51 protein-coding genes (1 of these 51 cut by a window edge) are annotated in these 56,348 nt (G+C 71.5%); 30 read left to right on the forward strand and 21 right to left on the reverse strand.

From position 1 onward, the window contains the following. Positions 1-113: 113 nt before the first annotated feature. The 3 genes from ACFWXC_RS23935 to ACFWXC_RS23945 all read right to left on the reverse strand — a co-directional run bounded on the left by ACFWXC_RS23935 (position 114) and on the right by ACFWXC_RS23945 (position 4,761). Entirely contained in the window at positions 114-1,814 is a 1,701-nt protein-coding gene (locus ACFWXC_RS23935) for a PHP domain-containing protein (protein WP_384481731.1), read from the reverse strand. Positions 1,815-2,094: 280 nt separating this feature from the next. Then, entirely contained in the window at positions 2,095-4,287 is a 2,193-nt protein-coding gene (katG, locus tag ACFWXC_RS23940) for a catalase/peroxidase HPI (protein WP_384481732.1), read from the reverse strand. Between the two features lie 36 nt (positions 4,288-4,323). Next, the gene (locus ACFWXC_RS23945; protein ID WP_384481734.1) at positions 4,324-4,761 is read right to left on the reverse strand and encodes a Fur family transcriptional regulator; all 438 of its coding nucleotides are present in this window, start codon (positions 4,759-4,761) and stop codon (positions 4,324-4,326) included. 211 nt (positions 4,762-4,972) lie between these two features. On the opposite strand from ACFWXC_RS23945, the gene ACFWXC_RS23950 reads away from it, so the two are divergent. The 5 genes from ACFWXC_RS23950 to ACFWXC_RS23970 all read left to right on the forward strand — a co-directional run bounded on the left by ACFWXC_RS23950 (position 4,973) and on the right by ACFWXC_RS23970 (position 8,406). Next, positions 4,973-5,347, forward strand: a complete 375-nt coding sequence (locus ACFWXC_RS23950) for a sortase-dependent protein (RefSeq protein WP_384481735.1) — start codon at positions 4,973-4,975, stop codon at positions 5,345-5,347. Then, complete coding sequence (locus ACFWXC_RS23955; protein ID WP_384481737.1) at positions 5,344-5,952, forward strand: class F sortase; 609 nt, start codon at positions 5,344-5,346, stop codon at positions 5,950-5,952. The genes ACFWXC_RS23950 and ACFWXC_RS23955 overlap by 4 nt, the downstream gene beginning before the upstream one ends. A gap of 94 nt (positions 5,953-6,046) precedes the next feature. Further along, positions 6,047-6,538: an RNA polymerase sigma factor gene (locus tag ACFWXC_RS23960; RefSeq protein WP_384481738.1), complete on the forward strand. Its 492-nt coding sequence runs from the start codon at positions 6,047-6,049 to the stop codon at positions 6,536-6,538. Beyond that, on the forward strand, positions 6,522-6,980 hold the full coding sequence (locus ACFWXC_RS23965; RefSeq protein ID WP_384481739.1) for a hypothetical protein: 459 nt from the start codon (positions 6,522-6,524) through the stop codon (positions 6,978-6,980). Before ACFWXC_RS23960 ends, ACFWXC_RS23965 begins: the two co-directional genes overlap by 17 nt. 301 nt (positions 6,981-7,281) lie before the next feature. After that, complete coding sequence (locus ACFWXC_RS23970; RefSeq protein WP_384481741.1) at positions 7,282-8,406, forward strand: acyltransferase family protein; 1,125 nt, start codon at positions 7,282-7,284, stop codon at positions 8,404-8,406. Between the two features lie 4 nt (positions 8,407-8,410). Here the strand turns inward: ACFWXC_RS23970 and ACFWXC_RS23975 are convergent, their stop codons facing one another. Beyond that, the gene (locus ACFWXC_RS23975) at positions 8,411-10,543 is read right to left on the reverse strand and encodes a discoidin domain-containing protein (RefSeq protein WP_384481743.1); all 2,133 of its coding nucleotides are present in this window, start codon (positions 10,541-10,543) and stop codon (positions 8,411-8,413) included. 177 nt (positions 10,544-10,720) lie between these two features. Continuing rightward, positions 10,721-11,425: an SDR family oxidoreductase gene (locus ACFWXC_RS23980; RefSeq protein WP_384481745.1), complete on the reverse strand. Its 705-nt coding sequence runs from the start codon at positions 11,423-11,425 to the stop codon at positions 10,721-10,723. A gap of 287 nt (positions 11,426-11,712) precedes the next feature. Here ACFWXC_RS23980 and ACFWXC_RS23985 point away from each other — a divergent pair, with 287 nt between their 5' ends. Both ACFWXC_RS23985 and ACFWXC_RS23990 read left to right on the forward strand, forming a co-directional pair. Then, positions 11,713-12,633 (forward strand): SGNH/GDSL hydrolase family protein, encoded by a 921-nt coding sequence (locus ACFWXC_RS23985; RefSeq protein WP_384481747.1) that lies wholly within the window; start codon positions 11,713-11,715, stop codon positions 12,631-12,633. 124 nt (positions 12,634-12,757) lie between these two features. Then, positions 12,758-13,249 (forward strand): peptidylprolyl isomerase, encoded by a 492-nt coding sequence (locus ACFWXC_RS23990; RefSeq protein WP_384481749.1) that lies wholly within the window; start codon positions 12,758-12,760, stop codon positions 13,247-13,249. A gap of 43 nt (positions 13,250-13,292) precedes the next feature. On the opposite strand, the gene ACFWXC_RS23995 is transcribed toward ACFWXC_RS23990, so the two are convergent. The 4 genes from ACFWXC_RS23995 to ACFWXC_RS24010 all read right to left on the reverse strand — a co-directional run bounded on the left by ACFWXC_RS23995 (position 13,293) and on the right by ACFWXC_RS24010 (position 18,641). Then, on the reverse strand, positions 13,293-14,306 hold the full coding sequence (locus ACFWXC_RS23995) for an MASE1 domain-containing protein (RefSeq protein WP_384481751.1): 1,014 nt from the start codon (positions 14,304-14,306) through the stop codon (positions 13,293-13,295). Between the two features lie 95 nt (positions 14,307-14,401). Continuing rightward, on the reverse strand, positions 14,402-15,229 hold the full coding sequence (locus ACFWXC_RS24000; protein WP_384481753.1) for a PP2C family protein-serine/threonine phosphatase: 828 nt from the start codon (positions 15,227-15,229) through the stop codon (positions 14,402-14,404). A 186-nt stretch (positions 15,230-15,415) separates the two neighbouring features. Then, positions 15,416-16,519 (reverse strand): GNAT family N-acetyltransferase, encoded by a 1,104-nt coding sequence (locus tag ACFWXC_RS24005; RefSeq protein WP_384481755.1) that lies wholly within the window; start codon positions 16,517-16,519, stop codon positions 15,416-15,418. Positions 16,520-16,829: 310 nt separating this feature from the next. Then, positions 16,830-18,641 carry an FAD-binding dehydrogenase gene (locus ACFWXC_RS24010; protein ID WP_384481757.1) on the reverse strand — a complete coding sequence of 604 codons (1,812 nt, stop codon included), beginning with the start codon at positions 18,639-18,641 and terminating at the stop codon, positions 16,830-16,832. A gap of 342 nt (positions 18,642-18,983) precedes the next feature. Here ACFWXC_RS24010 and ACFWXC_RS24015 point away from each other — a divergent pair, with 342 nt between their 5' ends. From ACFWXC_RS24015 to ACFWXC_RS24035, 5 genes are read left to right on the forward strand one after another with little or no spacing between them, the layout of a single operon-like run. Beyond that, positions 18,984-20,075 (forward strand): sugar ABC transporter substrate-binding protein, encoded by a 1,092-nt coding sequence (locus ACFWXC_RS24015; protein ID WP_384481759.1) that lies wholly within the window; start codon positions 18,984-18,986, stop codon positions 20,073-20,075. A 26-nt stretch (positions 20,076-20,101) separates the two neighbouring features. Continuing rightward, positions 20,102-21,190, forward strand: coding sequence for a mandelate racemase/muconate lactonizing enzyme family protein (locus ACFWXC_RS24020; protein WP_384481761.1), 1,089 nt, complete (start codon positions 20,102-20,104; stop codon positions 21,188-21,190). After that, positions 21,187-22,251 carry an ABC transporter permease gene (locus ACFWXC_RS24025; protein ID WP_384481763.1) on the forward strand — a complete coding sequence of 355 codons (1,065 nt, stop codon included), beginning with the start codon at positions 21,187-21,189 and terminating at the stop codon, positions 22,249-22,251. The genes ACFWXC_RS24020 and ACFWXC_RS24025 overlap by 4 nt, the downstream gene beginning before the upstream one ends. Further along, the gene (locus ACFWXC_RS24030) at positions 22,248-23,267 is read left to right on the forward strand and encodes an ABC transporter permease (protein ID WP_384481764.1); all 1,020 of its coding nucleotides are present in this window, start codon (positions 22,248-22,250) and stop codon (positions 23,265-23,267) included. Before ACFWXC_RS24025 ends, ACFWXC_RS24030 begins: the two co-directional genes overlap by 4 nt. Then, positions 23,264-24,787: a sugar ABC transporter ATP-binding protein gene (locus ACFWXC_RS24035; protein ID WP_384481766.1), complete on the forward strand. Its 1,524-nt coding sequence runs from the start codon at positions 23,264-23,266 to the stop codon at positions 24,785-24,787. The genes ACFWXC_RS24030 and ACFWXC_RS24035 overlap by 4 nt, the downstream gene beginning before the upstream one ends. A gap of 50 nt (positions 24,788-24,837) precedes the next feature. On the opposite strand, the gene ACFWXC_RS24040 is transcribed toward ACFWXC_RS24035, so the two are convergent. After that, the gene (locus ACFWXC_RS24040; RefSeq protein ID WP_384481767.1) at positions 24,838-25,650 is read right to left on the reverse strand and encodes a GntR family transcriptional regulator; all 813 of its coding nucleotides are present in this window, start codon (positions 25,648-25,650) and stop codon (positions 24,838-24,840) included. 157 nt (positions 25,651-25,807) lie between these two features. Between ACFWXC_RS24040 and ACFWXC_RS24045 the strand changes: the two genes are divergently transcribed. From ACFWXC_RS24045 to ACFWXC_RS24070, 6 genes are all read left to right on the forward strand, one after another. Beyond that, complete coding sequence (locus ACFWXC_RS24045; RefSeq protein WP_384481769.1) at positions 25,808-26,542, forward strand: YqjF family protein; 735 nt, start codon at positions 25,808-25,810, stop codon at positions 26,540-26,542. 117 nt (positions 26,543-26,659) lie between these two features. Next, positions 26,660-27,874, forward strand: a complete 1,215-nt coding sequence (locus ACFWXC_RS24050; protein WP_384481771.1) for a carbohydrate-binding protein — start codon at positions 26,660-26,662, stop codon at positions 27,872-27,874. A 129-nt stretch (positions 27,875-28,003) separates the two neighbouring features. Next, positions 28,004-28,780 (forward strand): polysaccharide lyase family 7 protein, encoded by a 777-nt coding sequence (locus tag ACFWXC_RS24055; protein WP_384481773.1) that lies wholly within the window; start codon positions 28,004-28,006, stop codon positions 28,778-28,780. Between the two features lie 86 nt (positions 28,781-28,866). Continuing rightward, positions 28,867-29,667, forward strand: a complete 801-nt coding sequence (locus tag ACFWXC_RS24060; RefSeq protein ID WP_384481775.1) for a DUF4389 domain-containing protein — start codon at positions 28,867-28,869, stop codon at positions 29,665-29,667. A gap of 42 nt (positions 29,668-29,709) precedes the next feature. Further along, entirely contained in the window at positions 29,710-30,162 is a 453-nt protein-coding gene (locus ACFWXC_RS24065; protein ID WP_384481777.1) for a hypothetical protein, read from the forward strand. A gap of 154 nt (positions 30,163-30,316) precedes the next feature. Beyond that, positions 30,317-31,294, forward strand: a complete 978-nt coding sequence (locus ACFWXC_RS24070; RefSeq protein ID WP_384481779.1) for an SMP-30/gluconolactonase/LRE family protein — start codon at positions 30,317-30,319, stop codon at positions 31,292-31,294. 57 nt (positions 31,295-31,351) lie between these two features. On the opposite strand, the gene ACFWXC_RS24075 is transcribed toward ACFWXC_RS24070, so the two are convergent. Together ACFWXC_RS24075 and ACFWXC_RS24080 are read right to left on the reverse strand one after the other, a co-directional pair. Next, the gene (locus ACFWXC_RS24075; RefSeq protein ID WP_384481781.1) at positions 31,352-34,726 is read right to left on the reverse strand and encodes a pyruvate carboxylase; all 3,375 of its coding nucleotides are present in this window, start codon (positions 34,724-34,726) and stop codon (positions 31,352-31,354) included. A gap of 190 nt (positions 34,727-34,916) precedes the next feature. Beyond that, positions 34,917-35,738, reverse strand: coding sequence for a hypothetical protein (locus ACFWXC_RS24080; protein WP_384481783.1), 822 nt, complete (start codon positions 35,736-35,738; stop codon positions 34,917-34,919). A gap of 231 nt (positions 35,739-35,969) precedes the next feature. Here ACFWXC_RS24080 and bla point away from each other — a divergent pair, with 231 nt between their 5' ends. From bla to ACFWXC_RS24115, 7 genes are all read left to right on the forward strand, one after another. Beyond that, positions 35,970-36,845 (forward strand): class A beta-lactamase, encoded by an 876-nt coding sequence (gene bla / locus ACFWXC_RS24085; RefSeq protein ID WP_384481785.1) that lies wholly within the window; start codon positions 35,970-35,972, stop codon positions 36,843-36,845. 183 nt (positions 36,846-37,028) lie between these two features. After that, positions 37,029-38,576: an ATP-binding protein gene (locus ACFWXC_RS24090; protein ID WP_384481787.1), complete on the forward strand. Its 1,548-nt coding sequence runs from the start codon at positions 37,029-37,031 to the stop codon at positions 38,574-38,576. Beyond that, positions 38,573-38,980: a roadblock/LC7 domain-containing protein gene (locus ACFWXC_RS24095; RefSeq protein WP_089103557.1), complete on the forward strand. Its 408-nt coding sequence runs from the start codon at positions 38,573-38,575 to the stop codon at positions 38,978-38,980. Before ACFWXC_RS24090 ends, ACFWXC_RS24095 begins: the two co-directional genes overlap by 4 nt. Continuing rightward, on the forward strand, positions 38,977-39,324 hold the full coding sequence (locus ACFWXC_RS24100) for a DUF742 domain-containing protein (protein WP_365793967.1): 348 nt from the start codon (positions 38,977-38,979) through the stop codon (positions 39,322-39,324). Before ACFWXC_RS24095 ends, ACFWXC_RS24100 begins: the two co-directional genes overlap by 4 nt. Beyond that, the gene (locus ACFWXC_RS24105) at positions 39,305-39,931 is read left to right on the forward strand and encodes an ATP/GTP-binding protein (RefSeq protein WP_384481789.1); all 627 of its coding nucleotides are present in this window, start codon (positions 39,305-39,307) and stop codon (positions 39,929-39,931) included. The genes ACFWXC_RS24100 and ACFWXC_RS24105 overlap by 20 nt, the downstream gene beginning before the upstream one ends. Then, entirely contained in the window at positions 39,928-41,136 is a 1,209-nt protein-coding gene (locus ACFWXC_RS24110; protein ID WP_384481791.1) for a cytochrome P450, read from the forward strand. The genes ACFWXC_RS24105 and ACFWXC_RS24110 overlap by 4 nt, the downstream gene beginning before the upstream one ends. Before the next feature lie 71 nt (positions 41,137-41,207). Next, positions 41,208-42,434 (forward strand): cytochrome P450, encoded by a 1,227-nt coding sequence (locus ACFWXC_RS24115; protein WP_384481793.1) that lies wholly within the window; start codon positions 41,208-41,210, stop codon positions 42,432-42,434. Here the strand turns inward: ACFWXC_RS24115 and ACFWXC_RS24120 are convergent. Together ACFWXC_RS24120 and ACFWXC_RS24125 are read right to left on the reverse strand one after the other, a co-directional pair. After that, positions 42,431-43,594: an NAD-dependent formate dehydrogenase gene (locus ACFWXC_RS24120; RefSeq protein WP_384481795.1), complete on the reverse strand. Its 1,164-nt coding sequence runs from the start codon at positions 43,592-43,594 to the stop codon at positions 42,431-42,433. The genes ACFWXC_RS24115 and ACFWXC_RS24120 overlap by 4 nt on opposite strands. Positions 43,595-43,700: 106 nt before the next feature. Continuing rightward, entirely contained in the window at positions 43,701-44,633 is a 933-nt protein-coding gene (locus ACFWXC_RS24125; protein WP_384481796.1) for a LysR family transcriptional regulator, read from the reverse strand. A gap of 272 nt (positions 44,634-44,905) precedes the next feature. Here ACFWXC_RS24125 and ACFWXC_RS24130 point away from each other — a divergent pair, with 272 nt between their 5' ends. Further along, complete coding sequence (locus ACFWXC_RS24130) at positions 44,906-45,895, forward strand: aldo/keto reductase (RefSeq protein WP_384481798.1); 990 nt, start codon at positions 44,906-44,908, stop codon at positions 45,893-45,895. Between the two features lie 57 nt (positions 45,896-45,952). Then, the gene (locus ACFWXC_RS24135; protein WP_384481800.1) at positions 45,953-47,125 is read left to right on the forward strand and encodes a PP2C family protein-serine/threonine phosphatase; all 1,173 of its coding nucleotides are present in this window, start codon (positions 45,953-45,955) and stop codon (positions 47,123-47,125) included. Here ACFWXC_RS24135 and ACFWXC_RS24140 read toward each other — a convergent pair. Then, on the reverse strand, positions 47,105-48,760 hold the full coding sequence (locus tag ACFWXC_RS24140) for a carboxylesterase/lipase family protein (protein ID WP_384481802.1): 1,656 nt from the start codon (positions 48,758-48,760) through the stop codon (positions 47,105-47,107). The genes ACFWXC_RS24135 and ACFWXC_RS24140 overlap by 21 nt on opposite strands. Positions 48,761-48,988: 228 nt before the next feature. Between ACFWXC_RS24140 and ACFWXC_RS24145 the strand changes: the two genes are divergently transcribed. Next, entirely contained in the window at positions 48,989-49,774 is a 786-nt protein-coding gene (locus ACFWXC_RS24145; protein ID WP_384481804.1) for an NPP1 family protein, read from the forward strand. 1 nt (position 49,775) lies between these two features. On the opposite strand, the gene ACFWXC_RS24150 is transcribed toward ACFWXC_RS24145, so the two are convergent. The 4 genes from ACFWXC_RS24150 to ACFWXC_RS24165 form a co-directional block, all read right to left on the reverse strand. Beyond that, a complete protein-coding gene (locus tag ACFWXC_RS24150) occupies positions 49,776-50,237 on the reverse strand; it encodes an SRPBCC domain-containing protein (RefSeq protein ID WP_384481806.1) in 462 nt (153 codons plus the stop codon). A gap of 73 nt (positions 50,238-50,310) precedes the next feature. After that, on the reverse strand, positions 50,311-51,126 hold the full coding sequence (locus ACFWXC_RS24155; protein WP_384481808.1) for an SAM-dependent methyltransferase: 816 nt from the start codon (positions 51,124-51,126) through the stop codon (positions 50,311-50,313). 112 nt (positions 51,127-51,238) lie between these two features. After that, the gene (locus tag ACFWXC_RS24160) at positions 51,239-51,475 is read right to left on the reverse strand and encodes a DUF397 domain-containing protein (protein ID WP_365793949.1); all 237 of its coding nucleotides are present in this window, start codon (positions 51,473-51,475) and stop codon (positions 51,239-51,241) included. Between the two features lies 1 nt (position 51,476). Further along, entirely contained in the window at positions 51,477-52,352 is an 876-nt protein-coding gene (locus ACFWXC_RS24165; protein ID WP_384481810.1) for a helix-turn-helix domain-containing protein, read from the reverse strand. A gap of 329 nt (positions 52,353-52,681) precedes the next feature. Between ACFWXC_RS24165 and ACFWXC_RS24170 the strand changes: the two genes are divergently transcribed. Then, a complete protein-coding gene (locus tag ACFWXC_RS24170; RefSeq protein ID WP_384481812.1) occupies positions 52,682-53,290 on the forward strand; it encodes an ATP-binding protein in 609 nt (202 codons plus the stop codon). A 295-nt stretch (positions 53,291-53,585) separates the two neighbouring features. Beyond that, positions 53,586-54,317 carry a DUF6454 family protein gene (locus ACFWXC_RS24175; RefSeq protein WP_384481814.1) on the forward strand — a complete coding sequence of 244 codons (732 nt, stop codon included), beginning with the start codon at positions 53,586-53,588 and terminating at the stop codon, positions 54,315-54,317. A gap of 43 nt (positions 54,318-54,360) precedes the next feature. On the opposite strand, the gene ACFWXC_RS24180 is transcribed toward ACFWXC_RS24175, so the two are convergent. Continuing rightward, positions 54,361-54,612 carry a hypothetical protein gene (locus ACFWXC_RS24180; protein WP_384481816.1) on the reverse strand — a complete coding sequence of 84 codons (252 nt, stop codon included), beginning with the start codon at positions 54,610-54,612 and terminating at the stop codon, positions 54,361-54,363. Between the two features lie 21 nt (positions 54,613-54,633). Continuing rightward, a protein-coding gene (locus ACFWXC_RS24185) for a hypothetical protein (protein ID WP_384481818.1) crosses the window boundary here: on the reverse strand, positions 54,634-56,348 show its 3' portion. The gene runs 433 nt beyond the window's last position; only the last 1,715 of its 2,148 coding nucleotides appear in the window; the start codon falls outside the window, past its right edge; its stop codon occupies positions 54,634-54,636.

A 56,348-nucleotide genomic window follows, 5' to 3' on the forward strand; every position in this document is an offset into this window, starting at 1 on the left:
TCGCGCCCGCCGCCCCCCTTTGTCTGCGTTCTTGGGGCTGTCCGCGGGCGGCGGGGCGTTCGGGGCTCCCCCCCCGTGGCCGGGGGGCACGCCGGCGGCGTGGTGCGGGAGCGTCATGCGGGCAGGACCCACATCGGGTTGGAGTAGAACCACAGGTCCTTCCACGGGTCGGCGTCGCCCAGGACGTCGATGGCCGGGCCCGCCGGGTCCACGGCGGCACCGTGGATGCCGACCGCCGAGCGGTTGCCGTCGCTGCCGCGCAGCCGGACGTAGACCGGCTTGTCGAGGCGGCCGAGGGAGTACGTCAGCTTGACCGAGCCGGTCGACTTGTTGACCTCGAAGGACTTCACGACCTTGGTGGCGGGCGTGGCGAACGTGTCCTTGTCGGAGACCGCGCCGGTGACATCGCCCTGGATGACGTCGACACGGGCCAGGGCGGGCACGAACTGGGACCAGTTGGGGCCGTTGGCGAGGCTGATCTCGATGACCAGGTCGACCTTGCTGCCCTTGCGGACCTGGAGCACCCCGCCCAGGGTCACCTCGCGGGAGCCGGAGCGCAGCTGGGCGTTGAGGCCGCTGATCAGGCCGCCGTGGTCGACCCAGACACGGCCGGCCCGGATGCCGTCCATGACCGCCTTGTAGGAGAAGGAGGAGGCGCCGACGTGGGTGCGCGAGTACTGGCCGGGCCAGAAGTCGGTGTCGGTGAGGCTGATGGCACCGCCGTAGACCGGGTCGTTGTACCGGCCGTTGGCGTTGAAGTCGCTGTTCGGACCGCGGACGGCGGCGTCGGCGTACACGTTGTGGGAGTCGGAGTTGGCGGTGATCCACCACGGCTTGCCCTCGGCGAGCAGGCTGTCCCACAGTCCGCCGACGGTGGCGGTCATCCAGTCGAAGCCGCCCCAGGTGCGGTAGCTCTCCAGCGGGTACCCGGCGAAGGAGTCGGCGCTCGGGCTGCCGTCGTAGATGCCACGCGCGCCGCCGGGGCCGTTCGGCTTGGGCAGGCCGCCGGCCTGGTGGCCGGGGGCGCCCTCGAAGCCGACGGCGATCGACGGCTGGGCGTCACGCCAGGCGCGGATCTCGTGCGGGGAGTCGATGCCCTTGCGCGCCGGGTGGTTGGCGAGGAACAGCGCGTCCTTGACCTTGCGGCGCTGCACCTGCTCGGCGAGGAAGTTGAGGCCGGAGATGGCCAGCGCCTCGTTGGCGGGGGTGCCCGCGGAGGCGCCCTTCACCGAGCCGTCGAAGGAGTTCTCGAACTCCTTGAGGACGGCGACCTCGTTCTTGCCGGGGTGGACGAAGACCGTGCCGTGCTCGGCGGCCGGGATGTTCCACTCCAGGCCCTGGAAGACCAGGGTGTCGTCGATCTCCTCACGGGTGGCGACGATGTCCGGGTTGACCTTCTCTACACCGATCTTGGCGTGCGCCTCGCTGCCGTGGTCGGTGATGACCATCCAGTCCAGGCCGTTCGCGTTCCCCTGCCGGACGTGGTCGACGACCCGGTACTTGGCGTCCGAGCTGTACTGGGTGTGGATGTGGTGGTCACCGGCCAGCCACAGGAAGCCGCCGGAGCGGCCGCTCTGGGAGTGGGAGGAGGAGACCGAGGCGGCGGCCTGACCCGCGCCGGCGAGGACACTGCCGGCCGCGAGGCCCGCACCGAGCAGACCGGTGCGGCGCAGCATCGAACGGCGGGAGAGCTGACCGGGCGTCAGCTCCTCGTCGGGGACCGACAGATCGAGAGCGGGCGGCAGCGACGAGGCGTCGGCGTCCGTGTGGTGATGGTGGTGATGACCGTGCTCGTGGCTGTGACCGTGGCTCATGCGCGAACTCCCGCGGGCGGTCGGGACGGGGGGTGACTCCGGGACGTGCAGAGTCTGCGAAGGTCACGTGAACAACGGGAGTCGAGGTCATGGTGGGGTAAAGAACCGCTGATGTGCAGCAAACTACGGGGAGTTGGCAGGTAAACCCGCGTAGGCGGACGGTAAAGCCGACCGCGTCGGCCGTGCGGCCGCACCCGCGTGGACCAGGCAGCCGCACGCGAAGACGCCCGGACCGGCCAGTGTGGCCGGCCCGGGCGTCGGGCACCGGGTTTAGCCGGGATCAGATCAGGTCGAACCGGTCCGCGTCGGCGACCTTCGCCCAGGCGGCGACGAAGTCCTTCACGAACTTCTCCTTGGCGTCGTCGCTCGCGTAGACCTCGGCGACCGCGCGCAGCTCGGAGTTGGAGCCGAAGACCAGGTCGGCACGGGTGCCGGTCCACTTGACCGCGCCGGTGGCCAGGTCGCGGCCCTCGAAGGTGGTCTGGTCCTCGGAGGTCGACTTCCACTCCGTGCCGTAGTCGAGCAGGTTGGCGAAGAAGTCGTTGGTCAGCACGCCCGGGGTCTCGGTGAGGACACCGTGCTTCGACCCGCCCTGGTTGGCGCCGAGCACGCGCAGACCGCCGACCAGGACGGTCAGCTCGGGGGCGCTGAGACCGAGCAGGTTGGCGCGGTCGAGGAGCAGGTACTCGGCCGGCAGGCGGTTGCCCTTGCCGAGGTAGTTGCGGAAGCCGTCGGCCGTCGGCTCCAGGGCCGCGAAGGACTCGGCGTCCGTGTGCTCGTCGGTCGCGTCGACCCGGCCCGCGGTGAAGGGCACCTCGATGTCCACGCCGGCGGCCTTGGCGGCCTTCTCCACGGCGGCGGCACCGCCGAGGACGATCAGGTCGGCGAGGGAGACCTTCTTGGCACCGGAGTTGAACTCCTGCTGGACGCCCTCCAGGACGCGCAGCACCTGGGCCAGCTCGTCGGGGTCGTTGGCCTCCCAGCCGCGCTGCGGCTCCAGGCGGATCCGGGCGCCGTTGGCACCGCCGCGCTTGTCGCTGCCGCGGTACGTCGAGGCCGACGCCCAGGCGGTGGAGACCAGCTGCGAGACCGTCAGGCCCGAGTCGAGGAGCTTGGCCTTGAGGGCCGTGACGTCGGCGGCGTCGATGACCTCGCCCTCGGCCGCCGGCAGCGGGTCCTGCCACAGCAGGGTCTCCGCCGGGACCTCCGGGCCGAGGTAGAGGGACTTCGGGCCCATGTCACGGTGGGTCAGCTTGTACCAGGCGCGGGCGAAGGCGTCCGCGAACTCCGCGGGGTTCTCGTGGAACCGGCGGGAGATGGGCTCGTAGATCGGGTCGAAGCGCAGCGAGAGGTCGGTGGTGAGCATCGTCGGGAGCTTCTTCTTCGACGCGTCGTGCGCGTCCGGGATGATCGCCTCGGCGTCCTTGGCCACCCACTGGTTGGCGCCGGCGGGGCTCTGGGTCAGCTCCCACTCGTAGCCGAAGAGGATGTCGAAGAAGTCGTTGCTCCACTGGGTGGGCTTGGTGGTCCAGGTGACCTCGAGGCCGCTGGTGATCGCGTCCCCGCCCTTGCCGGTGCCGTAGGTGCTCTTCCAGCCGAGGCCCTGCTGCTCGATCGGCGCGCCCTCGGGGTCGGCGCCCACGTTCTCCGCGGGGCCGGCGCCGTGGGTCTTGCCGAAGGTGTGGCCGCCGGCGATGAGGGCGACGGTCTCCTCGTCGTTCATCGCCATGCGACGGAAGGTCTCACGGATGTCGCGGGCCGCGGCGATCGGGTCCGGGTTGCCGTTGGGGCCCTCGGGGTTGACGTAGATGAGGCCCATCTGGACGGCGCCGAGCGGGCTCTCCAGGTCACGGTCGCCGGTGTAGCGCTGGTCGTCCAGCCAGACCTTCTCGGGACCCCAGTAGACGTCCTCCTCCGGCTCCCAGACGTCCTCGCGGCCGCCGCCGAAGCCGAAGGTCTCGAAGCCCATCGACTCCAGGGCCACGTTGCCGGTGAGGATCATCAGGTCGGCCCAGGAGATGGCCTGGCCGTACTTCTTCTTGACCGGCCACAGCAGGCGGCGGGCCTTGTCCAGGTTGCCGTTGTCCGGCCAGCTGTTGAGCGGGGCGAAGCGCTGCTGGCCGGCGCCGGCGCCGCCGCGGCCGTCGGAGATGCGGTAGGTGCCCGCGCTGTGCCAGGCCATCCGGATCATCAGCGGGCCGTAGTTGCCGAAGTCTGCCGGCCACCAGTCCTGCGAAGCGGTGAGCACCTCCGCGATGTCCCGTTTCACGGCCGCGAGATCAAGACCCTGGAACGCCTCGGCGTAGTCGAAGCCCTCGTCGAGCGGGTTCGCGACGGCGGGGTTCTTGGCGAGGATCTTCAGGTTGAGGCCCTCGGGCCACCACTGGCGGTTGCCGCCGCCCTGGGTGGGGTGCGGGGCACGGTCGTGCGCGACCGGGCACTTGCCCGCGGCGTTCTCCTGGGTCTCCGACATGGGGGAAATCCTTCCGGAAGGGGCAGATCAACGTACTCAGGAATTACTGACGGTGGAGCAGGCGGGGCACAGGCCCCAGTAGATGACCTCGGCCTCGTCGATGGCGAAGCCGTGGTCGTCCGAGGCGGTCAGGCACGGGGCGTCGCCGACCGCGCAGTCGACGTCGGCGACGGCACCGCACGACCGGCACAGGACGTGGTGGTGGTTGTCGCCGACACGCCCCTCGAACCGGGCCGGGCTGCCGGCCGGTTCGATACGGCGTACGAGTCCTGCCGTGGTGAGCGCGTGCAGCGCGTCGTACACGGCTTGAAGCGATATGTGGCCCACGCGCTCGCGGACGCCCGAGGCGACCCCTTCGACGTCGAGATGATCGCCGTTGCGAACGGTCTCCAGCAGCGCGACACGGGCGGCCGTCACCCGCAGGCCGGCACCACGCAGCTCGTCGGCGGTGGTCGGGGGCTGGGATGCGGTCATGGCGCCAACCTATCCTCATAAACACGAGTGATTCAAGAAAACAAACCGTTCAAGTTTGGTGCCGAAGCGGACAACTCCCGCCCCTCGACCACCACCCTTCCGGGGACTTTGCCATCTCTTTACAACCTGTCCCGGTGCCCGGTCGTCTCTCCGCTCGATCCGTTACTCAGCCCGCCCTGACCACCGCGGGCCGACGAAAGAGAGCGTCTCCATGCGCCGAACTGTCCTGACCGCCACGGCACTCGCCTGCACGGCCGTCCTGGCCGGCACCGTGCCCGCGTTCGCCGACGGCACCAGCCCGAGCCCGGTCCCGACCGTGGCACCGTCCGCCGCCCCCTCCGCGGAACCCTCCGCCGTCCCGTCCCAGGCGCGGTCCGCCGAGCCCACCCGGGCCTCGACCCCCGCACCGACCCGGGACAGCGGCCAGGTCGCGGCCGTGCCCGCGGGCGCGCCCGACACCGGGGTGGCGGAGCCGTCCTCGGACTCCGGTACCGAGAGCGCCCTGATCGGCGGCGGCGCCGCGGCGGCGCTCACCGCGGGCGCCGTGGTGTTCGCCGTGCGTCGCCGCCGGGCGACCGGGGCATGACCTCGCTCTCCAGGCGCGCCTTCGTCACCGCCGCGACGGCCTCGCTGCTGGCGGGCTGTGCGGGCCAGGCGGCCCACTCGACGGCCACCACCGTCCGCCGCGAGCAGCCATCGGCGCCCTCGCCGTCCGCCACGCCGACCGCGCTCGGGCGTTCCGTGCCGGTCCGGCTGCGCATCCCGGCGATCGGCGTCGACACCCCGCTGCTGCGGCTGGGTCTGGCGGCCGACGGCACCGTGCAGGTGCCGCCGATCACCGCGCACGACCGGGCCGGCTGGTACCGCCACTCCCCCACCCCGGGGCAGGTCGGCCCGTCGGTGATCCTCGGCCATGTCACGGTCGGCACTTACGGTGACGGCGTCTTCCGCCGGCTCGCCGAGCTGCGCCGGGGCGAGCAGGCCGTGGCGCGTCTGGAGAACGGCCGGTCGGCGGTGTTCACCGTCGACGAGGTGCGTACGGTCGCCAAGGCCGAGTTCCCGACCGAGGACGTGTACGGGGACGTGGACCGCCCGGAGCTGCGGCTGATCACCTGCGGCGGCCCGCGGGGCGGCGACGGCTACCTCGACAACGTGATCGTCTTCGCCACGCTGACCGGCACGACAGCCTGACCCGGCGGACACGGATGCGGGACCGGTGGAACGTACCGAACCGGTTCCGCATCCTCCCCCACGTCCCCGACGAGCCCTTCGACCCTGGAGAACGTTGAAACGGTCCCGTGACAAGGCGGCGTCCGAGCTGTTCGCGGCCCTGTATCCGCGCCTGGCCGGCTGGTGCCGCCGTCTGGTCGACGACGACGAGACGGCGCACGAGATCGCCTCGGAGGCGTTCACCCGGCTGTGGGCCCGGTGGACGTCGGTGGAGGAGCCGCGCGGCTTCCTCTACGTCACCGCGGCCAATCTCGTCCGGGACCACTGGCGCAAGCTGGAACGCGAGCGCCGGACCGTGCGCCGCGTCGGCTCGGAGGCCGCGACCCGCCCGCACCCCGAGCAGGCGGACCCCTCGGTACGGCTGCTGGTGCAGTCGCTGCCGGAGCGACTGCGCGTCCCGATCCTGCTGCACTACTACGCTGACATGCCGATCCGGGAGGTGTCCGCGCTGACCGGGCGCAAGGAAGGAACCGTCAAGGCCGATCTGCACGCGGCCCGGGAACTGCTCCGCGTCCATCTGAGGAGAAGCCTTGACCACACGCTTTGACGAGGAGCCGGAGTTCGACGGCCCCGACGATCCCCTCACCGTCGTCATGCGGCCTCCGGCCGCCTATCTGGGCCCGCCCCCGGGCCGGTACGAGGAGATCCGGCGGGCCGCCGGCCGCCGCCGGCTGGTGCGTGCGGCCGCCGGCGCGGGAGTGACCTGCGCCGTCGCCCTCCTGGTCGCCCTGCCGCTGCGTCTGACGTCGCCCTCGACGCCGGTGTCCCCACGGGTCCCCCTCGCGCCGCCGGCCGTCAGTCCCACCGCCCCGCACCGCCCTCCGGCGACCCACGCACCCGCCAGCCCCACACCGAGCCCCAGCACCGCGCCCGGGCAGAGCCGCTCCACGCAGGTCCCCACCCGTGGAGCGTCGACGGCTCCCTCGGCGGCGCGGGTCGCGCCCTCCGAGGACCGGCGGAGCACCGACGCCACACCCTCCCCGTCGTAGCGACGTCAACACGACGCAGGGCCGCATCACCCGTTCGTGCCCCCGTGTTTCGGCGCGCCGCCTGTACTGCGAACGCGCGGTCCAGAGCGTCAGGGCGGGGGGTGCGGCGCCCCGCGAGGGCCGCGGTCCCTGTCGGCCATCCGGGTAGGGTCGCACCCGCCCGTCCGGCCGTCGCGGCCCATTCGGCCGAGGCCGCTGCTCGGCGTTGGTGTGATGTTTCGCGCGAGGCCGGAATGAAAGGTGCGGAACGGGCAACGTTCCGTTTCATGCTCCACGCGCGAACCCTCCGGCAGGTGACTTGATGACGACGGCGACCACGGCCCCTTCGACCGCTCCGGCCGCCGCGCCACCCTCCCGTACCCAGCCGTCCGCCCCCGCCCCCTCGCTGCCGTCCCTCACCGGGCTGAGATGGATGGCGGCACTGCTGGTCTTCGGACTGCACGTGCACAACTTCCGTTACTTCGGCGGCACCGGCGCCCGCTTCATGTCCTGGGGATTCGAGGCCGGCGCCTCAGGGGTGTCGTTCTTCTTCGTGCTGTCCGGGTTCGTGCTGATGTGGTCCGCGCGGCCGGGCGACCGGGCAGGGCGTTTCTGGTGGCGGCGCGTCGCCCGGGTCTATCCGGTGCACCTGGTGACCCTCGCCATCGCACTGCTGATGGCCCTCACGCTGCCCCGCCAGCCGAAGCCGACCCTGCCGCAGGGCCTGGCCGATGTCTTCCTGGTGCACGCCTGGTGGCGGCCGTGGTGGCAGACGCTGGACCCGGTCAGCTGGTCGCTGGCCTGCGAGGCCTTCTTCTACGCCGCGTTCCCGCTGCTTGCGCTGGTGCTGCGCAGGCTGGACACGCGGGGCGCCAGGCTGCTGGCCGGGCTGGCCGTGCTCGCGGTGCTGGTGCTGGCCTGGACGGACTCCCACCACTGGTGGGACCAGCCGATCAGCTCCTTCCCGGCGGCCCGGCTGCCCGAGTTCGTGCTCGGCGCGGCCACCGCACGGCTGGTGCTGCTCGGCCGCTGGCGCGGCCCCGGCCTGGAGGCCTCGCTCGCGCTGGCGATCATCGGCTACTTCCTGGTCCCGCAGGTCACCGACGAGTACGCGGCCACCGCCTGCACCATCATGGGTTTCGCACTGCTCATCCCGGCGGCCGCCCTCGCGGACCTGCGCGGGCTGCCCTCGCTGTGGCGCCGCCGGTGGCTGGTGCGCCTCGGCGAGCTGTCGTTCGCGTTCTACATGGTCCATCTGCTGGTGCTGCGGACGGGCACCCACCTGCTCGGCACCCGCCCGCGCTTCGGCCTGCTCACCGGGGCGGCCGCGGCCACCGTCGCGTTCGCCGTGTCGCTTGGCCTGTCCTGGCTCCTCTACGAGGGCGTGGAGCGGCCCGCACGACGGCTACTGCTGCGGCGGCGCCCGGCCCGGCGGACGACGGCCTAGCCGGCTACGGGAACTGCGTCACCTTGGAGGGGGTCGTGCTGGTCCCCGAGGTCGGCGATCCGGTGGTGTTGACGACGTGGGCGTACTGGCCCATGCCGCCCAGGGAGATCACCAGGAGGTCGTGCATCTTGATCCCCGAACCGGTCGGCACCTGGAAGCCGTTGGACTGCACGATCGACGGATCGGCCGTGTAGTTGCAGTAGCTGCCAAGACCCCATGCCTCATGGTTGGTCACGGTGTCGGCGACCTTGTAGGCCGCGTAGCCGACGACGCCGTCGTGGGTGATGGAAGCGGCGTTGGGGGCGTCGTAGGCCTTCTCGTTCTGGAAGAAGATCGTGCGCCCTCTCTCACCGTTCCAGTAGACGTCGTACTTGTTGAAGTGCTCGACGAACAGGCCGGTGGCAAGGACGTCGTTGCCGTTGACCCTGAGGCCGTAGTCGGCGCGGTTGGTGTCCCAGCCGACCCCGCTGCCGTGGTCGGCGCGCCAGATCCAGGTGTGGTCGATGACCACGTTGTTGCTGTTGACCACGACGGAGTTGGTGGCGAGGCCGGGTCCGGCACCGCCGATGCGCACGAACACGTCCTGCATGGTGGTGGGGTTGGCGGAGTGGTCGGCGGTGGAGCCGGCGTCGCCGATGCGCAGCAGGGTGTCGGAGTTGGCGGCGCCCGCGTCGATGAGGAACCCGGCGAGCTTCACGCCGTCGACGTCGGCGACGTGCATGGCGTCGACGCCGTTGTCCGGGACCAGGGTGGCCAGCCCCAGGCCGAGTACCACGGTGTTGGCGCGGGTGACGTTGATGGTCTGGTCGAGGTGGTAGACGCCCGGGGTGAAGAGCAGGTTGAGGCCCTGGGCGAGGGCCTGGTTGATGGTGGCGGCGGTGGCGCCGGCCTTGACGACGTAGAACTGGTCCAGCGGGAGCGAGGTGCCCGCGTTGGCCGGCCAGGAGACGCCCCGGGCGTTGGTGCGCTTGGCCGGGACGAAGACCTTGTAGGTGCTGCCGTCCAGGTACAGGAACGGCTTCTCCCGCGAGACCGGGGTGGTGTCGAGCGTGGTGTACGGGCCAGAGTCGAAGTTGGTCGCGGGCGCGCCCTGGACGCCGGAGAAGGTCATGTTCCAGACGCCGTTGGTCCAGCCGCCGACCGAGCTGTCCCGGGTGTACCACTGCTGCTGGGAGTACGGGCCCACCGTGCCGTCGATCTTCGAGTCGGCGATGTACCCGCCGGAGGCCCAACCGTAGCCGTTCGGGGCCAGGTTGAGGCCGCCCTTGACGTGGATACGACGGAAGGGGGCCGCCTGAGCCACGGCCCAGCGGTCCGTCCCGTTCGACGGCGTGATGGCGAGGTTCTCCGCCGAACGCCAGAAGTTCTGCGTGGCGTTGCCGTTGAACCAGCCGGCGTCGACGGTGACATCACCGTTGATCTGGGTGTCGTCGGGGTTGAGGCCGAGACCGGAGATCGAGGTGTAGAAGCCGATCTGGGCGTTGATGCCGTTGTAGGTGCCCGGCTTGAGCAGGAACTGGTACCGGCCGGTGCCGAACTGGGCCGACTCCTGCTGGGCGAAGACGGAGTCGAACTTCTGCTGGAGGTTCGGCGTGGACGGGTCCACGACGATCACGTTCGGGCCGAGGTCGCCGCCGCCCTGGACCGGGGGCGTGCCGGTGGTGGTGCCGAAGACCTGGAACTCCCAGAGCGAGTAGCCGTACTGGGTGGCACGGTGCACGCCCTGCATCCGGACGTAACGGCCCTGGCCGGAGACGGCGAGGGTGTCGGTGCCGCCGTCCCCGCCGGTGACCGACGTGAGGTCGGTCCAGCTGCTGCCGTTCGTGGAGATCTGGAGCTTGTAGTCCTTGCCGTAGGCGGTCTCCCAGTTGAGGACCACCTGGCTGACCGTGGCGGTGGCGCCGAGGTCGACCTGGAGCCACTGGTCGTCGGTGAAGGCGGACGACCAGCGGGTGCCGGTGTTGCCGTCGACCGCGTTCGCCGCGACGGTCCCGCCGTTCTCCTCGGAGGAGGCGGTGGCCGTCTTCCCCTGGGACAAGGGGGCGTCGGCGGCCTGGGCCGCCGGCGCGTGCACGGTGGGCAGGGCGAGCAGCGCCGCCATGGCGGCGAGCGCTACGCCCAAGGATCTCAGTCTCATCAGCGGCTCCCTGAGATGGGCACGGGACGCGCCCGACGGGCGCGCCTCCGTGCTTAGTTCAGGATTTGATTTAAGTGATGAGGCAACCGGGCGACAACCCTTCGGCACCGGAATTTTCGCCGGCCGGCCCTCCGCGACCGGGCGGAGGGAGGCCGACAGGCGGTCAGGGGGACCGGGTCACCGGGCGGCGAGTTCCCGGTACATGGCGGCGGGGTCGCCGGCCAGGGCGCCCTTGGCCCACCGGGTGAGGTCGTCGGCGAGCACCTCGAAGGCGTCCGACTCGACGCCGTCGAGAGCGGCCGCGGCGACGTCCTGCGCCTTCGCCTTGGGCGCGTCGACGTGGGCCGCCATGTCGGTGTCGACATAGCCCATGTGCAGGCCGGTGACGCCGATGCCCCGCGGCTGGAGCGCCAGGCGCAGGCTGTTGGTCTGCGACCAGAAGGCCGACTTGGAGGCGCTGTAGGCGCCGCCTTCGGCGAACCAGGACAGCACCGAGTGGACGTTCAGGAGGTGGCCGCCGCCGTTGCGCTCGATCAGCGGGACGAAGGCGCGGGTGAGCAGCAGCGGCCCGTAGAAGTTGGTCTCGAACTCGTGACGGATGTCGTCGAGCGAGGAGGTCAGGAAGCGGGTGCCGGTGGCGACCCCCGCGTTGTTGACCAGGATGGTGACGTCCTGGGCCTGCTCGGCGACCGCGGCCACGGAGTCGGGGTCGGTCACCTCCAGCGCCAGCGCCACCGCGTCGGGGTGGGTGACGGAGCGCGGGTCGCGGGCGGTGGCGTAGACCTTGCCGGCGCCGCGCGCGTACAACTCCTCCACCAGCGCTTTTCCGAGGCCCCGGCTGCCACCGGTGACGAGGACGACGGAGTCCTTGATCGAGGTCATGACACTCACACTCCAGACTTGGGACAGAGCCCGGAAACCGATCGGTTTCCGGCAGCTGCGGCCATCGTAAACCGATCGGTTTCCCAGTTCAATCGCGCAGGGCGACACCAGGCCACCGGCCACACCCGATGCCCTTACGGGCAGGGCGAGTTACTCGATCCAGTTCATTGCGTCCGACCTCTGGCTCCGGACTCCTACCGGGCGGTATACAGACCCCCGACACACACGCGTGCGGGCCGCCCGTCGGGACCGGTTCCGCGCGCGTCCTGGTTCCAGGGGGGATCTCCATGGCGTACGGCACCTCGTCCGACGGTTCGGCGAGACGGCACCGGCGGAAGGTGACCGTGGCGGCGGCGCTGGGCGGCTGCGCCCTGGTGGCCGCGTCCACGACACCGGCCGCGGCGCACGGCGGCGGCCACCACGGCGGCCACGACCGCGGTACGAGCTATGCGGCGCTCGGCGACTCCTACACCTCGGGCCCCGTGATCCCGACGCAGGTCGACGCGAACTGCGCCCGCTCCGACCACAACTACCCCTCGCTGGTGGCGGCGGCGCGGCACGTCAGCGCGTTCAAGGACGTGAGCTGCGGCGGTGCGACGACCGCGGAGATGTGGAAGGCGCAGGGCACCAACGGCCCGCAGCTCGACGCCGTCCGGCGGGACACCGACCTGGTGACCGTCCAGATCGGCGGCAACGACATCGGGTTCAGCTCCATCATCGGCACCTGCGCGACGCTCAGCGCCACGGACCTGACGGGCAACCCCTGCCAGCGGTACTACAACGCCTCCGGCACCGACCAGCTGACGGTCAGGATCGCGCAGACCGCGCCCAAGGTCGACAAGGTGCTGCGGGCTGTGCACGCCCGCGCCCCGCACGCCCGGATCCTGGTCGTCGGCTACCCCGACCTGCTGCCCGACGACGGCAGCGGCTGCTATCCGACGGTGCCCTTCGCCGCCAAGGACTTCCCCTACCTCCGGGACGTCGGCAAGCGGCTGAACCTCATGCTGCGCGCGGTCGCCGCGTGGAACGGCGCCCGGTACGTGGACACCTACGGCCCGACCGTCGGCCACGACATGTGCAAGGCCCCCGCCGACCGCTGGATCGAGCCCCTCCAGCCGACCTCACCGGCGGCTCCCGCCCACCCCAACGCCAAGGGCGAGGCGGCCATGGCCCAGGCCGTGCTGGAGCGGCTGGGCAAGCGGTACTAGGAGCTGGTGGGCGGCGGCCTCCGCGGCCGCCGGCCTGCGCCCGGGCGGCTTCGGCGGCCCGACACCCCGGTCCGTCCGCACCCATGGGAGGGACCGGGGGACGGTTCGCGATAGGTTGACCTGCATGAGCGACAACGTTTACTTCGACATCTCGATCAACAACGAGCCGGCCGGCCGGATCGTGTTCAACCTGTTCGACGACGTGGTCCCGAAGACGGCCCGCAACTTCCGTGAGCTCGCCACCGGGCAGAACGGCTTCGGCTACGCCGGTTCGGGGTTCCACCGGGTCATCCCCCAGTTCATGCTCCAGGGCGGTGACTTCACCCGCGGTGACGGCACCGGCGGCAAGAGCATCTACGGCGAGAAGTTCCAGGACGAGAACTTCCAGCTCAAGCACGACCGGCCGTACCTGCTCAGCATGGCCAACGCGGGCCCGCACACCAACGGCTCGCAGTTCTTCGTCACCACCGTGCTGACGCCGTGGCTGGACGGCAAGCACGTGGTCTTCGGCGAGGTCGTCGAGGGCTCGGACATCGTCGACAAGATCGAGGGCTTCGGCAGCTCCAGCGGTGCGCCGAAGGCCAAGGTCGAGATCACGGCCAGCGGCACCGTCTGACAACGGCCCCCAACACGTGAACGGTGACCGGGCGACCGTCCGGTCACCGTTCGTCTCGTGCGCGCCGGAGTTCCTCGGCCTCCGGCGGGGCGCGGCCGCCCGGGTGCTCGTGGGCGCTGAGGTGTTCCAGGGCCTCGGCCAGTTCCTGGCAGGCCTCCTCGACGGACAGCCGGGTGTTGTGCTGCTCGGTGATCACGGCCGACAGCAACAGCGCGGTCAGCGCCAGCGCACCGTTGAACAGCTGGAGCTTCAGCATCACCTCGACGGGGGACAGCCGGGCGAACGCACCCACGCCCTGCGTCGCGGCGACCGCGGCCATCACCGATGCGAACAGGGCGCACAGCATGCTTCCCGCCAGCCGGAACCGCAGCGCGGCCCAGATCAGCAGCGGGTAGACGAGGAAGAGCGCGCTCATGGAGCTGCGCGTGGCCACCGGGACCAGGACGGCTGCGACGACCGTGAGAGCCAGCGCCTCCTTCCAGCGGGCCAGGGACGGAAGCCCGCGGGCTTCGAACAGCACCAGCAGGACCGGGGTGACGATCAGAACTCCCATCGCGTCGCCGACCCACCACGCCAGCCAGATGGGCCAGAAGTGGGTCGCGGCGAGCTTGCCGGCGAGGATCAGCGTGACCACGTCGACGGTGGAGCTGATCATCATGGCGGCGAGCGCCCCGAGGAACACCAGGGCGAAGCCGTCCCGGAGCCGCCCCAGGTCGGTGCGGAAGCCGACCCGGCGCAGCATCAGGTAGGCACACACCGGCCCGGCCGTGTTGCCGAGGAGGACACCCAGGACGTCGGGTCCGGGCGTGCCGAGCGACAGCACGAGGAAGAAGGCGCCGAGCGTGACGCCCGGCCAGCAGCCCAGGCCGAAGACCAGCAGACAGGCCAGCGCGACTCCGGTCGGCGGATAGATGGGGGTGAAGACGGCGCCCTCGACGGTGAGCCGGCACAGCAGGCCAAGCCGCCCTGCCGCGTAGTAGCAGGTGGCGACGGCCAGCGTCCGGAGGGCGAAGACGGCCGGCCGGCGCTGTTCCTGGATACCCACCACAGCAGCCATCAGACACCGATCCGCCCAGGTCGGCGAGGCGGGAGCCGTCTACGGCCGACATGGCGGGTGGTGGCTGTGCCGGCAGGGCGCGAGGTCGGCGGTCGTCACGGGATGCGGTCCAGGCCGTCGTGGCCCACGACCAGGACCGCCGCGTCGTCCTCGTGGCCCACCTGTTCCGCGCCCTTGATCACGGCGGCGGCCAGGGAGTGCGCGTCAAGACCGGCGACGGCGGCGATACCGGCGAGCCGCACCACCTGGTCGAGCCCCTCCTCGATGCTCATCGACGGCCCTTCCACCACCCCGTCCGTGAGCAGTACGAACATGCCCCCGGTGGTGAGCCGGAACCGGGACACCGGGTACTCGATGCCCGGTTCGATGCCCAGCGGCGGCCCGCCGTCGTCCTCGCCGACCCCGGACTTTCCGTCGGCGGTGGCCCAGACGAACGGGATGTGGCCGGCCCGGGCGCTCTCCAGGACCCCGGTCTCCGGGTCGAGCCGCATGAACGTGCAGGTGGCGAAGAGGTCGTTGCCCAGGGAGACCAGCAGGTCGTTCGTCCGGGCGAGCAGTTCGCCCGGCTCGCTGGTCACCGAGGCGAGCGCCCGCAGCCCCGCCCTGACCTGGCCCATGAAGGCGGCCGCCTCGATGTTGTGGCCCTGGACGTCGCCGATGGACAGGCCTATGCGGCCGTCGGGCAGCGTGAAGGCGTCGTACCAGTCACCGCCCACGTTCAGCCCGTAGGTGGCGGGCGCGTACCGGACGGCCAGGTGGAAGCGGGGGGTGTCGGGCAGGTCGCGGGGCAGCATGCCGCGCTGGAGTGCGATGGCCAGCTCGACCTGGGAGCGCTGGTACTCGGCCCGCTCGCGTGCCTGGGCGGTGAGCGACCTGAGCCTGACCAGCAGCTCGTCGTCGTCCATTGAGCGGTTGCGGGGCATGGATCACTCCGGCCGAGGCGGCAGCCCTTCCAGGGCAAACCCCCAGATTTTTACCTTTACAGGATCATAATGCGAATGGCGGGCAAGAGGTCGGCCGCACCGGCGACGGCCGGGCGCGGCCGGCCGTCGCCGTCCTGACCACGGGACGGCCCGGCGGGCGGGGCGCGTGTGGTCAGGACGGTGGGTTCACCCCTTGCGGAGCCCGTCGGGGCGGCGCGAGGCGCGCAGGGTGCCGACCGTCTTGAGCAGCCGGTCCGCCGGGTCGCGCAGACGGGGATGGGCGAGGACGGTGTTGCGCAGGCCGCGGACCGGGCGGCGCCACAGGCGGTGCGCCGCGGCCACCGGGTGGGTGCGGGTGACGAATCCCTCGCCCACCCGCAGTTCGCGGGTCTTGAGCCAGTCCTTGTACTCCTTGTCACCGCGCCCGAGGTCGACGAGGGTCACACCGCTGCGCGCCGCGCCCTCGGCGGTGCGCAGATGCATCATCAACCCGGGTGAGTAGTAGTGCAGTTCGGGGTCGTAGGCGGTGAACCAGGCGGCCAGTACGGTGCCCGAGCGCGGCCCGAAGTGCGCGGCCACCGGGCGGTCGCCCGCGTAGAGCACGGACAGCACGCCGGTGAAGTGTTCCTCGCGGACGTGGAAGAGATGGTCCACGAGGTCGACGATCCAGGGGCGGGCGAAGCGGTCCATGCGTCCGGTCCGCCGGTACTGGGCGGACTTCCAGCGCATCAGGGTGCGCAGGGCCGCCGGGTCGCGCTCGTCGAACTCGAAGCGCAGGTCGCCGATGTCGCGGCCGAGGCGCCGTTCCTTCTTCAGCGTAGTCTTCGCCAGGCCCGGGTAGGTCGCGCGGAGCCACTCGGGGTAACCGCCGTCGCCGGGTTTGACGTCGATCACCGGCGAGGCGAAGGTCCCGGTGACATGACCGGCGAACGGTCTCTGCTCGTGGACCAGATGGTCGAACTCGAAGATGGACATGCCGCACGCGCTCAGCAACTCCTGGGCGTCCCAGGTGACTCCGGGCCGGTGCACCAGTGCCTGGCAGTCGGAGAGGCCGAGACCGACGGCCCGGCCCACGCCGAAGGCGTTGCGCTCGTACGGGAAGAAGCCGACGGGTTCGCCGGCGTCGCGCAGGACCGCCACCCGTACGCCCCCGCGGTGTCTGCCGACACCGATCGTGAACTCCGGGGCCAGAAAGGGATTGGCGTACTCCGGTGACTCGTCCATCGCGTGATGCCAGGCCCGGCGGAGCGACTGGGTCAGCTCGCCGGGTCTGTGGATCGTGATGTCCACCTCAGATCAACCGCCCTTCGGTTGACGAGGTGTGTGGCGCATGACTCCGGGACCGACTCCCGGACGGGCCTCTGCACTGACCTCTGGATCGCATGGCGACCGCTCCCCCCCCATAACGCGGATTCCGCGTTCTGCCGTTGCTACGAACAGCTCCTGTTCCCCGCCGTACACCTTCCGTCCGCGACCGGCGACCAGGTCGCCGGTCCGGAGGTGTCGCTCAAACGTCGCGAAACAGTACGCACGCTGTCAAGGGTGCCACTGTCACGGCGGGATGGGGGTGGGGTGACTCGGACTTTCCCGGCCCTTTCCGTCAGGTCGCCGTCGCCGCGGCCGCCGCCCGGCCCGCCTGCCGGCCCGAGAAGAGGCAACCGCCGAGGAAGGTGCCCTCCAGCGAGCGGTATCCGTGCACCCCGCCGCCGCCGAAGCCGGCGACCTCACCGGCGGCGTACAGACCGGCGACCGGGGAGCCGTCGCTGTTCAGGACGCGTCCGGAGAGGTCGGTCTGGAGGCCGCCCAGGGTCTTGCGGGTGAGGATGTTGAGCCGGACGGCGATCAGCGGGCCGGCGCTGGAGTCCAGGATCCGGTGGATCGACGCCGTACGGCTGAGGGAGTCGCCGATGTAGCTCAGGGCGTTGCGGATGCCCTGGACCTGGACGTCCTTGGTGTACGGGTTGTCGATCTCGCGGTCGCGGGCCTCGATCTGCCGTTTGAGGTCGGCGAGGTCGATGAGGTTGTCGCCGGTCAGCTTGTTCATGCCGGTGACGAGGTCGGTGAGGTTGTCGGCGACCACGAAGTCGACGCCGTTGTTCTTGAACTTCTCGATGGGCTCCGGGGTCTGCCAGATCCGGGACAGCAGCTGCCAGACGTTCTTGTTGGTCAGGTCGGGGTTCTGCTCCGAGCCGGAGAGCGCGAACTCCTTGGCGATGATCTTCTGGGTGGTGACGAACCAGGAGTAGTCGTAGCCGGAGGCGGTGATCGACCCCAGCGTGTGCAGGGTGTCGTATCCAGGCACGTCGGGGGTGTTGAAGCGCCGGCCCTTCGCGTCGAACCACATCGAGGACGGGCCGGGCAGGATGCGGATGCCGTGGTTCGGCCAGATCGGGGCGTAGTTGCGCAGGCCCTCGGTGTAGTGCCACATCCGGTCGGGGTTGACGATCCGGCCGCCCGCCTGCTGGGTGATGGCCAGCATCCGGCCGTCCACATGCGCGGGGACCCCGGTCACCATGAACTTGGGCGGGGTGCCGAGCCGGGCCGGCCAGTTCTGCCGTACGAGGTCGTGGTTGGCGCCGATGCCGCCCGAGGTGACCACCACGACCGGGGCGCGCAGTTCGAAGTCGCCGACGACGGTACGACTGCTCGGGGTGCCCCGCGCCGCGCTGCTGGGCTCCAGGATCGCGCCCCGCACGCCGGTCACGGCACCCGCGGTGGTCACCAACCCGTCCACCCGGTGGCGGAACTTGAAGGTCACCTTGCCTGCGGTGACCGCCGCCCGCACCTTCTTCTCGAACGGCTCGACGACAGCCGGGCCGGTGCCCCAGGTGACATGGAAGCGGGGCACCGAGTTGCCGTGGCCGTCGGCGAGGCCGCCGCCGCGCTCGGCCCAGCCCACGATCGGGAACCACTGCACGCCGAGGCCCGAGAGCCAGGAGCGCTTCTCGCCGGAGGCGAAGTCCACATACGACTCGGCCCACTTGTAGGCCCAGTAGTCCTGGCCCTTCGGGTCGTCGACGTCCCGGTCGAAGCCGGCCGTGCCGAGCCAGTCCTGCCAGGCGAGGTCATGGGAGTCCTTGACGCCCATCAGCCGCTGTTCGTCGGAGTCGACGAAGAAGAGCCCGCCGAAGGACCAGAACGCCTGGCCGCCGAGGCTCGCCTCCGGTTCCTGGTCGAGCAGCAGCACCTTGCGGCCGGCAGCGGCGAGTTCGGCGGTGGCGACCAGGCCGGCGAGGCCGTGGCCGACGACGATCGCGTCCGCGTCCTGGGACTCGGCGGCGAACGCCCCCGCCTGACTGAGGGCCATTCCGGCGAGCGTGCCGCCGGCCACCGTCAGCACCTGACGGCGGGTGAAACGGGACGACTGCTCGGCGCCGTTGGTCGTGCCGGCGCCTGCTCTGGGATTCTCCATGGGTGGGGGTGCCTTCCGTACGGATGCGGGCGGTGCGGGAGACATGTCCGAGACTGCCGGGACGGCAGGGTGTTACCGACGAGTGTTACCGACGGTAGCCCAAGGTGGCGGGTGGCGGCCAGAGTTCTGCACAGGGGGATTGTCAGATATCTCAAGGCGGCGGCGAGTATCAAACGGGTAAGCGATTTCCTATAGGATTTCTCATCCGCAGGACGGTTCGGGACCGAGACGGGACCCCATCTCCACTGATCAGAACCGTTCTTGTCACAAGCCTTGACGCGCGCGCCTCGCTGACCCACGATCTCCGCATCGATTTCCTATCTGATTCCGCAGGGGTGGGCGATGCGCTTCCCGACCAGATCCGTCCTGCCCGGGCTTCTCACGGCGGCCTTGCTCGTCGCGGGGACAGCGGCCTGCACCTACCGCAACGCCCCCGGCCCCGCCGCCGGTCAGGCCACGGCGGCCCAACGGACCGGCGGCGGTGCCGAGTTGGCGGACGGCTCCCGGACCGAGGTCGCCCTCGTGCCCGGGGGCGCCCATCCCTACTTCCAGCCCTGGAAGGCGGCGGGCGCCGCCGCGAAGAAGACGTACGGCCTCGGAGCCGTCACCTTCGACGAGACGGCCGAATGGGACCAGCAGAAGCAGAACAACCTGCTGTCCACGCTCGCGGCACGCGGCTACAACGCCTTCGGCGTGTTCGGGGTCTCCCCCACCGACATCAACACGACCTTCACGGACCTCAAGTCGCAGGGCTTCCCGGTGGCCTCCCTCGGCTCCTGTCCGGCGGGCGGCACGGACGAGGCCGACTTCTGCCTCTCCACGAACGTCGAACTCGCCGCCTACAAGGCCACGAAGGCGGCCATCGAGGCCATGGGCGGCAAGGGCACCCTGGTCCATCTGACCGGCAACAACGTGGACGCCAACACCCAGTTGCGGATCAAGGGCGTCGCCCGCGCGGTCAAGGAGTCCGGCGGCAAGGTGCGGCTCCTGCAGACCGTCACCGACATCGACACCGACCTGGGGACCGCGCAGAAGGCGGTGTCCGACCTGATGGCGGCGAAGGGCGCGCAGATCACCGGCATCGTCGCCACCGCCTACAACCCGGCCGTCGCCGCCGCCGACGCCGTCAAGTCGTCCGGGTCGAAGGCGAAGGTCATCGCCATCGACGACGACGCCAAGATCCTCAGCGGCATCAGGCAGGGCACGGTCACGGCCACCGTCGTGCAGAACCCGGTCGGCCAGGCCGAGATCGGCGTCTGGGCCCTGGCCCTGCTCCAGACGAAGCAGTGCACCGTGCGCGACCCCGGCGTGGAGGTGGACTCCGGCTCGTTCGTCGTCGACAAGGCGAACGTCGCCGACTACGACAAGGCCCGGCAGGCGAAGACCGCGCAGCTCAAGCAGGAGTTCGCCGACAAGATCCTCGCGTGCGGCTGACCGCCCCCGACAGAGAACGGACATCGATGACCCTCATCACGAGCGCGACCGCCAGGCTGGCCGACATCGCCGTCGAGACGGACCGTACCGACGCGGTGCAGTCCTTCGTCAAACAGGAGACGGTCCTGGTCGACCTGGAGACGGCGGACGGTCTCGCGGGCACCGGCTACGCCTACACGATCGGCACCGGCGGCACCTCCGTACTGGCCCTGCTGCGCGACCACCTGCTCCCCGCCCTGGTCGGGCAGGACGCCCGCAACGTCGAGGCCCTGTGGCAGCGGCTGTTCGCGCTGACCCGGGCCACCACCACCGGGGCCATCACCTCCCTCGCGCTCGCCGCCGTGGACACCGCCCTGTGGGACGTGCGCTGCAAGCGGGCGGGCGAGCCGCTGTGGCGGCTGGCCGGCGGACACCGCCAGGAGGTCCCGGTCTACGACACCGAGGGCGGCTGGCTGCATCTGAGCACCGAGGAACTGGTGAAGAGCGCCCTGCGGGCCCAGGAGGCCGGCTGGGCGGGCGTCAAGATCAAGGTGGGCCGGCCGCATCCCGCCGAGGACGCGGAGCGGCTGGGTGCCGTGCGCGAGGCCGTGGGCCCCGCGCTGCACATCATGACCGACGCCAACCAGTCCCAGACGGCGTCCTCGGTGCTCCGGCTGGCGGCCGCGCTGGAGCCGTACGCGCCCTACTGGCTGGAGGAGCCGCTCCCGGCGGACGACATCAGCGGGCACGCCCGGCTCGCCCGGGCCACCGGGATACCCGTGGCCGTCGGCGAGTCCATGTACTCGCTGGCGCAGTTCCGGAGTTACCTGGAGGCCGGTGCCGCCTCCGTCGTCCAGGTGGACGCCGCCCGGATCGGCGGCATCACCCCGTGGCTGAAGGTCGCCCACCTGGCGGAGAGCCACAACGTGATGGTCTGCCCGCACTTCCTGATGGAGCTGCACGTCAGCCTGGCCGCCGCGGTGCCCAACGGCCGGTACGTCGAGTACATCCCGCAGCTGCGGGCCGTGACCCGGACCGAGCTGACCATCCGCGACGGCATGGCGGTGGCCCCGGACGTGCCGGGCATCGGCATCGACTGGGACCGGGACGCCCTCGACGACCGGAGGGTGGCATGACGACCTCGATCAGCCCACCGGACACCGTGCCGCAGGAGAAGACAGTCGGTCACCGCATGCCGTTCTGGGTCAACCAGCGGCTCGGCCTACTGGTCCTGGTCATCGCGCTCGGCATCCTGTTCGGCGTGCTGCGCCCCGCCTTCCTCGACCAGCGCCTGGTGCTCTTCCCGCTGCTGCGGGACGTCGCCACGCTGACCGTGGTGGCGCTCGCCCAGATGGTCGCCCTGTCCGTGGGACACATGAATCTCGCGGTGGGGCGGATGGCCGCGTTCGGGGCCTTGTTCGCGGGCCTCGGCTACGACCGGCTCCACCTGCCCATGCAGGCCGGGCTGTTGCTGTGCCTGGCCGCCGGTGCGGCGATCGGCGCGGTCACCGGCTGGCTGATCGCCCGGACCGGGGTGAGCTCCTTCGTCGTCACGCTGGCGATGGACTTCGCCCTGCTGGGCCTGGTCTCCCTCATGTACTCGGCCCTCACCGAAGACGCCGCCTTCACCACCCGGCCGGCCGGCATCGACGCGCTGCGGTCCTACTCCCTCGCCGACATCTGCCTCGGACCGATCTGCGGCTCACCGGCGATCCCGCAGCTGGCCCAGTTCACCGTGCTCGCCATGCTCGGTCTCGGTTTCCTGTACGGCTGTACACGCATCGGCAGGGAACTGCTGCTCACCGGGGCGAACCCGGCCGCCGCGGAGCTGTCCGGGATCCCCACCGGACGCCGGGTCCTGCTCGCCCACACCCTCTCCGGGCTGCTCGCGGCGCTCGCCGGCTTCATGGCCGCCGCCGGGACGGGCACGTTCCGCGCCTCCATCGGCGACGACTTCATGCTGCCGTCCTTCCTGGGTGCGGTGCTCGGCGGCACCCTGCTCACCGGCGGGGTGGTGTCCGTCCTGGGCACGCTGCTCGGCACCGCGCTGGTCGGCGTGATCCGCAAGGGGCTCGATCTGCTCGGCGTCGGCCTGGAAAGCCTGAACATCTACCTCGGCTGCATCCTGCTGTTGGCCCTGTCGGCCGACCGGATCCGCACCGTGGTCTCCTATCGCAAGGTGGTGCGCTCCACATGAGCACGATCCGCGATCAGCGGAGCCGGGCCGCGGCGGTGCTGCACCGGTTCTCCCGTACGACGACGGCCATGCTGCTGCTCGTGGTGGTGGCAGGAGCGGTGGCGCTGGAGGTGGCGTCGTCGGGCTCCTTCTTCGAGGGCCCCTCGGTGCGGGTCTTCCTCCAGTACCTGGCCACGCCCATCCTCATCGGCCTCGCCCAGATGGTGGCGCTGTGCGTGGGCCAGCTCAATCTCGCCGTGGGCGCCCTGGGCGGTTTCACCGCCTGTCTGACGGGCGTCCTGATGGCCGACCACGGGGTGCCGGCTGTGGTCGCCGTGCTCGTGGGCCTGCTGACGGCGACGGCCGTCGGCCTGGTGACCGGCCTCGTCATCGTGGCCACGCAGATCAACGGCTTCATCGTCACCCTCGCCACCATGACGATCCTCCTGGGCGCGCAGTACCGGCTCGTCGGCACCCGTACCGTCGACGGCTACTCGCCCGCCCTGCGCGACCTCGGCACGGCGGCGCCGCTGAACATCCCGCTCGTCTTCGTCACGGCGATCGTCGCGGCGGTCCTGCTGGGCGGGTTCATGTACCGCACGGTCGCGGGACGGCGGCTGCTGGCCGCCGGCGGCAATCCGCTGGCCGCCCGGCTGTCCGGTATCTCAACGGACCGGCAGATCGTGGCCGCGCACACGCTGTCCGGGCTGCTGGTCGGGGTGGCCGCCGTGACGGCGACCGCCTCGCTGCCGGGCGTCAACCGCAGCGTCGGCGGTGACTGGCTGCTGCCGAGCTTCGCGGCGCCGATCATCGGTGGTGTCGCGCTGACCGGCGGCTCCATCGCCGTGTTCGGGACCGTGCTGGCGGCCTTCGTGACCCGGCTCATCGACGCGGCACGCGCCCAGTTCTCGCTGGACCCGAGCTGGGTGAACCTCCTGATCGGCCTGGTCGTCCTCGGCACGGTCGCCGGCGGGCACCTGCACCAGACCCGGCTGGCGAGGACCACGCCGTCCCCGCAGCCAGGAGGTGCGCGGTGAACACGGTCCTTCTCGAATGCCGCGACCTGGTCAAGGTCTTCCCCGGGGTCCGCGCGCTGGACGGTGTGGGGCTGCGGCTCACCGCCGGCAGTGTGCACGCGCTCCTCGGTGAGAACGGCGCCGGCAAGTCCACCCTCATCAAGGTCCTGACCGGGGTGCACTCCCCCGACGGCGGCACCCTCACCTGGTGCGGCGAACCGGTGCAGCTCCGCTCGCCGTTGGAGGCGACCCGCACCGGCATCGGCGTCGTCCACCAGGAACGCAACCTGATCCCGGGCTTCTCGGTGGCCGAGAACATCACCCTGCAGAAGCCGCCCTCGCGCCGCGGACTGGTCGACTACGCGGCCATGACCGAACCGGCCGTCACCTGCCTGACCGAGCTGGGCGTCGACCTCGATCCGGACCGGCCGGTGCGCGAACTGTCGGTCGCCCAGCAGCAGTTGGTGGAGATCGCCAAGGCCCTGTACACCGAGAGCCGGGTGCTGCTCCTGGACGAGCCCACCGCCTCCCTGTCCCCCGAGGAGACGGAGCGCCTGTTCGAGGTGATCCGGCGGCTGGCCGAACGCGGTGCCTGTGTCGTGTTCGTCAGTCACAAGCTGGAGGAGGTGTTCGCGGTCTGCGACACCGTCACCGTGCTGCGGGACGGCAGGTCGGTGCTGGAGTCGTCACCGCTGGCCGACCACACCCATGACGACATCGTGAGCCTGATGGTGGGCCGCGCGCACGCGGCGGCGGAGATGCGCCCGCGTACGGTCGACCGGTCCGCCGCGCCGGTCCTGGAGCTGGAGGCGGTCGCCACGGCCGGCGGGCACCGGGACATCAGCCTGGCGGTGCGGCCCGGGGAGATCGTCGGTCTGTACGGGCTGGTCGGCGCCGGGCGGAGCGAGCTGGTCAAGGCGGTGCTCGGCCTGGACCGCATCACCGGCGGCGAGGTGCGGGTGCACGGCAGGCCGGCCCGGATCGCCTCGCCGCGGCAGGCGCTGCACGAGTTCGGCATCGGGTACGTGACCGAGAACCGCAAGGAGGAAGGCGTCTTCCTGGAGCAGCCGATCGTCCGGAACATCACCGTGACGGTGTGGCAACGGCTCGCGAAGGCGCTCGGGTTCGTCTCGGCACGCGAGGAGCGCGAGGTCGCCCAGGACCTCGTCGGCCGGCTCGGTATCCGGATCACCGGGCTCGCGCAGAACGCCGGTGAACTCTCCGGCGGCAACCAGCAGAAGGTCAGCCTCGCCAAGTGGCTGGCCGCCGACACCCGGCTGCTCGTCGTGGACGAGCCGACGGTCGGCGTGGACGTCCGCACCAAGCGGGCCTTCCACGAGCTGATCTGGGATCTCGCCCACGACGGCCTGCCCATCCTGCTGATCAGCAGCGATCTCGCGGAGATGGTCACCCTCGCCGACCGGATCGTGGTCATGACGGACCACCGCGTCCGCGGCGAGGTCGACAACGACCGTGACTACGACCGGATGAGCGGCCGGATCATCCGCCTGATCCACGCCCACGACACGGTGCGCTCCTGAGGCGCGGGGGCGCGGGGCGGCCCGGGTCGTGAAGCGCGGCGCGGCCGGGGTCACGGGGTGGCCGGCGGCTCCCCGTCGTCCTGGCCCCGGCCCCGGCTCCCGCCCTCGCCCTGACTCTCGCCCTCGCCCTGACTCTCGCCCTCGCCTTCGCCCTCGCCCTCGACGAGCTGGCGTTCCATGCTGCGGGTGAGGTGGTCGGTCATCGCCTCGGCCGCCCGCTCGGGGTTGCGGCGCAGTACGGCCCGGACGATCCGCTCGTGCTCGGCGACGGTCGGGCCACCGGCGCCGACCACGTTGCTGAGCCGGAAGATGTGCAGGTGGGCGTGGAGGCGTTCCACCGCGTCGACGAGGAGCGGGCGGTGCGCGGCCTGTCCGATCGCCTCGTGGAAGCGCTGGTCGAGCGCGGCGAAGTCGCGGTAGGAGGCGTACCGGCCGTTCGGGCTGGGCTGGGCCTGCATCTCCTCGACGATCCTTTCGAGGGCGTCGAGTTGGTCCTCGGTGGCGTTGACGGCGGCCAGGGCGGCGGCTCTGGGCTCCAACAGCAGCCGCATCTCGAAGAGTTCTGTGAGGCCCTGGCGGGTGAGCAGCTCCGTGGCCCGGTATCCGGACAGGGCGCGCTTGACGACCAGTCCGTCGGACTCCAGCCGGGCCAGGGCCTCCCGGACCGGGGTGGGCGAGACCTTGAGGGTGCGGGAGAGCGCGTCGATGCCGACGCGGGCGCCCGGGGCGATCTCGTGGTCCATGACCATCGCCTTGACGCTCTCGTACACGCTGTCCGACAGCGCCTGCCGGACGGGAGGCGGCTCGTCGTGCTCCTCGCCCTCGGCCGGGGTCCCGGCCGCGGAAGAGCTGTGCGACGGCATCCCGGCTCCTCCTTCTCAAGGCCTGTGTGTCGCCGACAGTTTACCCAGGTGGGCGCGGTGAGAGGCCCGAAAGTCCTGATCACGCGGGGCGGGGACGGCATCCGGTGCGCGCACCCTCCGCACCGCCGCCTCGCACTGGCGTGCTAAGACCCTGCCCATGGAACCAGAGCCGATCACCGCCTCCGCCCCACGGCCCGTACGGCGGCCGACCCAGGTGCAGGGCTGGCACGAACTCACCTTTCTGCACTGGCCGGTGGAGCCGGACCGGGTGGCAGGGCTACTGCCCGCCGGCACCCGGCCGGACACCCTGGACGGGGTCAGCTACGTCGGCCTCGTCCCGTTCCTGATGCGGGGCGTCGGCCTGGGCCCGGGACCCGGGCTGCCGTACCTGGGGACCTTCTGCGAGACGAACGTACGGCTGTACTCGGTGGACGAGCAGGGCCGGCGCGGGGTGGTGTTCAGATCCCTGGACGCGGCCCGGCTGCTCCCCGCGCTGGCGGGCCGGCTCGGGTTCCGCCTGCCGTACCTCTGGTCCTCGATGCGGCTGCGCCGTGAGGGCGAAGTGATCACCTACACCTGCCGGCGGCGGGGCCTTGCCGCCACCAGCCGGGCGGCCATACGGACCGGGCCGCCGATCGCCGAGCCGTCGCCGCTGGAGCACTTCCTGACGGCGCGCTGGGGGCTGCACGCCACCTGGCACGGGCGCACCCTGCACCAGCCGGCCGAGCACGCGCCCTGGCCGCTGCACCGGGCCGAACTCCTGGATCTGGAGGACGACTTGGTGGCGGCGGCGGGCCTGCCCGCACCTGCCGGGCCGCCGGTCAGCGTGCTCTGGTCCCCCGGCGTGAAGGTGCGATTCGGGCGGCCGACACTGCTCCCGCACTCCAGGTAAAGAATTCGTATGGTCTAGTCCAAAGTGCACTTTGGTCCAGTCCAATCTCTTGACGTGATCGCGACATCTCCGGAAGCTGAGGCATCACCCCACCTCCCCCGCCCCCTGGAGGCACCAGTGAGACCCCTTCGCGCATGTCTGGGCGCGGCGGCCGCCGTCACCCTCGCCGCCGCCGGCACGACCGCGCTCGTCGCCAGCAACGCCTCGGGCGCGACCACCGCACTGAGCAACCAGTGGTACGCGGCCGCCCCCTATCTGATGCCACTGGACAACAACCCGCCGAACGCGGCCACCATCATGGACGCCACCGGACTCAAGGCCTTCCAGCTGGCGTTCGTCCTGGCCCCCAACGGCGGCGGCTGCTCCCCGACCTGGGGCGGCACCGCGGCGGTCTCCTCGGACACCGCCGTCCAGTCGGTCGTCAACACCATCCGCGCCAAGGGCGGCGACGTCTCCGTCTCGATCGGCGGCTACGGCGGCACCAAACTCGGCCAGACCTGCGCGGACGCCGCCTCCACCGCGGCGGCCTACCAGCAGGTCATCACCAAGTACGGGCTGCACGCCATCGACTTCGACCTGGAGGAGCCGGAGTACGAGAACACCGCGGCGATCAAGAACGAGATCGGCGCCGCGAAGATCCTCCAGCAGAACAACCCGGGCCTGTACGTCTCCGTCACCACCGCGGGTACGGCGGACGGGACCGGCTGGTTCGGCAAGCAGATGCTGCTGGAGGCGAAGTCGCAGGGGTTCACGCCGAACAACTTCTCCATCATGCCGTTCGACGGCGGCTTCAGCGGGGCGGCGGCGCAGACCAGCGCGCTCACCAACTTCAACTCGATCCTGCAGTCCACCTTCGGCTGGGACCAGGCGACCGCCTACGCCCACGAGGGCTTCTCGGGGATGAACGGCCGCAGCGACACCGGCGAGTACTTCACCCAGGCCGACTTCCAGACGGTGCTCGACTACGCCACGAGCCACCACATGGACCGCTTCACGTTCTGGTCCCTGAACCGCGACCGCCAGTGCACTCCGGCCGACAACAACGGCACCACCTCCGGGACCTGCTCCAGCGTGGCGCAGAGCGACTGGGACTTCGCCAAGTACTCGGTGAAGTTCGCCGGGGTCACCCCGCCGACCACCACGCCCACCCCCACGCCGACCCCGACACCGACGCCCACCTCCTGCAAGACCGCGTGGAGTTCGACGGCGGTGTACACGGCCGGCAACGAGGTCTCGTACAACAGCCACAACTGGAAGGCCAAGTGGTGGACCCAGAACGAGGTGCCCGGCGCCTCGGAGTGGGGCCCCTGGCAGGACGAGGGCGCCTGCTGAGCCTCTTGACGGGATTGGTCCGGACCTTTAACTTCACGAGTCATCGAAGGTTATGGATGCGTCCGGGATTCACGGACATGAACGTCAGGTGAGTTCCGGACGCAGTCCTCTTCCGAAAGGACCCCCCACGTGAACCGTTCCCGGCTGCTCGCGGCTCCGGCCGCCGCGGGCCTCGCCCTCGCCCTCGTCCTGCTCACCGGCGGCAGCGCGGGCGCCGCAGACCCGAGCAAGGCGCCCGGCGGCAACTTCGACCTGTCCATATGGCAGCTCCAGGAGCCGGTGGGCTCCCCCGGCTCGCCGACCACCATCCCCTCGTCCCGGCTGCAGGGCGCGAGCGGCTACCAGGACGCGTACTTCTACACCGACACCCGCGACGGCGCGATGACCTTCTGGGCGCCCGAGAAAGGCGTCACGACCCCGAACTCCAACTACGCCCGCTCCGAACTGCGCGAGATGAACCGCGACGGCAGCGCCGCCAACTGGTCGCTGAGCGGCAGCCACAAGATGAGCGCGACCCTGCGGGTGGTCTCGGTGACCAAGAACGTGTGCGTGGGCCAGATCCACCTCGGCACCGGCGGCTCCTCCACCAAGCCCCTGCTGGAGCTGTACTACCACTCCAACGGCGACATCGTCCTCGGCACCGAGAACTCCCCGTCCGGCGGCCAGACCGCGCACACCGTGGGCCATGTGTCGATCGGCAAGACCTGGACCTACACCATCGCCGTCTCCGGCGGGAACACCATCGACCTGACCGTCAACGGCACTACGACCCACTACGCCATTCCGTCCTCCTTCAACCCGTACAAGCAGTACTTCAAGGCGGGCTCGTACAACCAGTCGTCCTCCGACAGCACGACCAACGGCGCCCGGGTCGCGTTCTACGGTCTGACCGTCAATCACGGCTGAGTTCGGCTGCACGGGCCTGGCGGGGGCGGGGGTTCCGCAGCACGATGGAGGTGCATCCGGGCCTCGGCCCGACGACGGGAGGACTCATGAACCAGAGCTGGGAACCACGTCCTCCCGTCCCGGCGGACGACGCCGAGTGGCGGCCCGTGCTGGACATCCCGGCACCCGGGCCGCAACGCCGCTGGACGGTACTGCTGCGCTGGCTGCTGTTGATCCCGCAGTTCATCGTTCTGTTCCTGCTGGGCATCGCCGCGTTCTTCGTGACGGTGGCCGGCTGGTTCGCGGCACTCGTCCTGGGCCGGCTGCCCGACGGGATCGCCGGTTTCCTGGGCAAGTACCTGGCGTACGAGACCCGGGTCACGGCCAGCTCCATGCTCCTGGTGGACCGCTATCCGCCGTTCGCCCCGACCGCGCCGGAGTACCCGGTGCAGATCGAGTTACGGCCCACCACCCTGAACCGGCTCGCGGTGCTGTTCCGGCTGATCCTGATGATCCCGGCGTGGATCGTCGCCAACTTCGCGGCGGCCGGCTGGTTCGCGATCGGCTGGATCTTCTGGATCATCGGGATCGTGCTGGGGCGGCTGCCGGAGCCGGTCTTCGGGGCGACGGCGGCGGTCGCCCGCTACCGGATGCGGTTCGGCGCCTACGCCGGCATGCTGACGCCCGTCTATCCCAAGGGGCTGTTCGGCGACCAGCCGGCCGCCACGGCGGAGGAGGTCCGCTCCGCGACCCGGCCCCTGCTCCTGGGCACCACCGCGAAGGTCCTCATCTGGGTCTTCCTGGTACTCGGCCTGCTCACCCAGGTCTTCTCCCGCCCCTCCGGCGACTACGACGACAACGGGCTCGCGAACCCGGCGCAAGTGGTACATCCGGCAGGACGGTCGTAGCGTCGAAGGGAAGGAAGAACGGCGGAACTGGTGGGAGCGACCATGCGCAGACCAGTGGTGGGAACGGCGATCGGACTCGGAGCGGCCCTGCTGCTCACGGCGGGCATGACGACGGCCTCCGCGACTCCGCCGACACCGGCCGCGTCGCCGGCGGTCCAGCACCCCGTGCTCGTCGACTGCCTCTGGCACCAGCGGTTCCGGCCGACCGACTTCATGCTGGCCTGCGGTGACGGCAACAGCCTGCTCACCGGCCTGCGGTGGACCCAGTGGAACGACGACACCGCGGTCGGCCACGGCGTGAACGTGGTCAACGACTGCAAGCCGTACTGCGCGGCCGGCACCTTCCACAAGTACCCGGTGACGGTACGGCTCGACCGGCCGACGGCCTGGACGAAGCATCCGAACGTGGAGCAGTTCACGCGGATGAGCCTGAACTACGCCGATGCCAAGCCGGAGGGATACACGCAGGTCATGAACTACCCGCTGTGGAACTGAGCGGGACCGTCACCCGGCTGCGCGGCAAGCGGGGCCACGCCGTGCGCCGGGCGGGCGACGTCCCGGCCGGGGCTGACCCGGGCCGGGACCGAACAACCGTCATGTTGGTGTGACCGGTACGCCGGAGCCTCGCGCTCCCGTCGAAAGAGGTCACATGCCCCGATTTCTCCGTCCGGCCGCCGTCGCCCCGGCCGTGGTCGCGATCGGCCTGCTCGCGGCGGCTCCGGCCGTGGGCGACGAGCCGGTCGTCTCCGATGCGCACGTCATCGCGCACTTCGATCTGGCCGCCGGGCAGACGCCCGAGAACGTCGTCACCGAGCGGGGCGGCTCGGTCGACGTGACCTTCGCGTCCGCCCGGCAGGTCGCCAAGGTCACCCGGGAACGCCGGGTCCGGGTGCTGGCGACCCTGCCCGCCGAGGAACACCCCCGCACGTCCCTGGTGGGCGGCGCCCTCACCCTCGGCCTGGCCCGCGCCCACGACGGCACGCTGTACGTCAACTACGCCACCGGCACCGGCAGGACCGGCGTCTGGCGCGTCCCGGCGGGCGGTGGCACGCCCGAGCAGATCGCCCAGTTGCCGTCGGACGGCCTGCCCAACGGCCTGGCCCTCGACGAGCGGCACGGGGTGCTCTACGCCGCCGACTCGGCGCTGGGCAGGGTCTGGCGCATCCCGCAGGCCGGCGGCACGCCGACGGCCTGGGCCACGGGCACCGCCCTCACCGGGCTCCCGGCGCCGGCCAGCGGCTTCGGCGCCAACGGGATCAAGGTGCACAAGGACGCGGTCTGGGTGACCAACAGCGACCGCGGGACCCTGCTGCGCATCCCGGTCCGCGCCGACGGCTCGGCCGGGGCGACCGAGACGCGGGCGACCGGCCTCACCGGCGTCGACGACTTCGTCTTCCCCGGGCACTCGGACGTCGTGCTCGCCGCGCTGAACCCGTCCAACGAGGTCGTCGTGGTCCGCCCGGACGGAGCCCGCAGCACCGTGCTCACCGTCCAGGACGGCCTGTCCAACCCGACCTCGCTGGCCGTGAACGGCCGTGACGTGTTCGTGGCGGGCGGCGCCTACTCCACCCAGCGCGACCCGAACCTGCTGAAGGCGCATCTGCGGGCCCACTTCGCCCGCTCGTGACCGACGAGGGGAGGACCGGTGGCGACCCACCGGCCCTCCCCTCACGCGGGACCCGGCTCAGGCGATCTCGACCAGCAGGTCGCCGCCCTCCACCTGCTGGATGCGGTTGATGGCGAGCCGGGAGATCCGGCCGGCCTTCTGGGCGGTGATGGTGGCCTCCATCTTCATGGCCTCGATCGTGGCCACCGTGGCGCCCGCCTCGACCTCCGCGCCCTCCTGCACGGCGAGGGTGACGACTCCGGCGAACGGGGCCGCGACATGGCCGGGGTTGGCGCGGTCGGCCTTCTCGGTGGCCGGGATGTCGGAGGCCGCCGCCCGGTCGCGGATCTGGATCGGCCGCAGCTGGCCGTTGAGGCTGGACATCACCGTGCGCAGACCGCGCTCGTCGGCCTCGCCGACGGCCTGGAGTTCGATGAGCAGCCGGACTCCGGGCTCCAGGTCGACCGCGTACTCCTTGCCCGGGCGCAGGCCGTAGAAGAAGTCCTTGCTGTCGAGGACGCTGGTGTCGCCGTAGGTCCCGCGGTGCGTCTCGAACTCGCGGGTCGGGGCCGGGAACAGCAGCCGGTTCAGGGTGCTGCGGCGGTCCTTGGCGAGGCCCTCGCGGTCCTCGGTGCCCAGCTCCGGTGCCGGCTTGGCGGCGCCGCGGCCCTGGAGGGCCTTGGTGCGGAACGGCTCGGGCCAGCCGCCGGGCGGGGTGCCCAGCTCGCCGCGCAGGAAGCCGATGACCGAGTCCGGGATGTCGAACTTGTCAGGGGTGGCCTCGAAGTCCTCCGGCTTCACCCCGGCGCCGACCAGGTGCAGGGCCAGGTCGCCGACCACCTTCGAGGACGGGGTGACCTTCACCAGCCTGCCGAGGATCCGGTCGGCGGCCTCGTACATCGCCTCGATGTCCTCGAAGCGGTCGCCGAGGCCGAGCGCCACGGCCTGGGTGCGCAGGTTGGAGAGCTGACCGCCCGGGATCTCGTGGTGGTACACGCGGCCGGTCGGGGAGGCGAGGCCCGCCTCGAAGGGCGCGTAGACCTTGCGGACGCTCTCCCAGTACGGCTCCAGGTCCTCGACCGCCCGCAGGTCGAGCCCGGTGGGACGCTCCGAGTAGTCGGTCGCGGCCACGATCGCCGACAGGGAGGGCTGCGAGGTCGTACCGGCCATGGAGGCCACCGCGCCGTCCACCGCGTCCGCGCCCGCCTGGATCGCGGCCAGGTAGGTGGCCAGCTGGCCGCCCGCCGTGTCGTGGGTGTGCAGGTGGACGGGCAGGTCGAACTCGCTGCGCAGCGCCGAGACCAGCTTCGCGGCGGCCGGGGCGCGTAGCAGGCCCGCCATGTCCTTGACGGCGATGATGTGCGCGCCGGCCTCGACGATCTGCTCGGCGAGCCGCAGGTAGTAGTCGAGGGTGTAGAGCCGCTCGTCCGGGTTGGACAGGTCGGCGGTGTAGCAGAGGGCGACCTCGGCCACCGCGGTGCCCGTCTCCCGTACCGCCTCGATGGCGGGGCGCATCTGGCCGACGTCGTTGAGGGCGTCGAAGATGCGGAAGATGTCGATGCCTGTGGCGGCGGCCTCCTGGACGAAGGCGTCGGTCACCTCGGTCGGGTACGGGGTGTAGCCGACGGTGTTGCGGCCGCGCAGCAGCATCTGGAGGCAGATGTTGGGGACGGCCTCGCGCAGGGCGGCCAGCCGCTCCCAGGGGTCCTCGGCCAGGAAGCGCAGCGCCACGTCGTAGGTGGCGCCGCCCCAGCACTCCAGGGAGAGCAGTTCGGGCAGGGTGCGGGCGACCACCGGGGCGACGGCGAGCAGGTCGCGGGTGCGCACGCGGGTGGCGAGCAGGGACTGGTGGGCGTCGCGGAAGGTGGTGTCGGTGATGCCGATGGTGGGCGACTCGCGCAGCCAGCGGGCGAAGCCCTCCGGGCCGAGTTCGACCAGGCGCTGGCGGGAGCCCGCGGGCGGCTCGCCGGCCGGCAGCGGGGGCAGCTTGGTGGTCGACTCGATCAGGTGGGGCCGCTCGCCGTGCGGCTTGTTGACGGTGACGTCGGCCAGGTAGGTGAGCAGCTTGGTGCCGCGGTCGGCGGAGGAGCGGGCGGTGAGCAGGTGCGGGCGCTCCTCGATGAACGAGGTGGTGATCCGCCCGGCCTGGAAGTCCGGATCGTCCAGGACGGCCTGGAGGAAGGGGATGTTGGTGGCCACACCGCGGATGCGGAACTCGGCGACGGCGCGCCGGGCGCGGCCGATGGCGGCCTTGAAGTCCCGTCCCCGGCAGGTGAGTTTCACCAGCATCGAGTCGAAGTGGGCGCTGATCTCCGTACCGGCGTGGGTGGTGCCGCCGTCGAGCCGGATGCCGGAGCCGCCCGGGGAGCGGTAGGCGCTGATGCGGCCGGTGTCGGGGCGGAAGCCGTTGGCCGGGTCCTCGGTGGTGATACGGCACTGGAGGGCGGCGCCGTGCAGCTTCACCGTGTCCTGCGACAGCCCGAGGTCGGCCAGGGTCTCGCCGGAGGCGATGCGCATCTGGGCCTGGACCAGGTCGACGTCGGTGACCTCCTCGGTGACCGTGTGCTCGACCTGGATGCGGGGGTTCATCTCGATGAAGACATGCTTGCCCTGGCGGTCGAGGAGGAACTCGACGGTGCCGGCGTTGCGGTAGCCGATCTCGCGGGCGAAGCGGACGGCGTCGGCGCAGATGCGGTCGCGCAGCTCCGGGTCGAGGTTGGGCGCGGGGGCCAGCTCGATGACCTTCTGGTGGCGGCGCTGGAGCGAGCAGTCCCGCTCGAAGAGGTGAATGACGTTGCCCTCGCCGTCGGCGAGGATCTGCACCTCGATGTGGCGCGGGTCGACGACGGCCTTCTCCAGGAAGACGGTCGGGTCGCCGAACGCGGAGGCCGCCTCACGGGAGGCCTGTTCGATGGACTCGCGCAGTGCGGCCGGGTCCTCGACCCGGCGCATCCCGCGGCCACCGCCGCCGGCGACGGCCTTCACGAACAGCGGGAAGCCGATCTCGTCGGCGGCGCGGACCAGTTCCTCGATGTCGTTGGAGGGCTGCGAGGAGCCGAGCACCGGTACCCCGGCGGCGCGGGCGGCGGCGACCGCGCGGGCCTTGTTGCCGGTCAGCTCCAGCGTCTGGGCGCTCGGCCCGACGAACGTGATGCCCGCCTCCTCGCAGGCACGGGCGAGTTCCGGGTTCTCGGAGAGGAAGCCGTAGCCCGGGTAGACGGCGTCGGCCCCGGCCCGGCGGGCGGCGCCCACGATCTCCTCGACGGAGAGGTAGGCCCGTACCGGATGGCCGGGTTCCCCGATCTCGTAGGCCTCGTCGGCCTTCAGCCTGTGGAGCGAGTTGCGGTCTTCGTGGGGGAACACGGCGACCGTACGCGCGCCCAGTTCGTAGCCCGCGCGGAAAGCGCGGATGGCGATCTCTCCACGGTTGGCGACCAGCACCTTGCGGAACATCCCTGGATCCCTTCAGCCTGCCGGCGACGAACACCATGGTGTCAGCCGCGCCCTGCCGTAGCCCGCGCAACATTAGGGGTTGCCCGGACCGGCTGAAGTGCGAAAACCATCACATTGACGTCGTTGAGCACTTCGGCGGGTCGGCCGCGTGGCTCATGGGTTCCGGGAAACCCGGTGGGGTTGGGGAGTCTCAGCGGACCGGGAGCGACGGTACGGGGTGGTGCTGCGGCGGGTCGGACCGGGGCACGGGCGGGTCGGACCGGGGCGGGGTCGGCGGGGTTTCGAGGCGTGCGGCGGGGCGTTCGGCCGGCCGGGCCGGGACCGGCAGCCGGCGGCCGTGCAGCAGGCCGAGGACGATCGCCGCGGTCACCGCGATCAGGTGCTCGCGGCCGGCGAGGTTCGGAACGGCGACGGACTCCCACACCATCGAACCGCCGGTCAGCGCGAAGACGACGGGCGCCCGGCGGACCACGGCCAGATAGGTGAACAGGCCCACCACCGCGGCGGACGGCCCCGTGTCGAGGATCCGGCCGGCTTCCGGGGGCAGGCCGAAGCCCCACCAGCCGGGGCCCAGCGCGACCATCACACGGGCCGTCATGGTGCCGGCCAGAGTGGTGAGGTACGCGACGGCGAGGGTCCGGGCGCGGCCGAGGGCGAGTTCGGCGAGGGCGAAGGCGAGGAAGAGCTGGGTGATGCCGGCCCACACCGGGAGGTCGAGCGCGGGGACGTAGAGCGAGACCGGGGTGCGCAGCAGGGACAGCCACAGGGGGAGGTCGGCGGTGACACCGCCGAGGTGCCACACCAGCCTTCTGCCGGCGGGGTGCTGGGCGACGTCGTGGAAGAAGATGACGCCGAACGCGGCCACGAATGCCAGCACGATCCCGGAGAGACCGCGCCGTACGAGCTGCCGTACCGGCTCCACCACGATGCTGTGCCATTCGGCGCGCAGCGTGCGTCCCACGAACCGGACGGCACGCGCGGCCGCCGCCCCCCAGCTTCGGTTCCCCGTCATGAAGGCATCGTCCCCTCGACACCGGCTCCCGGCCCTCGGCCCTGCGCCCCTGAAGAGGCTCTCCGTTCCCCGGCCGTTCCACGCGTCATCGTATAGACGTTTGGATCATTTGCGACGATGCGGGAGCTACTACTGGTCGCATATCGGCGTCGGGTTTATCACCCGTCCACGACGCAACCCCCAGGCGTGTGATCACGTCCCCCTCATCGAAACCTCGGCAAAGGAGTGGTAATGCAGCAGCCGTCGCGCCGTGTTGTGCTGACCGCGGCCCTGGGCACCGCACTGCCCGCCCGCACGGCGCCCGACGCCACGAGCAGATTCCGGGCGCTGGAGCGCGAACACGGGGCCCGGCTGGGGGTGTTCGCCTGGGACACCGGCTCGGGGGCCCGGGTCCGGCACCGTGGCGGCGAACTCTTCCCGATGTGCTCGGTGTTCAAGACGCTCGCGGTCTCCGCGGTGCTGCGGGACCTGGACGAGGACGTGCTCGGCGAGGTCGTCCACTACGACGCGAGCGATGTCGAGAAGTCGGGCGGCGCGCCCGTCACGGGCAGGCCCGAGAATCTCGCCGCGGGAATGACGGTCGCCCAGTTGTGCGCGGCGGCGATCTCGTACAGCGACAACACGGCGGCGAACCTGTTGCTGGAGCAACTGGGCGGGCCGGTGGCGGTGACGCGGCTGTGCCGTTCGATCGGGGACCGGGTGACCCGGCTCGACCGGTGGGAGCCGGAGCTGAACTCGGCGGAGCCCGGACGGGTCACGGACACCACCACTCCCCTGGCCATCGGCACCAGCTACGCGTGGCTGGCCGTCGGGAGCGCCCTGGACGGCGCGGACCGGCGGCGGCTCACCGGCTGGCTGCTCGCCAACACCACCGGAGGGGAGCGGATCCGCGCGGGGCTCCCCGCGGACTGGACCGTCGGCGACAAAACCGGAACGGGCGCCTATGGCACCGCCAACGACGTCGCGATCGCCTGGCCGCCGGGCCGCGCCCCGGTCGTCGTCGCCGTTCTGTCCACGCACACCGACCCCGCCGCCCAGGCCGACTCGGCGCTGGTGAAGGCGGCCGCGGCCGTGGTGGCCGACATGCTCACGCGAGGCGCTTCGTAAGATCGTGCACGCTCGGGACGACACGGCAAGTCGCCGTCGCTGACAGCGGTTTCCTGCAAGGAGACCGGAACTGTTCTGTTTCGATCACGAACTCTCGTATAGTGACGGCCAGTTCAGTACCGAGCGTCACATCTCCCTCACCGGAATCACATCCCTACCCGCTCCGAGGACCAGACCGGACCGATGACCGCGCCCACGCATCCCGGCGATCGACCTGCCATCCGTACGCTCGTTCCGACCCTCGCGCTGACCGCGGTGGTGTCGGCCCTCGTGGTCGTCGCCGCGGTGACCGCCGCGCCGGCCTCGGTCCGCATCCCCCTCGCTCTGGGGGCCAGTGCGGCCGCGCTGGTGCTGTGCGCCGCGGTGACCTGGGCCGTCCACGCGGCACGGGCCGCCCGGCGCGCCCGACGCCGACTGGAGACGGTGAGCCAGGACATCGGACGGCTGCTCCAGCAACAGGCCCGCACGACCGAGGAGGCGCGCCAGGAGCAGCAGCGGCTGATCGACGAACTGGCCCAGCAGCGCAGCGAGTTCACCGACTCCTTCGAGCAGGAGCGGGTGCGGATCCACGAGGGCAGCAGCCAGGAGCTGGACTGGTACCGGCAGGAGAACGGCCGGCTCGCCGCCGACCTGGAGCAGGCCTCCCGGGGGCGGGCCGCCGCGATCGCCGCGGCGGGCAACGCGGCCGGCCGGATGCAGGCCCTGGCCACCGCCACCCTCGCCGACCTGCGGGCCATGGAGGAGCGGCACACCGACGAGGAGGTGCTCGCCGACCTGCTGCACCTCGACCACCGCACCGCCCAGGCGGGCCGGATCGCCGACTCCATCGCCGTCCTGACCGGGGCGCGCTCGGGCCGCCGCTGGGCGCGTCCGATCAGCATGGAGTCCATCCTGCGCGGGGCGATGGGACGCATCAGCGGCTACCGCCGGGTGCGGGTGCACTCGGTGAGCGAGACGGCCGTCACCGGCCACGCGGCCGAGGGCGTCATGCACGCGCTCGCCGAACTGCTCGACAACGCGGCCACCTTCTCGCCCCCGACCGCCGAGGTCCACGTCTATGTGGAGGAGGTGCCGGCCGGGGTCATCGTGTCCGTGGAGGACAGCGGGCTGGTGATGGGCGATGTGCAGTTGCGCCGCGCCGAGCGGGCGGTCACCGGTGACACCACCGAGCTCGGCGGCCTCACCGGTACCCGGCTCGGGCTGGCGGTGGTCGGCCGGCTGGCCGGCAAGCACGGTCTGAAGGTGTCGTTCCGGCCCTCGGCGCGCGGCGGCACCGGAGTGCTGATGCTGGTCCCGCAGGACCTGCTGACCCGCCCGGTCGCCGACGAACCCGCGCTGCCCAGGCAGCCGGAGCCGGTCGAGCCGGTGCCGGCCCCGCCGGACCCGATGCCCGTGCACGAGTCCGCGGAGTCCGACGAGGACGAGGAAGGGCCCACCGGGCTGCCCAGGCGGCGCCGCGGCCGGACCCTCGCCGAGGCCGAGCGCCGGTCGGCACCCCAGCCGGCGGAGCCGCGCCCGGTGCCCGCGGCCGAGGACGCCCGGGTCCGCGCCACCCGCTTCAACAGCTTCCGGCAGGCCGTCCGCCCGGCCGCGTCCGACGCCGCCGAGGCCGACGCCGCCCCCTACACCCCCACCCCGGCGCACGATCCGGTCCCCGCGCCCCACCCGGAGTCCGGTCCCGAGCCCACGTCCCACCCGCACGCGCACCCGGAAGGCGACACCACTCCATGACCGGCAGGACCACCGCCGACGACAAGCTCACCTGGCTCATCGAGGGCCTCCTGGAGCGCACCCCCGGCGCGCGGCACGCCCTGGTGCTCTCCCGCGACGGCCTGAAGCTGTGCCGTACTCCGGAGCTCTCCGTCGACCAGGCCGACCAGCTCGCGGCGATCGCCGCCGGCATCCAGTCGCTGTCGCACGGGGCGTCCGTCGAGTTCGGCGACGGCAGCGGCGGCGTGCGGTCGGCGATGACCGAGTTCTACGGGGGCGTGCTGTTCATCGTGGAGGCCGGCGAGGGCGCCCATCTGGCCGTGGTGACCAGCGAGGACGCGGAGCCGGGGCTGGTCGGGCACAACATGAGCGAACTGGTCGAGCAGCTCGGCGAACACCTCACCGCGCAGCCCCGGACGTCATGAGCCGGCCCGGCAGGGACGACGCGCCCGACCGCCTGTACACCATCACCGGCGGCCGCAGCAGCACCGGGCCGGACAGCCCCTTCGACCTGGTCACGCTGGTCGTCGCCGAGTCGGAGCCGGCCCCGGGCATGCAGTCGGAGCACGCGGCGATCCTGCGGCTGGCCGAGTTCCCGACCTCGGTGGTGGAGATCGCCGCGGAGCTGAAGCTGCCGGTGAGCATCACCAAGGTCCTGCTGTGCGACCTGCAGGCGGCCGGCCGGGTCAGCGCCCGCCATCCGTACCGGCCCGCCATCACCGACCCCGACATTCTGGAGCAGGTGCTCGTTGGACTCCGCAACCTCTGACGCGCGCACCCCGTTGGGTGCCTCCGCCGACCACGGTTTCAAGATCGTGGTCGTGGGCGGTTTCGGCGTCGGCAAGACCACCCTGGTCCGTTCCGTCAGCGAGATACGTCCCCTCAACACCGAGGAGACGATGACCCAGGCCGGCGAGGAGGTCGACGACGTCCGCGAGGTGCGCGGCAAGTCCGCCACCACCGTCGCCTTCGACTTCGGCCGGATCACGCTGGACGCCCGCAACGTGCTGTACCTGTTCGGGGCACCGGGCCAGGAGCGGTTCTGGTTCCTGTGGGACCGGCTGTTCTCCGGCACCCTCGGCGCGGTCGTGCTCGTCGACACCCGGCGCATCGACGACTCCTGGTACGCCATCGACCGGCTGGAGAAGCACGGCACCCCGTTCATCGTGGCCTGCAACGACTTCGGCGGCCCCGTACACACGCCCGAGGACGTCCGGCACGCGCTCGACCTGGACCCGCACATCCCGCTGGTCACCTGTGACGCCCGCTCCCGGGAGTCCGGCAAGCAGGTGCTCATCCAGCTGGTCCAGCACGTCAAGAACCGGTACGCCGGCCCCTCGGCACCGGTGGACCTGCCCCGACAGGAGTTCGTGTGACCCCCGAAGCCGTGCCGCTCGGCGGCCCCCGGTTCCAGACCGAACCGGCGCGTCTGTACCGCGAGATGCGGCGCGACCACGGCGCCGTCACCCCCGTCGTGCTCGACGGCGACGTGCCCGCCTGGCTGGTCGTCGGATACCGCGAGCTGCACCAGGTGACCGGGGACCCGGTGCTGTTCAGCCGGGACTCCGACCTGTGGAACCAGTGGGACATGATCCCCGACGACTGGCCGCTGCTGCCGATGATCGGCCGTAAGCAGCCGTCGATCCTGTACACCGTCGGCGAGCGGCACCGCGAGCGCGCCGGGATGATCAGCGACGCGCTGGAGGCCGTCGACCCCTTCGAACTGCGCGGTCACGCCGAGCGGTTCGCGGACGAGCTGATCGACGGGCTGTGCACCAGCGGCGAGGCGGACCTGATCGGCCAGTACGCGATGCTGCTGCCGGTGCGGGTGCTCGCGCAGCTCTACGGCTTCTCCGAGGAGGAGGGGCCCGGCCTGGTCACCGCGCTCAACGACATGATCGACGGGCGTGAGCGGGCGATCGCCGGGCAGACCCATCTGGCCACGTCCATGGCGCAGTTGCTGGCCGACCGCAAGGCGGATCCCGCCGACGACGTGGTGTCCCGGATGCTCCAGGACAAGAGCGGGTTCAGCGAGGAGGAGATCGCCCAGGACCTGATGGTCATGATGGCGGCCGGGCACCAGCCGACCGCCGACTGGATCGGCAACTCGCTGCGCCTGATGCTCACCGACGACCGGTTCGCGGCCTCGCTGTTCGGCGGCCGCAACAGTGTCGCCGAGGCGATGAACGAGGTGCTGTGGGAGGACACCCCCAGCCAGAACATAGCGGGCCGCTGGGCCTCCCGCGACACCCAGCTGGGCGGCCGCCGGATCCGCGCCGGTGACCTGCTGGTCCTCGGCCTCCAGGGCGCCAACTCCGATCCGCAGGTGCGCACCGACGCCTCCGCGCTGACCGGCGGCAACAGCGCGCACTTCTCCTTCGGGCACGGCGAGCACCGCTGCCCGTTCCCCGCTCAGGAGGTCGCCGAGGTGATCGCCCGGACCGGCATCGAGGTCGTCCTCGACCGGCTGCCGGACATCGACCTGGCGGTGCCCGCCGACTCCCTCACCCGCCGGCCCTCGCCCTGGCTGCGGGGGCTGACCGAGCTTCCCGTCCGGTTCACGCCCGTACCCACCCTGTAATCCGACACCGACGGTCAGGCGCAGCACCGATTGGCGCAGTACTCCGACCCTGCCCTGGGAGGCACGTCACGATGACGACCGGTACCGAACAAACCCGGATCGCCCTCGACCCCTTCGTCACCGACCTGGACGGCGAGAGCGCGCGGCTGCGCGCCGCCGGTCCGCTCGCCGCCGTGGAGCTGCCCGGCGGGGTGCCCGTCTGGGCGGTCACCCGTCATGCCGAGGCCAAGGCGCTGCTCACCGACCCCCGTCTGGTCAAGGACATCAATGTGTGGGGGGCCTGGCAGCGGGGCGAGATACCGCCGGACTGGCCGCTGATCGGCCTGGCCAACCCCGGCCGGTCCATGCTGACCGTGGACGGCGCCGACCACCGCCGGATGCGCACGCTGGTCGCGCAGGCGCTCACCCCGCGCCGGGTGGAGCAGATGCGGGAGCGGATCGAGAAGCTCACCCAGGACCTGCTCGACGGGCTCCCGGCGGACCAGGAGACCCTGGACCTCAAGGCGGGCTTCGCCTATCCGCTGCCCATGTTCGTGGTCGCCGACCTGATGGGCATCGACGAGGCGGAACTGCCGCGCCTGAAGGTGCTGTTCGAGAAGTTCTTCTCGACCCAGACCCCGCCCGCGGAGGTCATCGCGACCCTCACCGAACTGGCGGGGATCATGGCGGCGACGGTCGCCGCCAAGCGGGCCGAGCCCGGCGACGACCTGACCAGCGCGCTGATCCTGGCCTCCGAGGACGGCGACCACCTCACGGACGAGGAGATCGTCTCCACCCTCCAGCTGATGGTGGCGGCCGGCCACGAGACGACGATCTCCCTGATCGTCAACGCGGTGGTCAACCTCTCCACCCACCCCGGCCAGCGGGCCAGGGTGCTCTCCGGCGAGGTGGACTGGTCGGCGGTGGTCGAGGAGACCCTGCGCTGGTCCACCCCGACCTCGCACGTCCTGATCCGCTTCGCCACCGAGGACGTGCCGGTCGGCGACAAGGTGCTCCCGGCGGGCGACGCGCTGATCGTGTCGTACGCCGCGATCGGCCGCGACGAGCAGGCGCACGGGCCCAGTGCCGGGGAGTTCGACGTCACCCGGGAGTCGACGAACCGGCACATCTCCTTCGGCCACGGCCCGCACGTCTGCCCCGGCGCCGCGCTGTCCCGGCTGGAGGCGGGCGTCGCGCTGCCCGCCCTGTACGACCGCTTCCCCGGCCTGGACCTCGCGGTACCGGCGTCCGAGCTGCGCAACAAGCCGGTGGTCACCCAGAACGACCTCTTCGAACTGCCGGTCCGGCTCGACTCCTAGCCGGTCTTGACGGAGTACGACTTGGCTCCCGTGCCGGCCAGTCCGCCACCGTCGACGATCAGGTACTCGTCGCGGATCGGCCGGCCGGCGAACCAGGACTCCAGGATCTCCCGGGTGCCGGCCGCGTAGCGGGCCTGCGCGGAGAGCGAGGAGCCGGAGATGTGCGGGGTCATCCCCTGGTGCGGCATGGTGCGCCAGGGGTGGTCGGCGGGCGCGGGCTGCGGGTACCAGACGTCGCCCGCGTAGCCGGCCAGCTGCCCGCTGCGCAGCGCCCGGTCGACGGCGTCCCGGTCGACGATCAGGGCCCGGGCGGTGTTGATGAGGTAGGCGCCGCGCTTCATCGTGCCCAGCAGCTCGTCGCCGAACAGGCCCTCGGTCTCGGGGTGCAGCGGCGCGTTGACGGTGACGACATCGCAGTGCGGGGCCATGGCGGCCGCGTTCTCGTGGAAGGTCAGGTTCAGCTCGCGCTCGACGGACTCGGGCAGCCGGGTGCGGTCGGTGTAGTGCAGCTGGACGTCGAAGGGGGCGAGGCGGCGCAGCACCGCGAGGCCGATCCGGCCGGCGGCGACGGTTCCGACGTGCATGCCTTCCAGGTCGTAGGACCGGCTCACGCAGTCGGCGATGTTCCAGCCCCCGTCGAGCACCACCTGGTGCGAGGGCAGGTAGTTGCGGACGAGCCCCAGGATCATCATCACCACGTGCTCGGCGACGCTGATGCTGTTGCAGTACGTCACCTCGGCGACCGTCACCCCGTGGGCGATCGCGGCGTCGAGGTCGACGTGGTCGGACCCGATGCCGGCGGTGACGGCCAGCTTGAGGTTCTTCGCGGCGGCGATGCGCTCGGGGGTGAGGTACGCCGGCCAGAACGGCTGCGAGACGACGACGTCCGCGTCGGGCAGCTCGCGGTCGAAGACCGAGCCCGCGCCGTCCTTGTCGGAGGTGACGACGAGGGTGTGGCCGGCCTTCTCCAGGAAGGAGCGCAGGCCGAGTTCGCCGGAGACGCTGCCGAGGAGACGGCCGGGGGTGAAGTCGATCGCCTCGGGGGTGGGGGTGGTCTGGCCGCCCGGGTAGTGGTCGATGACGGGGATGTCGTCGCGGGCGTAGGTCTTCGGGTATCCGTCGGTCGGGTCGTCGTACAGGACGCAGAGCACCTTGGCCATGGTGGCGGCTCCTCAACTCCGTTGCGGATGGCGTGCCCTTCACGATCCTCGGGGGCAACTGCGCTGGTCAAAGCGAACGTTGTTTTGTGCTCATAGCCCACGGCTATCAGCCGTGGCCGTCCAGGTGGGCGGTCAGCAGGCTGTCGAGCGCGTCCCGCAGCCGTGCCTGGCGGGCGACCTTCACCAGGGCCTGGGCGAGCATGGACTGCGGTTCGCTGCGGGCGACGACCAGGCCCACCCGGGGGCCGTGCGCCGGGCCCTCCAGCGGCACCACGCGCAGGCCCTCCGGTACGCCGAACATGTGCAGCCAGGCGTGCGAGATCACGCTGGACCAGCGGCCGCCGGGGAGGTGGGCGTAGAGGCCGGCGACGCTGTCGGACTCGATCGCCGGGACGGGGGCGGCACCGTCGGCGGCGAAGCAGTCGTCGATGATCCGCCGGTTGCGCATCCTGGGCCCCAGCAGGCACAGCGGGAGGGCGGCGGCCTGGGACCAGCTGGCGGTGACCGCGTCGCCCAGGGGACCGCCGACCGGGGTGAGCAGGACGTACCGCTCCTCGTAGAGCGGGAAGCGGCGGACCTGCCGCAGTTCGTCGTCGTCCAGATAGGTCATGGCCGCGTCCAGCTCGAACTCGGCGAGGCCGCGCCGTATGTCGGCGGACGACAGGGACTCCATGGCCACCCGGGCGTGCGGATGCCGGTCGCAGAAGGGGCCGGTGAGGAGTGAGGTGACGGGGACGGCGGTGGGGACGATGCCGAGGCGCAGGGTGCCGGTGAGGCCGTCCCGCAGCGCCGACAGCTCCTGGCGCAGCGCGTCCCGCTCGGCGAGGATGCGGTGCGCCCATGCCAGCACCACCTCGCCCTCGGGGGTCAGGCCCTCGTAGCGGCGGCCCCGGCGCACGATCGGGACGCCGAGTTCGTGTTCGAGCCGCTGGATCGCGGCGGACAGCGAGGGCTGCGAGACATGACAGGCGGCGGCCGCGCGGGCGAAGTGCCGCTCTCGGGCGAGCGCGACGAGGTATTCGAGCTGGCGCAGCAGCATGCGGGCTCCACCGGGGGGCTCGGCGACGGATCGACGGCGGCCACCGTATCCGGGTCCACGTCTGCCGGACGGGGAGCACGGACCGGGAGCGGCGGGCCGCGGCGGCCGTTTGACATCGAGTGCGCTCGAAGCCGTAGCGTCCAGAGCGCTCCTCCGGACGAGGCCCCGGTGCCGGGATGCCGATGCGCGGATTCCGCAGCTGAATGGAACTGGGCCCGTGGGCCCTCCGGAACGGAGCCGGACCCGAGCAGCGACGAAAGGCTGGGAGTGACATGCGACAGCGCAGTCTGCGAGACCTTCAGGTGAGCAGCATCGGCCTCGGCTGCATGGGAATGTCCGCCTTCTACGGCACCGCCGACCAGGACGAGGGCGCGCGGACCATCCACCGGGCGCGGGAACTGGGCATCACCTTCCTCGACACCGCGCAGCTCTACGGGCCGCTCACCAACGAGACGCTGGTGGGCGAGGCGGTCCGGGGGCACCGGGACGAGTATGTGATCGCCACGAAGTTCAACTTCCGGATGGACGACGCCGTCCCCGGCGACATGAGCAGCATCGGCCCCCAGGACGGCTCCGCCGAGCACGTGCGCAGCTCGGTGCACGGCTCGCTCCGGCGTCTGGGCACCGACTACATCGACCTCTACTACCAGCACCGCGTCGACCCGAACGTGCCGATCGAGGAGACCGTCGGCGCCATGGCCGAGCTGGTCGCCGAGGGCAAGGTGCGGCACATCGGGCTGAGCGAGGCGAGCCCCGAGACGATCCGGCGGGCCCACGCGGTGCACCCGATCGCGGCCGTGCAGAGCGAGTACTCGCTGTGGACCCGCGACCCGGAGGACGAGGTGATCCCGACCTGCCGTGAGCTGGGCATCGGGTTCGTGCCGTACTCGCCGCTGGGCCGCGGCTTCCTGGCCGGCCGGTTCTCCTCCCCCGACGACCTCGACGCGAACGACTGGCGCCGCACCGGCCCCCGCTTCACCGGCGACAACCTGGAGGCCAACCTGCGGCTCGCCGACAAGGTGAAGGAGATCGCCGCGGAGAAGGACGTGACCCCGGCCCAGCTGGCCCTCGCCTGGGTGCTGGCCCAGGACGACCACATCGTCCCGATCCCGGGCACCAAGCGCCGTACCTACCTGGAGCAGAACGCCGGCGCCGTCGACATCGAACTGTCCAAGGAGGAACTGGCCCGCATCGACGCCGAGGTGCCCAAGGCCGCGGGCGAGCGTTACGACGAGGCCGGGATGAACAGCGTGAACCTCTAGGACCGCCCGTCCGGCGCGCGGTGGCCGGGCGCGTGGCGGTGACGCACGCTGGTAGGCATGGGGAGCCGGTGGAGCGTGGCGGAGCCGCAGCAGTCGTGGCACGTACTGCTGCTGCTCCCGGTGCTGCTCATCGTGGTGATCACGGCGGCGGCCATCGATTCGCCCCCTGACATCCACCTGGGTCCCACCCTGGTCATCGCGCCCGCGCTCACCCCGTCGTTCGCCGGACCCCGCACGACGGCGCTGGTGGGCGCGCTGGCGGTGGCCGCGCAGGTGGTGATCGCCGTCTTCCACGGTGGGCTGACGAGCGCGAACCACATCGTGCAGATCGTCACACTGACGTTGCTCTCCGTGATGGTGACGGTCTACTGCGCGGTCCGCGACCGGCGCCGCGCCCAGCTGGCCCAGGTCCGCTCGGTCGCCGAAGCCGCGCAGCACGTGCTGATGTGGCCGCTGCCCGAGCAGATCGGCCCGCTGCGGATCGCCTCGCTGTACCTGGCCGCGGAGGACGAGGCCCAGATCGGCGGCGATCTGTACGCGGTCACCCGCTCCGACGGCCAGGTCCGGGTGCTGATCGGCGATGTCCGGGGCAAGGGGCTGGCCGCGATCGGCGAGGCGGCGCTGCTGCTCAGCGCCTTCCGGGAGTCCGCCCACCGGGACATCACGCTGCCGGAACTGGTCGCCGTCCTGGAGCAGAGCGTGACCCGGTACGCGGCGGACCGGGAGTCGCCCGAGGAGGCGGGCGAGCGGTTCGCGACCGCCCTGCTGATCGAGATCCCCGACCTGGACCCGGTCACCCGGATGACGAGCTGCGGCCATCCGCCGCCCCTGCTGCTGAGCCCCGGACACGCGGTCACCGTCCCGAGCCTGCATCCGTCGCCGCCGCTGGGCGTGCACGGGACACGGGCCACGGAACACACGCTGGACGTGTTCTCCTTCGAACCGGGCGACACCCTGCTGCTGTACACCGACGGGGTCATCGAGGCGCGGGACGTCCGGCGCCGCTTCTATCCGCTCGCGGACCGGGTGACGCAGTGGACCGACGCCTCTCCCGAGGCGCTGATCCACCACGTCCGGCGCGATCTGCTGACCCATGCCGGCGGCCACCTCGGCGACGACGCGGCTCTGATCGCCCTGCACCGCACCCCGAGCGTGCACCGGCATCACCACGGGATACTCGGCCATGGCGGCGCCCGGACGGGGAGCGTTTCAGAACTCCCTGGTCTGTGACTCCAGGTAGGTCGTCAGGAAGGTCAGCTTCGCGTCGCTGTCGGCCACCGCGACCGTGCCGAAGTCCGCGCCGAGTTCCATCGTCCGCGGGGTGTCGGCGGCGAGGGCGGGCCAGTCGGCCAGGGAGCTGCCGTTCGGGTCACCGGTGGCGGCGAAGCGGGCGACGTAGGACGCGGTGGTGTCGGCGATGTCGTAGTCCTGGGAGGTCCAGGGACGGTCGGTGCTGTAGAGGTAGCCGAGCAGGTAGTAGACGTCGGAGCCCTGGAAGGCGCCGGAAACCTCGGTGCCGATGACCGGGTTGGTGCCGTCGTGGCCGGGCGGGACACGGGTCCAGAAGTAGGTGCGGACGGCGCTGGAATTGCCGGCGGTGTCCTTGAACTGGGTCGCCCACAGGAAGGCGGAGACGCGCTCCTCGTCGCGGGCGTAGGCGCTGTACTGCTGGGCCGCCGACGTGTCGCTGTCCGCCGGGTAGAGCTCCAGGAAGGTGTCGGCCAGCCCCAGCGGGCCGAACTCGGACCGGGCGTACGCCTGGTACGCGTCGAGAGTCGTCTTCAGACCGGGTGAGGCGCCGTTCGCGTCCTTGCAGACCCCGGTGAGGACGGGCACGTCGGTCTCGGCGCGGGCCGCCAGCACGGCCGTGTAGGTGTCCGGCAGGACATGTCCGTCGAGTACGTGGCCGAAGTCGGCGGAGGCGTCGGCGGCGGCCCCGGCGACGAGGTGGCCGGCGTCCAGCGCGCGCAGTTCGGCGAGGCTCTGGGCGCCCAGGTAGGCGGCGAAGCCGGTGCCGTCGGCCTCGGCGTCGGCGAGCGTGCGGTAGCGGCCGGTCCCCCGGGCCAGCGCCGGGTCCTTGGTGTACCGGACGCCGGAGGAGAGCAGGGCGCGGTGGTAGAGACCCTTGGCGCGCCGGGAGGCGAGGAGGATGTTGACGATGGACGCGCCGTGCGCCCAGCCGCCCAGGGTCACCCGGTCCGGGTCGCCGCCGAAGGCGGCGATGTTCCGCTGGACCCACTCCAGCGCGGCGACGACGTCCAGGATCCCCCAGTTGCCCGAGCCGCCGTACGCGGACTCGGCGGTCAGTCCGGGGTGGGCGAGACCGCCGAGCGGACCGACACGGTAGTTGGGATTCACGACGACCACGCCCTTGGACGCGAGCAGGGAGCCGTCGTACATCTCCTGGCCCGACCACAGGGCCCGGTCGCCGCCGTAGAGCCAGACGAGGACGGGGCGGCCGGTGCCCGAACCGGTCGCCGTGGTCCAGATGTTGAGGTTCAGGCAGTCCTCGCCGAGCTCGGGCACCTGGTCGTCGGGGATGTCCGTGACCGGCTGCGGGCAGGCCGGGCCCCAGGAGTCGGCGGCGCGCACCCCGTCCCAGGAGGGGGCCGGCTGCGGCGGGCGCCAGCGGTTGGCTCCGGCGGTGGAGGCGGCGTACGGGACGCCCTTGTAGACGGTGACGCCGCGCAGGCCGCCCTGGACTCCGGTGACCCGGCCGGACTCGGTGGTGACCGGGTCGGCGTCGGCCGTGTTCCGGGCCGCCTCGGCCGGCGTGGCCAGCGTGCCGAGCAGCCCGGCCGCGGCGGCGGCGCCGAGGAAACCGCGCCGGTTCAGCGCGGCCGAAGGCATGTCTCTGTCGTTCACGGGCTCTCTTTCGGGTCGTGGGGGGGGGAGCCGACGAGAAGCCTGGCGTCGGGCCGGGTGGCGCGGCAAGCGCAACCGGGCTACTCACAGCAGGTCAACAGGCTCTGACAGCAATGGAGTTGACCGAGCTGTTCAATTGTCTTTGGGTCAAAATTAAGCCGTAAGGGTGGTCTCGACCATTGGCTGACTGTCAGACTCCGCTTCGCCTTTCAGAGACAGGGAGTCGACATGCCCGACCTGCAATCCCCCACCCGCAGACGGCCGCTCCGCCAGGCCCTCGCCGCCACCCTCGGTGCCCTCGCGCTGGTCGTCGCCGTGCCCGCCACCGCGCACGCCGACGTCCTGACGCTGCTCCCCCAGAACGCCGACGGCCTGGAGCAGACCTTCTCCCCGGCCTACGACTACGACGGCGACGGCTGCTACACCACCGCCGCGATCGGCGCCGACGGCACCCTCAACCCCGGTCTGGGGCTGGGCGGTGACGTCAACGGCCACTGCCACGACTACGCGCAGCTGGCCAACGCCAACACCTACTCGCGCGAGAAGTGCAACAACGGCTGGTGCGCGGTGATGTACGCCAGCTACTTCGAGAAGGACCAGGCGACGTACGGGCCCGCGGCCATCGGGCACCGGCACGACTGGGAACACGTCATCGTGTGGATCCAGAACAACCAGGTGCAGTACGTCTCGGTGTCGCAGCACAGCAGCTACCAGGTGGCGGCCGCCTCGGCGATCCGGTTCGACGGTACCCACCCGAAGATCGTCTACCACAAGGACGGCCTGTCCACCCACGACTTCCGCTTCGCCAACTCCAACGACGACCCGCCGGAGAACGTGACCGGCGGCTGGTTCTTCCCGCGTCTGGTGGGCTGGGACGGCTACCCGGCGGGCTACCGCGACAAGTTGATGAACGCGGACTTCGGCAGCGCCACCATCAAGATCAAGGACGGCTCGTTCAACGCCAACCTGTCGTACTCCATGCCGTCCGGGATCTCGTTCGACCCGAACGCCTGAGTCACCCGCGGCCCTCGACGAGCCGGGCCAGGCTGTCGAGGGCCATCCGGGTGCCCAGTTCGTTGTCCTCGGGGCGGACGCCTTCGGGGATGCCCTCGTGCAGGATCTCGACGTCCGTGCCACCGCCGGCCGCGGTGAGGGCCGTCGTCATCGTCATGGTGCCGCGCACCGTGTCGTCGGCGGTCTCGAAGTCGATGACCTCGACGACGAGGCGGTCCGGGACCAGCCGGGCGAAGTGCCCCCGGTAGGTGTCGGTGTGCCCGCCGGACTTCCCGGCGCGGCCGGGGTCGTCGTAGTCGAGGGAGACCCGGAACCCGCCGCCCTCCCGGGCGTCGAAGGCGTGGACCCGGGCGGTCATGCCGTCCGGTGCCCGCCAGGCGGCGACCGCCGCCGGGTCGAGCAGCGCCCGGTAGACGGCGGCCGGGGGCGCCTGCACCCGCCGGGTGACGCGCGTGCTGGTCATGGCCTCACGGTACCCGTGAGACGACCGTGCCGGGGCCGGGAAGGTGAGCCGGGCCCCGGCACGGAGCCCTGGGTCACGGCTTGCGGGCGACCGCTCCGTACATCGCGATGTCCTCGTCGCGGATGCCTTCCTCGCCGTTGCCGTCCGGGTGCCACTTGTGCACCTGGACGATGCCCGGCTCTACCAGCTCCAGGCCCTCGAAGAACTTGTCGGCCTCGTCGATGGTGCGCAGCCGCATCGGCATGTTGCGGGCCGCGTACTCGCGGGCGACCCGGCCCACCTCCTCGGGCGCGAACTCGGCGGTGCCGATGGACATCGCCAGGTAGCTGCCGGAGGGCAGCGGTTCCAGCAGCCGCCGTACGACACCGACCGCGTCGTCCGCGTCCAGCATGAAGTGCACGATGGCGATCACCGTGAGCGCCACCGGCTGGTCGAGGTCGATGGTCTCGCGCAGCTCGGGGGCGTCGAAGATGTCCGTCAGATCGCGGAAGTCCGCCTCGATGTACGCCGTCTTGCCCTCCGGCGTGCTGGAGAGCAGGCCCTGGGACAGGGTGAGGACGATGGGGTCGTTGTCCACGTAGACGACCCGGGAGTCGGGCGAGACGGCCTGGGCGATCTCGTGGAGGTTCGGGGAGGTGGGTATGCCGGTGCCCACGTCCAGGAACTGGCGCATTCCCGCCTCCTCGGCGAGCCAGCGCACGGCGCGGTTCATCCAGTCGCGGTTGGCGCGCATGTGGATCGGGAGCGCGGGCCACTCCCGGGCCATGGCGTCACCCGCCTCCTGGTCGGCGGGGTAGTAGTCCTTGCCGCCCAGGATGTAGTCGTAGATCCGCGCGGAGTGCGCGTTCTCGGTGTCGATGCGGTCGGCCGGCCATCCGTTGTCGGGCAACGCCGTGTCTCCCATTCGGGTGAGGGGGGATGCGGGGGTCTGTGCTCAGGGGGATAAGAGTGGGGGGTTGGGTGAACGATCAGCTATAGCAAGGAAGTTCCGGGAGGAAGGCTCACATCAGGAAGTCGGCGTCACCCGCCTTCACACCGGACAGGAAAGTGGTCATCTCGCGGGGGGTGAAGACCAGCGCCGGGCCGTCCGGGTCGGTCGACTGGCGTACCGCCACCCGCCCGTCGGCGAGCTTCTTCACTTCCACGCAGGCACCGCCGGCGTCGTCGCTCCACGGCTTGGACCAGCCGCGCGCGCCGAGCTGCCGGGACGGAATGCCGTTGTGTATCTGGTGGTGCACGTCAGAGCTCCTTGCGAATCGCACCGAGGAACACCTCGGTCTTTCTGGCGGGCGCCGCCTGGGCGCCCAACCGGTCCAGAGCCTCGCGATAGACCACGACATCCTCGCTCTTGTCCAGGTAGACGGCGCCCACCAGGCCGTTGAGATAGACGATGTCGGGCAGTTCGGGAGCCCGGAACCGGAAGAGGTGGTACGCACCCGCGCGCATCGCCGGGTGCGGGCCGTTGGCGAACGGCATGATCTGCAAGGTGACGTTGGGCAGCCGGTTGATCTCGATGAGATGGTCGATCTGGGCGCGCATCACCCCGGCGCCGCCGACCGGCCAGCGCAGCACCGTCTCGTCCATCACGACCCAGAGCCTGGGCGGCGCCTGGCGGGTGAGCAGTTCCTGGCGGCGCATACGCAGCGCCACCCGGCGCTCGGTGGCCTCGGCCGGCGCGTGCGGGTTGCCGGCGCCCAGCAGGGCGGCGGCGTACTCCCGGGTCTGCAACAGGCCGTGCACGAACTCGTTCTCGTAGGCACGGATCTGCAACGCGGCCTGTTCCAGGCTCAGATACGCGGCGAACCAGTCCGGCATCACATCGCGGTAGGTGTGCCACCAGCCGCGCTTGTTGGCCTCGCGCACCGACTGCAGGAAGGTGTCGACCTCCTGGCGCTCCGTCACGCCGTAGATCTGCAGCAGCTTCTCGGCGTCGGCCAGCCGGAGCCGGGCCACCTTGGCGGCCTCCATCCGGCGGATCGTGGAGTGGCTGACGCCGATCGCGGTGCCGGCCTGCTCGTAGGTCAGGCCCGCCCGGGTCCGCATCTCCTCCAGCTGCCGGCCGAGGATCATGCGCAGGACAGAAGGGGCACCGCCCCAGTCGGTCTCCGAGGTCACGCCCTACCCCCTCGCACCAGGTTTCAGGGTCACCGTCTCACGCGCTCGTGATCGGCTCACGGAGTCATTCGATCACTTCTTGTCGGGAGCAGCATGCACTTCACTTCTTGCAATTTTCAACTTGCCGGTTGCGAGGCGATGTTGGCAGATGCCAGAGTGGACCTACTGCTCCGACCGACCAAGGAGCAGGCGAAGCAGTCCAGTTGGGGGAGACTGAGCTGCGATCCGGTGTCGTCCAGGCACGGGTCGTCGTCTGCCCCCGCGCGGCCCGGGGCGGATGCGACCGCTCAGCCCCCCACGCTGCGAAGCCGGACGAAAGGCGCACGGCGATGGCCCCGCCCTCTCTCCCCCAGCCGCTCGACCGACTGCCCGACGACCGGATACCCGGCCTGCCCCGACCGGCCCTCGCGGCCGGCGCCGAGGGCCCGCACCGCCCGTCGGACGCGACGGGCACCCCCCGACCACCCGGAGGCGAACGCCTCGGTCGACTCCCTGGGCCGCAAGGCCTCGACCGGTTCGCCTCCGGGGACCGGCCCGCCCCGCACAGCCTGGCCTTCGACCTGGCCCCGACGCCCCGGGCGGTGGGCAACGCCCGCCGCAGCGTGGGCGAGCTGCTGGCCTCGTGGGGCGTGTGCGAGGAGGCCTGCGACAACGCGGTCCTGGTGACCTCCGAACTGGTGACCAACTCCATCGTCCACTCGGCCGGCCGGCGGATCATATGCCGGGTGCACGCCGCCCCCGACCGGATCCGGATCGAGGTCGAGGACCAGAGCGGGAGCTTCACGCTCCCGGCGCCCCGGCAGGCCAGACCCGACGAACAGAACGGGCGCGGGCTGTTCCTGGTCGACGCGCTCAGCCTCGACTGGGGCGTCACGGTCGCACCGGAGGGATCCTCCGCACGCGTCGTCTGGGCCGAGCTGTCGACGGCACCGGACTGACCTTCCCTCTTCATCTCCCCTCACATCTCAGGAAGCACGTCGTCTCATGAACCATCCCCCCACGCCTGTCCTCGCCGCCGACCCGTCCTGGACCGGCACCCGTCCGAAGCCCGGCCCGGAACAACCCCACACCGTCCCGGCCGGCTGACCCCGCTCCCTGTCCCGCCCCGCGGCCCGGGCCTCCTGCGAGGCCCGGGCCGTCGTGTGTCCAGGGCGGGTCCCGGCACGGGATGCGGCCGTCGGGGTCGCGCCGCATGATCGGAGGAAGGGGCCCGCGGCGGAAGGCGGCACCTCGATGAAACCGACGGTCGACGAGGCCATCGCCCGCGTGGCCAGGGCCGCCGAGTGGGTCCTCGTGGACACGGTCGCGCTCGACTTCGCCTGCCACCACCCGCAGGGCATGGACCGGGCCGACGGCAGCTTCTTCGTGAGCAGCGCCGAGATCCTGCGGCCGGCCGAGGCCACCACGGGCCCGCACGGGACGTCGTACACCCCGGGCACGGGCCGTGGGCACCTCTTCGAGATGAGCCCGCGGGGGCGGCTGCTGCGGCACTGGGAGCTCGGCGAGGACACGGTCTACCACGCGGGCGGTCTCACCCACGACGGGCAGTTCGTGTGGGTCACGGTGGCCGAGGACCGGCCCGACTCGCGGTCCATCGTCTACCGCCTGGACCCGGCGACCGGCGAGGTGGAGGAGATGTTCCGGTACCCGGACCACCTCCGCGACATCGCCCGTGACCCCGAGACCGGTCTGCTGCACGCGGCGACCTGGGGCGGCCGGCGGGTCCTGGTGCTGTCCACGGACGGCGAACCCGTCGACGGGGCCCCCGTGCCGAGCCGCCACGTCGACGTCCGGGACTGCGCGGCGGTCACCGCCCACTCCCCCGCCGGGCGCGCGGTCACCGTCCGGGCCGTGGACTTCGAGATCGCCGGCGCCGACCGGCTCCGGCTGTACGCGCTGCCCGACGACTCCTCGGCACCGGGCGAAGCGTGTCTGCTGGTCCTGGAAGCCGCACTGCGCGGCTGACGCCCGGCGCGCCACGGTGCACCGGCCTCCGGACGGCCGCCGGTCAGTTCGTCGCGTGGGTCAGCAAGGCCGTGGCCGCGGAGCGCAGTTGGGCTGCCGCGGCCGCGCAGGCCGTCGCCTGCCGCTCCAGGGTGGTCCCGCTCCACTCCGGTGCCTCGGCGCAGCCGGCCAGGGTCACGGCGGCACCGCGCAGCCGTTGCGCGTAGCCGTCCATCCGGTCGGCGTCGACTCTCAGGTCGTCGACGTACGCGAGGAGTTCGGGGGCGGCGGTGGCGGGACGGGATTCGGTCACCATGGGGCGCACCTGTTCTCGGGCTCAGCGCGGCAGCAGCGCGCCGGCGCTTCTGTGGGCCACGAACCGTGGGCTGGTCAGGACGAACCCGGGCCGGACGGTGTCGAGTTCGAGGATCTGGAGGTGGCGGGCGAGCGGCCCGTGCCCGCCGTCGAGCCGCAGCCGTACCCGGGGGCGGGTGTGGACGCGCGGTCGGCCGGCTGCGCGGACCAAGGTGCGTACGGTGCTGTCGCCCCGGCGGCCGTAGAGCACCCAGTCCGCCTCCGGGCAGCGCACACCGGGGCCGGGACCGCCCTCGACGCTCAGGCCCAGCTCCGGTGCCTCGACCCGCAGTGCACGTCCTTGCAGGGCGACCTCGGCGGATCCGTGCACGGCCGGCTGGGCCCAGAGCTCCTCGGCCACCGCCCGCGCCTCCTCGGTGCCGACGGCGAGCGAGACGACGTACCGCCCGGTGCGGCGCAGGTCGACGCGGCGCACCAGATCCCTGGCGAGGTCGTACGCGTGCGGCCGCCACAGGTCGTCGACCAGGACGGACAGGGCGAGTTCGGTGTAGGGGCCGATGGTGGTGCAGCGGTGCTCGTAGAGGGAGAGCACGGCCAGGGCGCGGCGGCCGAAGCGGGCGGGGACCATCCAGGTGACGTCCGGCAGCAGGCTCCGGGCGACGTCGGTGTCGACCGGGTAGCACAGGTGGGCGGCGGAGGAGTCGTAGTAGCGGACCGGCACGTCGACCGGGCCCGCCGAGGTGGCGACGCTGGTGGTGGGGACGGTCAGCAGGGGGTAGCCCTCGGGCGGGCGGGCGCGGTCCTCGAACCGGTAGACGCGGGTGCGTTCCACCGGGCCCCGGTAGGGGGTGAGGGCCTGGTCGACGTCCTGGGTGACCTGCGGGATCACCGTCTCCAGGTGGTCGATGTAGACGCGGAGCAGATGGCAGTGCGGGAACTCGTGGTCGGGGCCGGCGTACTCGGCCCGGTACCCGTTGGGGTGCGGGGCGAAGGCGGAGCCCGCGCCGCGGCCGTCGAGGGCCGGGACGATGTCGTGCCGGTTGGTGATGCCGGCGACCCAGGTGCGCGGGTCGGCGGGCCTCCGGTCGCCGGTCGGGGAGCCGACGGCGACCACGTGGGTGACCCGGTAGGCGCGGCAGAACTCCTCGTCCTGGGCGAGGTTCAGCAGCGCGATCCCGCCCTCGCCGTGCCCGACGAGCGCGAGGTCGGCGCCGCGCGGGACGCCGTGGTCCCGGATCGCCCGCAGGATCGAGCGGGTGTAGGGCGAGTCGGTCATGAACAGGTTGCGCCAGGCGTCGGCGAAGTCCTGAGGGGAGTCGTCGCGGGGGCGGCCGGCGGCCGTGCCGGGTGCCTGGACGACGTACCGGAGCACACCGTCGGGTCCGCGCACCTCCTGGACCAGGACGCGGCCCCCGGCGTCGAGGACGTCCAGGTTGCGCAGGAAGGCGAGCAGGGAGCCCTCGGTGGCGATGCCCTGGCTCTCCCGGGCGGACGGTTCGACGGCCTGGACGGTGCCTTCGTCCCGGTCCGTGGCGGAGGGGTGGGCGGCGCTGATGCCGCGCACCGGGTCGGCGGTCAGCTCGCGGCCGGCGGCGAGCGCCCAGGCCGTCTCGTCGTTGACCGGGTCCTCGCCCAACAGGCCTCGGATGGCGAGGAGTTCCGCCAGGATCGGGGCCAGTTGAGACAAGGCCCGCTGCTCGCCCCGGTCCTTGAAGAGGGCCCGCAGCGCCCGGACGG

The sequence above is a fragment of the Streptomyces sp. NPDC058683 genome, from assembly GCF_042716195.1.
Taxonomy (GTDB): Bacteria; Actinomycetota; Actinomycetes; order Streptomycetales; family Streptomycetaceae; genus Streptomyces.

Bases quoted from the DNA above. Each gene is read 5' to 3' on its own strand.
- ACFWXC_RS23935 (WP_384481731.1), bottom strand. From the start codon at position 1,814: ATGAGCCACGGTCACAGCCACGAGCACGGTCATCACCACCATCACCAC.
- katG (WP_384481732.1), bottom strand. From the start codon at position 4,287: ATGTCGGAGACCCAGGAGAACGCCGCGGGCAAGTGCCCGGTCGCGCAC.
- ACFWXC_RS23945 (WP_384481734.1), bottom strand. From the start codon at position 4,761: ATGACCGCATCCCAGCCCCCGACCACCGCCGACGAGCTGCGTGGTGCC.
- ACFWXC_RS23950 (WP_384481735.1), top strand. From the start codon at position 4,973: ATGCGCCGAACTGTCCTGACCGCCACGGCACTCGCCTGCACGGCCGTC.
- ACFWXC_RS23955 (WP_384481737.1), top strand. From the start codon at position 5,344: ATGACCTCGCTCTCCAGGCGCGCCTTCGTCACCGCCGCGACGGCCTCG.
- ACFWXC_RS23970 (WP_384481741.1), top strand. From the start codon at position 7,282: ATGACGACGGCGACCACGGCCCCTTCGACCGCTCCGGCCGCCGCGCCA.
- ACFWXC_RS23975 (WP_384481743.1), bottom strand. From the start codon at position 10,543: ATGAGACTGAGATCCTTGGGCGTAGCGCTCGCCGCCATGGCGGCGCTG.
- ACFWXC_RS23980 (WP_384481745.1), bottom strand. From the start codon at position 11,425: ATGACCTCGATCAAGGACTCCGTCGTCCTCGTCACCGGTGGCAGCCGG.
- ACFWXC_RS23985 (WP_384481747.1), top strand. From the start codon at position 11,713: ATGGCGTACGGCACCTCGTCCGACGGTTCGGCGAGACGGCACCGGCGG.
- ACFWXC_RS23990 (WP_384481749.1), top strand. From the start codon at position 12,758: ATGAGCGACAACGTTTACTTCGACATCTCGATCAACAACGAGCCGGCC.
- ACFWXC_RS23995 (WP_384481751.1), bottom strand. From the start codon at position 14,306: ATGGCTGCTGTGGTGGGTATCCAGGAACAGCGCCGGCCGGCCGTCTTC.
- ACFWXC_RS24000 (WP_384481753.1), bottom strand. From the start codon at position 15,229: ATGCCCCGCAACCGCTCAATGGACGACGACGAGCTGCTGGTCAGGCTC.
- ACFWXC_RS24010 (WP_384481757.1), bottom strand. From the start codon at position 18,641: ATGGAGAATCCCAGAGCAGGCGCCGGCACGACCAACGGCGCCGAGCAG.
- ACFWXC_RS24015 (WP_384481759.1), top strand. From the start codon at position 18,984: ATGCGCTTCCCGACCAGATCCGTCCTGCCCGGGCTTCTCACGGCGGCC.
- ACFWXC_RS24020 (WP_384481761.1), top strand. From the start codon at position 20,102: ATGACCCTCATCACGAGCGCGACCGCCAGGCTGGCCGACATCGCCGTC.
- ACFWXC_RS24025 (WP_384481763.1), top strand. From the start codon at position 21,187: ATGACGACCTCGATCAGCCCACCGGACACCGTGCCGCAGGAGAAGACA.
- ACFWXC_RS24030 (WP_384481764.1), top strand. From the start codon at position 22,248: ATGAGCACGATCCGCGATCAGCGGAGCCGGGCCGCGGCGGTGCTGCAC.
- ACFWXC_RS24040 (WP_384481767.1), bottom strand. From the start codon at position 25,650: ATGCCGTCGCACAGCTCTTCCGCGGCCGGGACCCCGGCCGAGGGCGAG.
- ACFWXC_RS24045 (WP_384481769.1), top strand. From the start codon at position 25,808: ATGGAACCAGAGCCGATCACCGCCTCCGCCCCACGGCCCGTACGGCGG.
- ACFWXC_RS24060 (WP_384481775.1), top strand. From the start codon at position 28,867: ATGAACCAGAGCTGGGAACCACGTCCTCCCGTCCCGGCGGACGACGCC.
- ACFWXC_RS24065 (WP_384481777.1), top strand. From the start codon at position 29,710: ATGCGCAGACCAGTGGTGGGAACGGCGATCGGACTCGGAGCGGCCCTG.
- ACFWXC_RS24070 (WP_384481779.1), top strand. From the start codon at position 30,317: ATGCCCCGATTTCTCCGTCCGGCCGCCGTCGCCCCGGCCGTGGTCGCG.
- ACFWXC_RS24075 (WP_384481781.1), bottom strand. From the start codon at position 34,726: ATGTTCCGCAAGGTGCTGGTCGCCAACCGTGGAGAGATCGCCATCCGC.
- ACFWXC_RS24080 (WP_384481783.1), bottom strand. From the start codon at position 35,738: ATGACGGGGAACCGAAGCTGGGGGGCGGCGGCCGCGCGTGCCGTCCGG.
- bla (WP_384481785.1), top strand. From the start codon at position 35,970: ATGCAGCAGCCGTCGCGCCGTGTTGTGCTGACCGCGGCCCTGGGCACC.
- ACFWXC_RS24090 (WP_384481787.1), top strand. From the start codon at position 37,029: ATGACCGCGCCCACGCATCCCGGCGATCGACCTGCCATCCGTACGCTC.
- ACFWXC_RS24095 (WP_089103557.1), top strand. From the start codon at position 38,573: ATGACCGGCAGGACCACCGCCGACGACAAGCTCACCTGGCTCATCGAG.
- ACFWXC_RS24100 (WP_365793967.1), top strand. From the start codon at position 38,977: ATGAGCCGGCCCGGCAGGGACGACGCGCCCGACCGCCTGTACACCATC.
- ACFWXC_RS24115 (WP_384481793.1), top strand. From the start codon at position 41,208: ATGACGACCGGTACCGAACAAACCCGGATCGCCCTCGACCCCTTCGTC.
- ACFWXC_RS24120 (WP_384481795.1), bottom strand. From the start codon at position 43,594: ATGGCCAAGGTGCTCTGCGTCCTGTACGACGACCCGACCGACGGATAC.
- ACFWXC_RS24125 (WP_384481796.1), bottom strand. From the start codon at position 44,633: ATGCTGCTGCGCCAGCTCGAATACCTCGTCGCGCTCGCCCGAGAGCGG.
- ACFWXC_RS24130 (WP_384481798.1), top strand. From the start codon at position 44,906: ATGCGACAGCGCAGTCTGCGAGACCTTCAGGTGAGCAGCATCGGCCTC.
- ACFWXC_RS24135 (WP_384481800.1), top strand. From the start codon at position 45,953: ATGGGGAGCCGGTGGAGCGTGGCGGAGCCGCAGCAGTCGTGGCACGTA.
- ACFWXC_RS24145 (WP_384481804.1), top strand. From the start codon at position 48,989: ATGCCCGACCTGCAATCCCCCACCCGCAGACGGCCGCTCCGCCAGGCC.
- ACFWXC_RS24150 (WP_384481806.1), bottom strand. From the start codon at position 50,237: ATGACCAGCACGCGCGTCACCCGGCGGGTGCAGGCGCCCCCGGCCGCC.
- ACFWXC_RS24170 (WP_384481812.1), top strand. From the start codon at position 52,682: ATGGCCCCGCCCTCTCTCCCCCAGCCGCTCGACCGACTGCCCGACGAC.
- ACFWXC_RS24175 (WP_384481814.1), top strand. From the start codon at position 53,586: ATGAAACCGACGGTCGACGAGGCCATCGCCCGCGTGGCCAGGGCCGCC.
- ACFWXC_RS24180 (WP_384481816.1), bottom strand. From the start codon at position 54,612: ATGGTGACCGAATCCCGTCCCGCCACCGCCGCCCCCGAACTCCTCGCG.